This window comes from Streptomyces sp. NPDC085596 (assembly GCF_044541565.1).
In the GTDB taxonomy this organism is placed as follows: Bacteria; Actinomycetota; Actinomycetes; order Streptomycetales; family Streptomycetaceae; genus Streptomyces.
This window is the reverse complement of record NZ_JBITTC010000001.1, coordinates 1,081,117-1,137,812: the sequence shown is the minus strand read 5'-3', so window position 1 is coordinate 1,137,812 and position 56,696 is coordinate 1,081,117. Positions and strand designations below refer to the sequence as shown.

At 71.8% G+C, this 56,696-nt stretch carries 51 protein-coding genes, 1 tRNA gene and 1 other RNA gene (2 of these 53 only partly in view); 42 read left to right on the top strand and 11 right to left on the bottom strand.

Features of this window, described 5'->3' with window-relative positions; translation table 11 throughout:
- On the top strand, positions 1–763 hold the 3' portion of the coding sequence (locus tag ACIGA3_RS05220; RefSeq protein ID WP_399710668.1) for a hypothetical protein. The gene continues 32 nt to the left of window position 1, outside the view; 763 of the gene's 795 nt are visible here — the last part of the coding sequence; its start codon lies beyond the left edge, outside the window; it ends in the stop codon at positions 761–763.
- A gap of 127 nt (positions 764–890) precedes the next feature.
- On the opposite strand, the gene ACIGA3_RS05215 is transcribed toward ACIGA3_RS05220, so the two are convergent.
- On the bottom strand, positions 891–1,085 hold the full coding sequence (locus ACIGA3_RS05215) for a hypothetical protein (RefSeq protein ID WP_399710666.1): 195 nt from the start codon (positions 1,083–1,085) through the stop codon (positions 891–893).
- 235 nt (positions 1,086–1,320) lie between these two features.
- On the opposite strand from ACIGA3_RS05215, the gene ftsE reads away from it, so the two are divergent.
- The 5 genes from ftsE (at position 1,321) to ssrA (ending at position 5,329) form a co-directional block, all read left to right on the top strand.
- Positions 1,321–2,010, top strand: coding sequence for a cell division ATP-binding protein FtsE (gene ftsE, locus ACIGA3_RS05210; protein ID WP_399710664.1), 690 nt, complete (start codon positions 1,321–1,323; stop codon positions 2,008–2,010).
- Positions 2,011–2,045: 35 nt separating this feature from the next.
- A complete protein-coding gene (gene ftsX / locus ACIGA3_RS05205) occupies positions 2,046–2,966 on the top strand; it encodes a permease-like cell division protein FtsX (protein ID WP_030810990.1) in 921 nt (306 codons plus the stop codon).
- 67 nt (positions 2,967–3,033) lie between these two features.
- Positions 3,034–4,230, top strand: coding sequence for a S41 family peptidase (locus ACIGA3_RS05200; RefSeq protein WP_399710662.1), 1,197 nt, complete (start codon positions 3,034–3,036; stop codon positions 4,228–4,230).
- Between the two features lie 75 nt (positions 4,231–4,305).
- On the top strand, positions 4,306–4,869 hold the full coding sequence (gene smpB, locus ACIGA3_RS05195; RefSeq protein ID WP_399710660.1) for an SsrA-binding protein SmpB: 564 nt from the start codon (positions 4,306–4,308) through the stop codon (positions 4,867–4,869).
- 91 nt (positions 4,870–4,960) lie between these two features.
- Positions 4,961–5,329, top strand: a transfer-messenger RNA (tmRNA) gene (gene ssrA, locus ACIGA3_RS05190).
- A gap of 103 nt (positions 5,330–5,432) precedes the next feature.
- On the opposite strand, the gene ACIGA3_RS05185 is transcribed toward ssrA, so the two are convergent.
- Complete coding sequence (locus ACIGA3_RS05185) at positions 5,433–6,656, bottom strand: MFS transporter (protein WP_399710658.1); 1,224 nt, start codon at positions 6,654–6,656, stop codon at positions 5,433–5,435.
- 85 nt (positions 6,657–6,741) lie between these two features.
- On the opposite strand from ACIGA3_RS05185, the gene ACIGA3_RS05180 reads away from it, so the two are divergent.
- The 10 genes from ACIGA3_RS05180 to ACIGA3_RS05135 all read left to right on the top strand — a co-directional run bounded on the left by ACIGA3_RS05180 (position 6,742) and on the right by ACIGA3_RS05135 (position 19,318).
- Positions 6,742–7,707: a LysR family transcriptional regulator gene (locus tag ACIGA3_RS05180; protein WP_399710656.1), complete on the top strand. Its 966-nt coding sequence runs from the start codon at positions 6,742–6,744 to the stop codon at positions 7,705–7,707.
- Positions 7,708–7,990: 283 nt separating this feature from the next.
- Entirely contained in the window at positions 7,991–8,896 is a 906-nt protein-coding gene (locus ACIGA3_RS05175; RefSeq protein WP_399710654.1) for a hypothetical protein, read from the top strand.
- Positions 8,897–8,927: 31 nt separating this feature from the next.
- Entirely contained in the window at positions 8,928–11,090 is a 2,163-nt protein-coding gene (locus tag ACIGA3_RS05170) for a bifunctional polysaccharide deacetylase/glycosyltransferase family 2 protein (RefSeq protein ID WP_399710652.1), read from the top strand.
- Positions 11,087–12,286: an acyltransferase gene (locus tag ACIGA3_RS05165; protein WP_399710650.1), complete on the top strand. Its 1,200-nt coding sequence runs from the start codon at positions 11,087–11,089 to the stop codon at positions 12,284–12,286. Before ACIGA3_RS05170 ends, ACIGA3_RS05165 begins: the two co-directional genes overlap by 4 nt.
- A gap of 92 nt (positions 12,287–12,378) precedes the next feature.
- Positions 12,379–12,945: a CGNR zinc finger domain-containing protein gene (locus ACIGA3_RS05160; RefSeq protein ID WP_399710648.1), complete on the top strand. Its 567-nt coding sequence runs from the start codon at positions 12,379–12,381 to the stop codon at positions 12,943–12,945.
- Positions 12,946–13,215: 270 nt separating this feature from the next.
- Positions 13,216–13,809: a sigma-70 family RNA polymerase sigma factor gene (locus ACIGA3_RS05155; RefSeq protein ID WP_393596616.1), complete on the top strand. Its 594-nt coding sequence runs from the start codon at positions 13,216–13,218 to the stop codon at positions 13,807–13,809.
- Positions 13,809–14,630: an anti-sigma factor family protein gene (locus ACIGA3_RS05150; protein ID WP_399710646.1), complete on the top strand. Its 822-nt coding sequence runs from the start codon at positions 13,809–13,811 to the stop codon at positions 14,628–14,630. The genes ACIGA3_RS05155 and ACIGA3_RS05150 overlap by 1 nt, the downstream gene beginning before the upstream one ends.
- A gap of 87 nt (positions 14,631–14,717) precedes the next feature.
- A complete protein-coding gene (locus tag ACIGA3_RS05145) occupies positions 14,718–17,030 on the top strand; it encodes a HelD family protein (RefSeq protein ID WP_399710644.1) in 2,313 nt (770 codons plus the stop codon).
- A gap of 323 nt (positions 17,031–17,353) precedes the next feature.
- Positions 17,354–18,769: an NAD-dependent malic enzyme gene (locus tag ACIGA3_RS05140; RefSeq protein ID WP_399710642.1), complete on the top strand. Its 1,416-nt coding sequence runs from the start codon at positions 17,354–17,356 to the stop codon at positions 18,767–18,769.
- A 267-nt stretch (positions 18,770–19,036) separates the two neighbouring features.
- Positions 19,037–19,318 carry an HU family DNA-binding protein gene (locus ACIGA3_RS05135; RefSeq protein ID WP_018549700.1) on the top strand — a complete coding sequence of 94 codons (282 nt, stop codon included), beginning with the start codon at positions 19,037–19,039 and terminating at the stop codon, positions 19,316–19,318.
- A 72-nt stretch (positions 19,319–19,390) separates the two neighbouring features.
- On the opposite strand, the gene murA is transcribed toward ACIGA3_RS05135, so the two are convergent.
- Positions 19,391–20,731 carry a UDP-N-acetylglucosamine 1-carboxyvinyltransferase gene (gene murA / locus ACIGA3_RS05130; RefSeq protein ID WP_399710640.1) on the bottom strand — a complete coding sequence of 447 codons (1,341 nt, stop codon included), beginning with the start codon at positions 20,729–20,731 and terminating at the stop codon, positions 19,391–19,393.
- 247 nt (positions 20,732–20,978) lie between these two features.
- Between murA and ACIGA3_RS05125 the strand changes: the two genes are divergently transcribed.
- From ACIGA3_RS05125 to ACIGA3_RS05090, 8 genes are all read left to right on the top strand, one after another.
- Positions 20,979–21,554, top strand: coding sequence for a YqgE/AlgH family protein (locus tag ACIGA3_RS05125; protein WP_399710638.1), 576 nt, complete (start codon positions 20,979–20,981; stop codon positions 21,552–21,554).
- 29 nt (positions 21,555–21,583) lie between these two features.
- Complete coding sequence (locus tag ACIGA3_RS05120; RefSeq protein ID WP_030810948.1) at positions 21,584–21,868, top strand: DUF3039 domain-containing protein; 285 nt, start codon at positions 21,584–21,586, stop codon at positions 21,866–21,868.
- 150 nt (positions 21,869–22,018) lie between these two features.
- Positions 22,019–23,692, top strand: a complete 1,674-nt coding sequence (locus ACIGA3_RS05115) for a beta-N-acetylhexosaminidase (protein WP_399710814.1) — start codon at positions 22,019–22,021, stop codon at positions 23,690–23,692.
- A gap of 224 nt (positions 23,693–23,916) precedes the next feature.
- The gene (locus ACIGA3_RS05110) at positions 23,917–24,810 is read left to right on the top strand and encodes an FAD binding domain-containing protein (protein WP_399710636.1); all 894 of its coding nucleotides are present in this window, start codon (positions 23,917–23,919) and stop codon (positions 24,808–24,810) included.
- Positions 24,807–26,261: a 2Fe-2S iron-sulfur cluster-binding protein gene (locus ACIGA3_RS05105; RefSeq protein ID WP_399710634.1), complete on the top strand. Its 1,455-nt coding sequence runs from the start codon at positions 24,807–24,809 to the stop codon at positions 26,259–26,261. The genes ACIGA3_RS05110 and ACIGA3_RS05105 overlap by 4 nt, the downstream gene beginning before the upstream one ends.
- Entirely contained in the window at positions 26,258–28,564 is a 2,307-nt protein-coding gene (locus ACIGA3_RS05100; RefSeq protein ID WP_399710632.1) for a xanthine dehydrogenase family protein molybdopterin-binding subunit, read from the top strand. The genes ACIGA3_RS05105 and ACIGA3_RS05100 overlap by 4 nt, the downstream gene beginning before the upstream one ends.
- A gap of 188 nt (positions 28,565–28,752) precedes the next feature.
- Positions 28,753–29,880, top strand: a complete 1,128-nt coding sequence (locus ACIGA3_RS05095; RefSeq protein ID WP_399710630.1) for an SUKH-4 family immunity protein — start codon at positions 28,753–28,755, stop codon at positions 29,878–29,880.
- 86 nt (positions 29,881–29,966) lie between these two features.
- The gene (locus ACIGA3_RS05090) at positions 29,967–30,449 is read left to right on the top strand and encodes a DUF6083 domain-containing protein (protein ID WP_399710628.1); all 483 of its coding nucleotides are present in this window, start codon (positions 29,967–29,969) and stop codon (positions 30,447–30,449) included.
- Between the two features lie 30 nt (positions 30,450–30,479).
- Here the strand turns inward: ACIGA3_RS05090 and ACIGA3_RS05085 are convergent.
- Positions 30,480–30,551 (bottom strand) — tRNA-Cys (locus tag ACIGA3_RS05085).
- A gap of 177 nt (positions 30,552–30,728) precedes the next feature.
- Here ACIGA3_RS05085 and ACIGA3_RS05080 point away from each other — a divergent pair.
- The 4 genes from ACIGA3_RS05080 to ACIGA3_RS05065 all read left to right on the top strand — a co-directional run bounded on the left by ACIGA3_RS05080 (position 30,729) and on the right by ACIGA3_RS05065 (position 35,846).
- A complete protein-coding gene (locus ACIGA3_RS05080; RefSeq protein WP_399710626.1) occupies positions 30,729–32,129 on the top strand; it encodes an MFS transporter in 1,401 nt (466 codons plus the stop codon).
- Between the two features lie 160 nt (positions 32,130–32,289).
- Positions 32,290–34,083 (top strand): DEAD/DEAH box helicase, encoded by a 1,794-nt coding sequence (locus tag ACIGA3_RS05075; protein ID WP_399710624.1) that lies wholly within the window; start codon positions 32,290–32,292, stop codon positions 34,081–34,083.
- Between the two features lie 280 nt (positions 34,084–34,363).
- On the top strand, positions 34,364–35,005 hold the full coding sequence (locus ACIGA3_RS05070) for an IclR family transcriptional regulator (protein ID WP_399710622.1): 642 nt from the start codon (positions 34,364–34,366) through the stop codon (positions 35,003–35,005).
- Between the two features lie 49 nt (positions 35,006–35,054).
- A complete protein-coding gene (locus ACIGA3_RS05065) occupies positions 35,055–35,846 on the top strand; it encodes a S16 family serine protease (protein WP_399710620.1) in 792 nt (263 codons plus the stop codon).
- Here the strand turns inward: ACIGA3_RS05065 and ACIGA3_RS05060 are convergent.
- The gene (locus ACIGA3_RS05060) at positions 35,843–36,322 is read right to left on the bottom strand and encodes an Lrp/AsnC family transcriptional regulator (protein ID WP_399710618.1); all 480 of its coding nucleotides are present in this window, start codon (positions 36,320–36,322) and stop codon (positions 35,843–35,845) included. The genes ACIGA3_RS05065 and ACIGA3_RS05060 overlap by 4 nt on opposite strands.
- A gap of 123 nt (positions 36,323–36,445) precedes the next feature.
- Between ACIGA3_RS05060 and hppD the strand changes: the two genes are divergently transcribed.
- On the top strand, positions 36,446–37,591 hold the full coding sequence (gene hppD / locus ACIGA3_RS05055) for a 4-hydroxyphenylpyruvate dioxygenase (protein ID WP_399710616.1): 1,146 nt from the start codon (positions 36,446–36,448) through the stop codon (positions 37,589–37,591).
- 54 nt (positions 37,592–37,645) lie between these two features.
- On the opposite strand, the gene ACIGA3_RS05050 is transcribed toward hppD, so the two are convergent.
- Positions 37,646–39,124: a tetratricopeptide repeat protein gene (locus tag ACIGA3_RS05050; protein ID WP_399710615.1), complete on the bottom strand. Its 1,479-nt coding sequence runs from the start codon at positions 39,122–39,124 to the stop codon at positions 37,646–37,648.
- A gap of 92 nt (positions 39,125–39,216) precedes the next feature.
- Between ACIGA3_RS05050 and ACIGA3_RS05045 the strand changes: the two genes are divergently transcribed.
- Positions 39,217–40,632 (top strand): FAD-binding oxidoreductase, encoded by a 1,416-nt coding sequence (locus tag ACIGA3_RS05045; protein WP_399710812.1) that lies wholly within the window; start codon positions 39,217–39,219, stop codon positions 40,630–40,632.
- 11 nt (positions 40,633–40,643) lie between these two features.
- On the opposite strand, the gene ACIGA3_RS05040 is transcribed toward ACIGA3_RS05045, so the two are convergent.
- A complete protein-coding gene (locus ACIGA3_RS05040) occupies positions 40,644–41,057 on the bottom strand; it encodes an SsgA family sporulation/cell division regulator (protein ID WP_399710613.1) in 414 nt (137 codons plus the stop codon).
- A 234-nt stretch (positions 41,058–41,291) separates the two neighbouring features.
- Between ACIGA3_RS05040 and ACIGA3_RS05035 the strand changes: the two genes are divergently transcribed.
- Positions 41,292–42,542 (top strand): RDD family protein, encoded by a 1,251-nt coding sequence (locus tag ACIGA3_RS05035; RefSeq protein WP_399710611.1) that lies wholly within the window; start codon positions 41,292–41,294, stop codon positions 42,540–42,542.
- Positions 42,543–42,611: 69 nt separating this feature from the next.
- Positions 42,612–43,349, top strand: coding sequence for an RDD family protein (locus ACIGA3_RS05030; RefSeq protein ID WP_399710609.1), 738 nt, complete (start codon positions 42,612–42,614; stop codon positions 43,347–43,349).
- Positions 43,350–43,440: 91 nt separating this feature from the next.
- Here ACIGA3_RS05030 and ACIGA3_RS05025 read toward each other — a convergent pair whose 3' ends face one another.
- Positions 43,441–43,743: a hypothetical protein gene (locus ACIGA3_RS05025; RefSeq protein WP_399710607.1), complete on the bottom strand. Its 303-nt coding sequence runs from the start codon at positions 43,741–43,743 to the stop codon at positions 43,441–43,443.
- Between the two features lie 372 nt (positions 43,744–44,115).
- Here ACIGA3_RS05025 and ACIGA3_RS05020 point away from each other — a divergent pair, with 372 nt between their 5' ends.
- Entirely contained in the window at positions 44,116–46,473 is a 2,358-nt protein-coding gene (locus tag ACIGA3_RS05020) for an immune inhibitor A domain-containing protein (RefSeq protein WP_399710605.1), read from the top strand.
- Between the two features lie 121 nt (positions 46,474–46,594).
- A complete protein-coding gene (locus tag ACIGA3_RS05015; protein ID WP_399710603.1) occupies positions 46,595–46,900 on the top strand; it encodes a hypothetical protein in 306 nt (101 codons plus the stop codon).
- A gap of 41 nt (positions 46,901–46,941) precedes the next feature.
- Here the strand turns inward: ACIGA3_RS05015 and ACIGA3_RS05010 are convergent, their stop codons facing one another.
- Together ACIGA3_RS05010 and ACIGA3_RS05005 are read right to left on the bottom strand one after the other, a co-directional pair.
- The gene (locus ACIGA3_RS05010; RefSeq protein ID WP_399710601.1) at positions 46,942–47,535 is read right to left on the bottom strand and encodes an isochorismatase family protein; all 594 of its coding nucleotides are present in this window, start codon (positions 47,533–47,535) and stop codon (positions 46,942–46,944) included.
- A 94-nt stretch (positions 47,536–47,629) separates the two neighbouring features.
- Positions 47,630–48,976, bottom strand: a complete 1,347-nt coding sequence (locus tag ACIGA3_RS05005) for a nicotinate phosphoribosyltransferase (RefSeq protein WP_399710599.1) — start codon at positions 48,974–48,976, stop codon at positions 47,630–47,632.
- Between the two features lie 8 nt (positions 48,977–48,984).
- Between ACIGA3_RS05005 and clpS the strand changes: the two genes are divergently transcribed.
- The 8 genes from clpS (at position 48,985) to ACIGA3_RS04965 (ending at position 56,453) form a co-directional block, all read left to right on the top strand.
- The gene (clpS, locus tag ACIGA3_RS05000; RefSeq protein WP_399710597.1) at positions 48,985–49,350 is read left to right on the top strand and encodes an ATP-dependent Clp protease adapter ClpS; all 366 of its coding nucleotides are present in this window, start codon (positions 48,985–48,987) and stop codon (positions 49,348–49,350) included.
- A 10-nt stretch (positions 49,351–49,360) separates the two neighbouring features.
- Entirely contained in the window at positions 49,361–49,969 is a 609-nt protein-coding gene (locus ACIGA3_RS04995; RefSeq protein WP_399710595.1) for a DUF2017 domain-containing protein, read from the top strand.
- A 392-nt stretch (positions 49,970–50,361) separates the two neighbouring features.
- A complete protein-coding gene (locus ACIGA3_RS04990; RefSeq protein ID WP_399710593.1) occupies positions 50,362–51,780 on the top strand; it encodes an amino acid permease in 1,419 nt (472 codons plus the stop codon).
- Between the two features lie 142 nt (positions 51,781–51,922).
- The gene (locus ACIGA3_RS04985; RefSeq protein WP_399710592.1) at positions 51,923–52,345 is read left to right on the top strand and encodes a Mov34/MPN/PAD-1 family protein; all 423 of its coding nucleotides are present in this window, start codon (positions 51,923–51,925) and stop codon (positions 52,343–52,345) included.
- Between the two features lie 162 nt (positions 52,346–52,507).
- Positions 52,508–52,786 (top strand): MoaD/ThiS family protein, encoded by a 279-nt coding sequence (locus ACIGA3_RS04980; protein ID WP_399710590.1) that lies wholly within the window; start codon positions 52,508–52,510, stop codon positions 52,784–52,786.
- 17 nt (positions 52,787–52,803) lie between these two features.
- Complete coding sequence (locus ACIGA3_RS04975; RefSeq protein WP_399710588.1) at positions 52,804–53,754, top strand: PLP-dependent cysteine synthase family protein; 951 nt, start codon at positions 52,804–52,806, stop codon at positions 53,752–53,754.
- A 305-nt stretch (positions 53,755–54,059) separates the two neighbouring features.
- On the top strand, positions 54,060–55,868 hold the full coding sequence (locus ACIGA3_RS04970; protein ID WP_399710586.1) for a hypothetical protein: 1,809 nt from the start codon (positions 54,060–54,062) through the stop codon (positions 55,866–55,868).
- A gap of 141 nt (positions 55,869–56,009) precedes the next feature.
- Positions 56,010–56,453 (top strand): hypothetical protein, encoded by a 444-nt coding sequence (locus tag ACIGA3_RS04965; protein WP_399710584.1) that lies wholly within the window; start codon positions 56,010–56,012, stop codon positions 56,451–56,453.
- Positions 56,454–56,500: 47 nt separating this feature from the next.
- Here the strand turns inward: ACIGA3_RS04965 and ACIGA3_RS04960 are convergent, their stop codons facing one another.
- Positions 56,501–56,696, bottom strand: partial view of a type II toxin-antitoxin system PemK/MazF family toxin gene (locus ACIGA3_RS04960; protein WP_399710582.1) — the 3' portion only. The gene runs 284 nt beyond the window's last position; only the last 196 of its 480 coding nucleotides appear in the window; the start codon falls outside the window, past its right edge — the gene reads right to left on this strand; it ends in the stop codon at positions 56,501–56,503.

Genomic DNA, 56,696 nt, shown 5'->3' with positions numbered 1-56,696 from the left:
GATCGCGGCCGGCGCCTCGCTGATGGTGGCCGGAGTGGCCTCCGCCGACCCGGGGCCCGAGCCCGACCCGTCCTGCACCCTTGGTGCCTGCACCGACCCTGGCCCGGGCGGCAACACCGACGGTGGCACGACGGACGGCGGTGCCACTGACGGTGGGGCCACGGACGGCGGCGCGACCGATGGTGGCGCGACGGACGGCGGTGCCACCGATGGTGGGGCCACGGACGGCGGCGCGACGGACGGCGGTCTCATCGGCGGTCTCATCGGTGGCAACGAGACCGCGGGCGGCACCACCACCGGCGGCAACGACACCACGGGCGGCTCGACCACCGGCGGCAACGACACCACAGGCGGCTCGACCACCGGCGGCAACGACACCACGGGCGGCTCGACCACCACCGGGGGCTCCACCACGGGTGGTGACGACTCCACCGGTGGCACGACCGGCGGCTCCACCACGGGCGGCGACGACTCCACCGGCGGTTCGACCGGCGGCACCGCCACCGGTGGCTCCACGACCGGTGGCCCCGGCCCCGACGGTGGCGGCAACGACAACGTCTCCCAGGAGGAGGGCAGCTCCGCCCTCACCGACACCGGCTCGGACGCCGCTCCGCAGCAGACCAGTGACGGCAAGCAGCTGGCCGAGACCGGTGCCGGGCAGACCACGTTCCTGCTGGTCGGCGCCGCGACGATGATCGCGGGCGGTGTCGCCTTCCGCGTCCTGCCGCGCCTGGCGAACAACCGCGGCGGCACGGCCGCCTGAAGGTAGCCGAATCGTCACTCCACGCCACCGCGCGGCGGAGACGGTACGGAAAAGGGCCCGGAGCGCAGACAAGCGCTCCGGGCCCTTCTCACTGTCCAAAGCCCCGCAGGGACTCGCAGGGGCCCGCCTAGACGGTCTGGTGCGCCAGCAGCGCCATCGCCGCGATCAGCACCACCAGGAGCGCGATCAGCGTCACCGGACTCACCCCGGCCAGAAATCCCGCCTGCTGCTGAAGCCGCTCACGGCTCGCACGGCACACCGGGCACCGGCCCTCGCTCACGGGGGCCGCGCAGTTCGCGCACACCAACCGGTCGTACGTCATGCGCTCGCCCTCCTCGTGCCAGGCTTTCAACCCCGTACAACGCCGACGGGAACGAGAACGTTCCCTCTCCACTCTGCCAGGTTCCACCCGAAAGAGCGCGGGCGCTCTGGAAAGCGGGAAGAGCCGCCCGTACAAAAACGCACAAGTGACTCCCAACCGCAACCGGGCCCTGCGTAGGCACTCCCGGTTCGCGTATGGTCACGCTCATCATTCCCCGGCGACCCGTGGTGCATCCGTGATCCGATTCGACAGTGTCTCCAAGGTCTACCCCAAGCAGACCCGCCCCGCCCTCAGGGAGGTGTCCCTGGAAGTGGAGAAGGGCGAGTTCGTCTTCCTCGTGGGGTCGTCCGGCTCCGGCAAGTCGACCTTCCTGAGGCTCGTGCTCCGCGAGGAGCGGTGCAGCCACGGCCAGGTGCACGTCCTGGGCAAGGACCTCGCCCGGCTGTCCAACTGGAAGGTGCCGCAGATGCGCCGCCAGCTCGGGACGGTCTTCCAGGACTTCCGCCTGCTGCCCAACAAGACGGTCGCGGAGAACGTGGCCTTCGCGCAGGAGGTCATCGGCAAGTCCCGCGGCGAGATCCGCAAGTCCGTGCCCCAGGTGCTCGACCTCGTCGGGCTCGGCGGCAAGGAGGACCGCAGGCCGGGCGAGCTGTCCGGCGGTGAGCAGCAGCGCGTCGCCATCGCGCGGGCGTTCGTCAACCGCCCCAAGCTGCTGATCGCCGACGAGCCCACCGGAAACCTCGACCCGCAGACCTCCGTCGGCATCATGAAGCTGCTCGACCGCATCAACCGGACGGGCACCACCGTCATCATGGCGACGCACGACCAGAACATCGTGGACCAGATGCGCAAGCGCGTCATCGAGCTGGAAAAGGGCCGCCTCGTGCGTGACCAGGCCCGCGGCGTCTACGGCTACCAGCACTGAAGCAAGTTCACGACGGAAAGGCTTGACCAGACGCCATGCGCGCCCAGTTCGTGATGTCGGAGATCGGTGTCGGTCTCCGTCGCAACCTGACGATGACCTTCGCCGTCATCGTCTCCGTCGCCCTGTCCCTGGCCCTCTTCGGCGGCTCCCTGATGATGAGCGACCAGGTGAGCACCATGAAGGGCTACTGGTACGACAAGGTCAACGTCTCGATCTTCCTCTGCAACAAGAGTGACGCCCAGTCGGACGTCAACTGCGCCAAGGGCGCGGCCACCGAGGACCAGAAGAAGCAGATCCAGGCCGACCTCGGCAAGATGTCCTCCATCGTGGAGAAGGTCACCTACGAGTCGCAGGACACGGCCTACAAGCACTACAAGGAGCAGTTCGGCAACTCCCCGCTGGCCAGCTCGCTGACGCCGGACCAGATGCAGGAGTCGTACCGGATCAAGCTCAAGGACCCGCAGAAGTACCAGGTGATCGCCACCGCGTTCAACGGGCGGGCCGGTGTGCAGTCGGTGCAGGACCAGCGGAGCATCCTCGACAACCTCTTCCAGCTGCTCAACCTTATGAACCGGGCGGCGCTGTTCCTGATGGCGCTGATGCTGTTCGTCGCGCTGCTGCTGATCGTCAACACCGTGCGGGTGTCGGCGTTCAGCCGCCGCCGGGAGACCGGGATCATGCGGCTGGTCGGCGCCTCCGGCTTCTACATCCAGGCGCCGTTCATCATGGAGGCCGCGGTCGCCGGACTCATCGGCGGCAGCCTCGCGTGCGTCTTCCTGGTGCTGGGCCGGTACTTCACCATCGACCACGGCATGGCCCTGTCGAGCAAGCTGACGCTCATCAACTTCATCGGCTGGGACTCGGTGTTGACCAAGCTGCCGCTGATCCTCGCCACCAGCGTGCTGATGCCTTCCCTGGCGGCGTTCTTCGCGTTGCGCAAGTACCTGAAGGTGTGACACATGCCAAGAGGGCCGTACAGGCATCCGTCTGTACGGCCCTTCGCGTTGTCCTAGACTCACCGCCATGTCAGGCCGAGCCCTGTTCCGTCAGCCCCGCCGCAAACGCCGCGGGGCCGCCCTGACACTGGTGTTCGCCGGAGCACTGACCGCGGGCGCGGTCACGGGCTCCCTGCCGGACACCGCCCAGGCCCGCCGGCTCGACGCCAAGGCCGAGGCCACCCAGGGCAGTCGGGACGCCCGGAAGGGTGCCGTGCCCCGCCCCGAGGACGTGCGCCGGGCCGCCGCCGAGGCCATGGCGAAGGGCGAGTCGCCCACCGAGGCCGCCGAACAGGCCGTCAGCCGCAGCGGCGACCGCTGGGCCGCCGTCTACTCCGAGGACGAGTACCAGGAGTTCCGCGACGCCCTGGACGGCGAGTACACCGGCGTCGGACTGTGGGCGAAGCGCGCACGCGACGGCCACGTCACGGTGAGCCGGGTGCGGTCCGGCTCGCCCGCCGCCGACGCGGGCATCCACAAGGGCGACCGGCTGCGCAGCGTCGACGGCCGCAAGGTCGACGGCCGCCCGGTCACCGAAGTGGTCTCCCTGCTCCGCGGCGACGCCGAGGACGCGTCCGCCGGCACCCCGGTCACCGTCGGCATCCAGCGCGGCGCCGACTCCTGGTCCCGGACCCTGCACCGGGCCCGGCTCTCCACCGACCCGGTGACCGTCACCGACCCGGTCGCCGGGGTCGTCGTGGTCCGGGTGTCCGCCTTCACCAAGGGCTCAGCCAAGGCCGTACGGACCGCCGTCCGGCGCGCCCCGGCGAACACCGGGGTCGTGCTCGACCTGCGCGGGAACTCCGGCGGCCTGGTCACCGAGGCCGTCGCCACCGCCTCCTGCTTCCTCGACGGCGGCCTGGTCGCCACCTACGACGTGGACGGCGCCCAGCGCGCCCTGCACGCGGCCTCCGGCGGCGACACCGCCCGCCCGCTGGTCACCCTGGTCGACGGGGGCACCATGAGCGCGGCCGAGCTGCTGACCGGCGCCCTCCAGGACCGGGGCCGGGCGGTGGTGATCGGCTCCCGTACCTTCGGCAAGGGCTCGGTGCAGATGCCGACCGAGCTGCCGGACGGCTCGGTGGCCGAGCTGACCGTCGGCCACTACCGCACCCCCTCCGGACACGCGGTCGACGGCCGGGGCATCACCCCCGACCTGGACGCGGGCCCCGGCGCTCTGAAACGGGCGGAGACGGTCCTCACGGGCCTGGGCGACCCCCGATAGCCCCTGACAGCACCCTGACCTCACCCCTAATCCGCTTCCCTTCGCCCCCCTCCATGGTGCGAAAATGGCGGCACTATGAGTAAGGGAATGTACGTACCGAAGGAGTCCCAGCCCAAGCAGGGCGGGGCGGCCCCCGCCAAGGCCAAGGACGGCAAGCGCAAGATCGTCGCCCAGAACAAGAAGGCGCGGCACGACTACGCGATCATCGACACCTACGAGGCCGGGATCGTGCTGTCCGGCACCGAGGTGAAGTCGCTGCGCCAGGGCCGGGCCTCGCTGGCCGACGGCTTCGTCCAGATCGACGGGAAGGAGGCGTGGCTGCACAACGCCCACATCCCCGAGTACAGCCAGGGCACCTGGACCAACCACTCCGTGCGCCGCAAGCGCAAGCTGCTCCTGCACCGCGAGGAGATCGACAAGCTGGAGGTGAAGTCCCAGGAGACGGGCCACACGATCGTGCCCCTCGCCCTGTACTTCAAGGACGGCCGGGCGAAGGCGGAGATCGCGCTGGCCCGGGGCAAGAAGGAGTACGACAAGCGGCAGACCCTGCGCGAGAAGCAGGACCGGCGCGAGTCGGACCGCGCGATCGCGTCCGCCAAGCGCAAGCAGCGCGCCTCCAAGACCGACCGCCGGGAATAAGCTGGCACACTCCCGCGTTGGTCACGTACGATGGCACAGCACTCCATCGAGGGTGCGCCGCCTCCTGCGGGGGGCATTGAAAAAACAACATGGGGATGATCGGTTTCGACAGCGGATGTCGAAGCAGGGGAAGCGTGTCGAGGAAGCGGCAATGATCTCGTAAACCATATGTCGCAACCAATAATCGCCAACACCAAGCGCGATTCCTTCGCCCTCGCTGCCTAAGTAGCGACTTGCGAAGTGTCAGCCCGGGGCTGTTCCCGACCCGGATCCTGGCATCAGCTAGGGAACTAAACCTTGATCCCGGTCACGGGGTGAAGAGGGAAATCTAACAGTGACTGAGCCCGTCGGAGACTTGTCCGCGTGATCTCCGGGGCCGAGAAAATCGAAGCGGACTGCACACGGAGAAGCCCTGTTTCTGCACCGGTGGACGCGGGTTCGATTCCCGCCATCTCCACGATCAGGAGGCCCTCGGGCCTTCGGAACCCATGTGGGCGAAGGCCCCGTCGCTAGCCGCGGCGGGGCCTTCGTCTTTTTGCCGGGAACTTCTTGCCGGGAACTTCTTACCGGGAACCCCGCAGCGCCCAGCCGAGCAGGCACGCCGTGCTCGCGGAAAGTGCCGGGACCGCGTAGGCCGGGGTCGCGCCGAGGTGGTCCGCCGCCCAGCCGCCGGCCGCCGAACCGCAGGCGATGCCGGTGAGCAGCGCCGTCACGACCAGGCTCATGCCCTCGTTCAGGCGGCCGTCCGGGGTGCGCTCCTGGACCAGGGTCATCGCCGTGACCATCGTCGGCGCGGTCGCCGTGCCCGCCACCAGCAGCGCCCCCGCCAGTACCCACAGTGAGCCGGTCGTGGCGGCGAGCCAGGGCAGCGTCATCAGCGCGGCCATCGCGGGCAGGCACCGCCCGAGCCGCCGCCCGGCCGGCCCCGGCGGCAGCGCCCCGTACAGCAGGCCCGCCGCGCACGACCCGGCCGCCTGGAGCGCGAGCACGACCCCGGCCACCGCACGCTGCCCCTGGGCGTCGGCGTACGCCACGGTGACGACCTCCATCGACCCGAACACCGCCCCGGTCGCCGTGAAGCAGACCAGCAGGGGCCGGATGCCCGGGGCGCGCAGCGGTGCCGGCGCCCTGGTGCGGGGGCCAGACCCCGCGCCCGCGCCCTGATCCGCCGGACAGGCCCTCGGCGGCGGTTCGGTCGCGTGCTGGGCGGTGAACAGCAGCATCCCGGCCAGCAGCAGCACCGCCCCGACGAGGGTGCCCGCCTCGGGGAAGAAGGTGCCGGTCAGGAAGGACGCCAGAGCCGGGCCCAGCATGAAGCACAGCTCGTCGGCCGCCTGCTCGAAGGAGTTCGCGGTGTGCCGGGCGTCCGGGTCGTCCCGCAGCAGGTGCGCCCAGCGGGCGCGGGACAGCCCGCCGATGTTGGGGGTGGCCGCCCAGGTGGCGTACGCCGCGAACAGCGTCCAGTCGGGGGCGTCGTACCGCACGCACAGCAGCAGCGCCAGGCTGCCCAGTACCGCGAGCAGTGTCGCGGGCCGGGCCACCCTGGCCTGCCCATGGCGGTCCACCAGCCGGGCCAGCCAGGGGCCCGCCAGCCCGCTCGCCACCAGCCCGGTCGCGCTGACCGCACCGGCGAGCGCGTACGAGCCCCGCGCACCGGCGATCATCACCACCGCGCTCACCCCGGCCATGCCCACCGGAAGGCGGGCGAGCAGGTTGCCGGCGGTGAAGGCGAGGGCGCCCGGGCGGGCGAAGAGACGGCGGTAGGCCGATGCGGTCTGTGTGGACATGCCGTTCACGCTCTCCCGTGCGGCGGACGCCGGTCCAACACCTGTTCCGCGCCGATTCACGCGCCCGTGTTGTAGGTTCGCCGCCATGCCTCCCGCGATCGAACCCCGGCTGCTGCGCGCCTTCGTCGCCGTCGCCGAGGAACTGCACTTCACCCGCGCCGCCGCCCGGCTCTACGTCGCCCAGCAGGCGCTGAGCCGGGATGTGCGGCGGCTCGAACGGGAGCTGGGCGCCGAGCTGTTCGTCCGTACCACCCGGCAGGTGACGCTCACCGCGGACGGCGAGCGCCTGCTGCCGCACGCCCGGCGGGTGCTCGCCGCCCAGGACGATCTCCTCGCTGCCTTCGCCGGCGCCCGCCCGCTGCTGGTCGACGTCAACTCCGAAGGCCCCCTCACCGCCCGCCGGGTACTGCTCCGGGCCCGCGAACTGGCGCCCGGTCATGAACTGTTGGCCCGCTACGAGCGCGGGCTCACCGGGGCGGCGGCCGCGCTGCTCGCCGGGCGGCTGGACGTCTCCTTCGGCCGCTTCGCCGGTCTGGACCCGGTGCTGCGCTCCGGCCTCGCCCAACAGCCCGTGCGCTACGAGCCGATGGCGGTGCTGCTGCCCGAGGACCATCCGCTGGCCGCGCTGCCCGAGGTGCCGCTCGGCGCGCTCGCCGGGGAGACGGTGTACGCCGGGGCGGGGAACCCCGGCACGCGGGAGTGGACCGAGCTGGCCCGTCAGCTCTTCGAGGGACGCGGTATCCGGCTCGCGCCACCCCATCCGGTGGTTCTCGGCGCCGAGGAGTTCACTCGCGTGATGGCGGCGAGCCGGATGCCGGTGCTCGCGGTGGTGGATTTTCCGGCCATGTCGGGCACGGCGCTACGGCCCCTCGTCGACCCCGTTCCGCTCTCGCCCGTCTCGCTGGTGTGGCGGAAGGGGCTGGTCCATCCCGCGCTGGACGCGCTGCGGGCGGCGGCGGCCGAGCTGGCCCGTGCCGAACAGTGGCTTTTGCCGCCCGGTGACCGATGGATTCCGGCCATGGATGTTGATGTGATGAGCCGCCCTATCTGACACTCCGAGCACATGGAAACTCACCATGCGCTACATTCGGGGACCCGAGCACTGGGGTAGAGGGGGGCGTTCGGACCGGGTGGGGGCCTGGTCCGGCCGGCGCGTGCTCGGTGTCGCCGGCGCACCCCGGATCAGTCCCGTGGGGGGAAGTGCGCACGTGGAACAGTGGCGAGAAGACCGTCGACCGGAATGGCCCGATGTGGCCTCGGTGGCAAGAGACATGCAGGTGGCAGGGGGTTCGACTCAGGCTTTTCCGGAAACCGGAACCGTCGCGGAGACCGACTTGGGCCGGGACGGCGCGGCCCCGCCGGGCGGCGGACGCGCAGCGTTCCCGCGCGTCGTACGGCCGTCCGACGCCGGGGCGCTCGCGGCGGCGGCAATACTCCGGGGCGGCCCGGCCGCCCTCGCCGGGGCCGACGCGACGGCCCTGCTTCCGCGCTCCGAGACCCCGCGCGCGGCGGCCGACTTCCGCCCCTCGGCCGGCCTCTCCGGCACCGAGCGGACGGCGATGCTGCCCGGCCCGTCCCACTCCGGGGCCCATGATCCGCACGAGGTGACCGTCCAGCTCGACTCGGTCCACGCCGACGGCGCCACGCCCGCCGACCGGGCGGGTGGCACCGACGCCTCGGACGGGCCGGTGTTCGTGGACGAGTCCGGCCGCCGCAGCCGTACCTTCCGGCGGCTCGGGCTGCTGGTCGCGGGCCTCTGCGCGGGCTACGCCGTCGTCATCGGCGTCACCCTGCTCTCCGGCAGCTCCGACGCGCCCTGGCTGCCGGTGCCGCAGAAGGAGGACAAGCCCGCGAGCCGGGTCGACTCCTCGCCCGTGCCCAGCGCCTCGGCCCCGGCCGCGCCCGGCAAGGGTGGCCGCACCGGCACCGGTACGGAACCGGCGGCGCCGGGTACCGCACCCGCCACCGTCGCCGCCGTACCCGTACCGGGACGGCCGAGCCCCACCGCCGACGGCACCAAGGCGGCCCGGCCGCCCGCCGCGGCGAGCCCGACACCGGGCCGGTCCGCGCCGCCCGCGCCCGGCGGAGGCAGCCAGAAGCCCACGCCCAGCGCCACCGTGTCCACCGAGGCGTCCCCGGTGCCGAGCACCACCGCGCCCAGCCCGGTCGCCAGCGAGTCCCCGGCGGGCGCGGGCGGCCCGCAGCCCCAGGGCTCGGCCGACCGGCCCGCCGCCGGATGACGCGCCGCGTCCTCGACCGGAAGAACCCCTGATGACTCCGCGAACCGCCCGCCGGGCGCTGCCCCGGCGCCGCCGGCTACCGCTGCGCCCGCTGCTGGCCGTCCTGGTGCTGCTCGCCACGCTGGCCATGCTCATGCTGCACGGCTACGTCCACAACGAGATCCTCGCCGACCACCGCGTCCGGCCCGAGGCGCCCGGCGGGCAGGTGCCCGAGAAGATCACCGACGGCGGCCCCGTCATCGACACCCGGGGCGGGCGCACCGACAGCCTCCGGGTGCCGAAGCGCCGGATCGTCCTCACCTTCGACGACGGCCCCGACCCGACCTGGACACCCCAGGTCCTCGACGCGCTGAAGCGGAACCACGCGCGGGCCACGTTCTTCGTGACCGGCACGATGACCTCCCGCTACCCGGAGCTGGTCCGGCGCATGGTGGCGGAGGGGCACGAGGTCGGCCTGCACACCTTCAACCACCCCGACCTCTCCTACCAGTCGAAGCGCCGGGTGGACTGGGAGCTGTCCCAGGGGCAGCTGGCCCTCGCGGGCGCGGCCGGCATCCGCAGCTCGCTGTTCCGGCCCCCCTACTCCTCCTTCGCCTCCGCGATGGACGACCGGTCCTGGCCGGTGACGAAGTACGTCGGCGGGCGGGGCTATCTCATCGTGCTCAACGACCGGGACAGCGAGGACTGGCGCAGGCCCGGCGCCGAGGAGATCATCCGCCGGGCCACGCCCGGGAACGGCAGGGGCGCGGTCGTCCTCATGCACGACTCCGGCGGCGACCGGAGCCAGACGGTCCAGGCGATCGACACCCTGCTGCCCCGGCTACAGGCCGAGGGCTACCGCTTCCAGACGCTCACCGAGGCACTGGACGCGCCGAGCGCCGACACACCCGTCACCGGGCTCGGCCTGTGGACGGGCAAGGCGTGGATCGCGCTGGTCAAGGCGGCCGACGGCATCACCACCGTGCTCGTCGCGGGTCTCGCCGTCATCGGTGTCCTGGTCTTCGGGCGGTTCGCTCTGATGCTGCTGCTGTCCGCCGCGCACGCCCGCCGCACCCGCCGCCGCGACTTCCGCTGGGGCCCGGCGCCGGTCACCGAACCGGCGACCGTGCTGGTCCCGGCGTACAACGAGGCCAAGTGCATCGAGAACACCGTCCGTTCCCTGGTGGGCGGGGAGCATCCGGTGGAGGTCATCGTCGTCGACGACGGCTCCGCCGACGGCACCGCCCGCATCGTGGAGGGGCTCGCCCTGCCCGGCGTACGGGTCGTCCGGCAGCACAACGCGGGCAAGCCCGCCGCCCTCAACCGGGGCCTGGCGAACGCCAGTCACGACCTGATCGTGATGATGGACGGCGACACCGTCTTCGAGCCGTCCACCGTCCGTGAGCTGGTGCAGCCCTTCGCCGACCCGCGCGTCGGCGCCGTCGCGGGCAACGCCAAGGTCGGCAACAAGGACACCCTCATCGGGGCCTGGCAGCACATCGAGTACGTGATGGGCTTCAACCTCGACCGGCGCATGTACGACGTGCTGCGCTGCATGCCGACCATCCCCGGCGCCGTGGGCGCGTTCCGCCGTACCGCGCTGGAGCGGGTCGGCGGGATGAGCGACGACACCCTCGCCGAGGACACCGACATCACCATGGCCCTGCACCGCGACGGCTGGCGGGTGGTCTACGCGGAGAAGGCCCGCGCCTGGACCGAGGCCCCGGAATCCGTGCAACAGCTCTGGTCCCAGCGCTACCGCTGGTCCTACGGCACCATGCAGGCCATCTGGAAACACCGCCGGGCCGTGCTGGAACGCGGTCCCTCGGGGCGGTTCGGCCGGGTCGGGCTGCCGCTGGTCTCGCTGTTCATGGTGGTCGCGCCGCTGCTGGCCCCGCTGATCGACATCTTCCTCGTCTACGGCCTGGTCTTCGGCCCGACCGGCAAGACGATCGCGTCCTGGTTCGCCGTCCTGGCCATTCAGGCCGTCTGCGCGGCCTACGCCTTCGCGCTGGACCGGGAGCGGCTCACCCCGCTGATCTCCCTGCCCCTCCAGCAACTCCTGTACCGCCAGCTCATGTACGTCGTGCTGCTCCAGTCCTGGGTCACGGCCCTCACCGGCGGCCGGCTGCGCTGGCAGAAGCTCCGCCGCAAGGGCGGGGTGTCGGCCCCGCCGGCCGGGACGAGGGTGCCGGCCGAAGGAGCGGTGCGATGACCACCTCACACGAACTGACGTCACCTGCTGCCGAGTTGACTGCTGAGCCCGTACAGCAGCGTGCCCCGGTCCGGGACCGCTACTTCGATCTGCTCCGCGCGGTCGCCCTCTTCCGTGTCGTCTTCTACCACCTGATGGGCTGGGCCTGGCTGCCCGTCGTCTTCCCGTCCATGGGCGTGATGTTCGCCCTCGCGGGCAACCTGATGGCCCGCTCGCTGAAGCGCCCCGCAGTGGACGTCGTGCGCGGCCGGCTGCGCCGACTGCTGCCGCCGCTCTGGCTGCTGGGCGCGCTCGGGGTGTCCGGCATGGTGCTCCAGGGCTGGCGTCCCGGCGCCGAGGGCCATCCCGGCTGGTGGTTCGTCCACCTCGGCTTCTGGGTGCTGCCGCTGAGCGACCCGCCGTACGCGGGCACGCTGCCCGGCATTCACGGCGTGCTCGGCCCGGACTGGGCGGCCGAACTGGCCGGACCACTCTGGTACATCCGCGCCTACCTGTGGTTCGTCCTGCTCTCCCCGGTCCTGCTGAGGGCGCTGAAGGCGATCCCCTGGATCACCGTGCTGTCCCCGATCGCACTCGCCGCCGCCTTCGAGTTCGGCCACCTCCAACTCCCCGGCGAGCGCGTCCCGTCAGCGTTGACGGACTTCAGCACCTTCGGCGCCTGCTGGATTCTCGGCATGGCCCACCAGCAGGGCGTGCTGCGCCGCATCCCGCGCTACGTCGTGCCCTCCGTCGCCCCGCTCGTCGCCGGGCTCGGCCTCTGGTACGCGCTCACGCACGGCTTCCGGCCGGGGCACGACCTGGACGACATCCCGTTCGCCCAGTCCCTGTGGTCCCTCGCCACCGTGCTGCTCCTGCTGCACATCAGCCCGACCTGGACGGAGTGGCCCCGCCTGCTGCGCCCCTTCGACCGCCTGGTCACCCTGCTCAACTCCCGGGCGGTGACCATCTACCTCTGGCACAACCTCTGCATCCTCATCGCCTCCACCCTCTGGGACCAGCTCTGGCGCTACGACGTCCTGGACGAGGACTACCCCTGGCTGCTGGAGAGCTCCTGGCCGGTCTTGGCCCTCACCTGGGCCCTGATCTGCGCCTGCGTCCTCACCTTCGGCTGGGCGGAGGACCTGGCGGCCAGGCGGAGACCGCGGCTCTGGCCGGACGGACGCCCGCGCCGCGACAGCCGCCACCGGGCCGCCTGAGCCGGGGCACGGGGGTTCCGGCCGCCGGGCGGGAGGGGCACTGTGGAGGGGAGCGAGAAGACGCCCTCCTGCCTAGGCGGTGACCGAAGCGCATGGCACCCGGTACGCCACGATTCGACGCCGGGCGCAGTTGCCTGGATCTGCTGGCCACCGCGCATCCGGAGGAACGGATCGGTACAGCGGGGGAGTTGGTGGCCTGGGTCGTCGGGGCCGGGCTGGTGCCCGTGGGGACTCCGCTTCGGCAGGCCGACGGGGGATGGGTCCGGCGCTTCCTTGAACTGCGCCTGCATGTCGACCGGTTGATACGGGCGGGTGCCGCCGTCCCCGGCGACTCGCTCGACCGGATCAACCGCACCGCCCGCGCCGCCGCACCCCCGGCCGTCCATGCGGTACCTGGCGAAAGGGGGCGACTGGTCAGGGAGTTGGCCGAGCCGGTCCAGTGCGCCGCCCTCCTCTCCCTCCTCGCCCGCGACACCATCGACCTCCTCACCGACCCCCTCGCGCGGGCGGCCGTGCGCGAATGCGCGGGGGACGGGTGTCCGCTGCTGTATCTCGACACCTCCCGCGGGCGGCGCAGGCGATGGTGTTCCAGTGAGGTGTGCGGGAACCGGGAGCGGGTCGCCAGGCACCGGCGGCGGGTCGCGCTCGCGCGGTCCTGAACGTCCGGGTAAGGCCCAAGTGCCCCAAAGACACATTCACTTGAGGCGTGTGATCTGCACTACACCGCGTTTGCCCAGCCGTAAGTAAGGGCAGCTCAAGTCCGCTTGACGCCGTGTCGGAAATGTAAAGATCGCGCGGTGAGAATGTGCGCGCATGTCCCGCTCGTCACACCGCCACTGAGAAAAACACCACCTCACCTTGAACAACCGCGCCCCGCGCCCCGTACGAAGGGGCGAGCGACCGACGGGGGCAAGCCCCGGACACCGGAGGTGGGCGTGCGCAAGGATGCGGCCGTGGCCAATGAACCTGGATCGAGGGCCCGACATCGCATGTCCTCGCAGCCCTCACAGTCGTCGGAACCCGACGAGGAGTTGATGCGTGCCCTGTACCGGGAGCACGCCGGACCACTCCTCGCCTATGTCCTCCGGTTGGTCGCCGGTGACCGGCAGCGAGCCGAGGACGTCGTACAGGAAACGCTCATCCGTGCCTGGAAGAACGCCGGTCAGCTCAATCGGGCGACCGGTTCGGTACGCCCCTGGCTGGTGACGGTCGCCCGGCGCATCGTCATCGACGGCCACCGCAGCCGGCAGGCCCGGCCGCAGGAGGTCGATCCGTCGCCGCTGGAGGTCATCCCCGCGGAGGACGAGATCGACAAGGCGCTGTGGCTGATGACGCTGACGGACGCGCTCGACGACCTGACCCCGGCCCACCGTGAGGTCCTCGTCGAGACCTACTTCAAGGGGCGTACCGTCAACGAGGCGGCCCAGACCCTCGGGATACCCAGCGGCACAGTCCGCTCACGGGTGTTCTACGCCCTGCGATCGATGAAGCTGGCGCTGGAGGAGCGGGGGGTGACGGCGTGATGAGTGTGTACGGGGGAATGCGAGGATTCGGCGCGGGGAGTACGGGTATGTCTGGCCCCATGCAGGGATCTCCGGTGCCGAACGAGCACGAGACCGTCGGCGCCTACGCCCTCGGGATTCTCGACGACACCGAGGCGACCGCGTTCGAGACGCACCTCGCGGGCTGCGAGTGGTGCGCCCAGCAACTGGACGAACTCGCGGGGATGGAGCCCATGCTGGCAGCCCTCGCGGACCTGCCGGGCACCGGCAGCACCCCCGTCATCGGGGAGTCGCTGTCCGCGCGGCCGAGTCCGAGGCTGGTCGAGAAACTGGTCGACGAGGTCTCCGAGCGACGCGCGCGCAAGCGGCGCCGCGGTTTCTACCTGGTCGCGGCCGCGGCCGCGCTGATCGTCGGCGGCCCGGTGGCCGTGATGTCGGTGAGCGGCGGTGGCACGAGTCAGACCGCGACCCCGCTGGCCGCCTCCGCCAAGGACCACTTCGAGCAGCTGCCCGACAAGGTCACCGGCACGGACGCCGGTACCGGTGTCTCCGCGACCGTCGCCATGCAGGGCAAGACCTGGGGCACCGACGCCGTCCTGCGCCTCAAGGGCGTCAAGGGTCCGCTGAAGTGCTCCCTGATCGCGGTCGGCAGCAACGGCGAGCGGCAGACGCTCGGCTCCTGGAGCGTCCCCGAGGACGGGTACGGCCTGCCGGACGGCAAGACCGAGCAGTCCCGCAACCCCCTGTTCATCGGGGGCGGCACCGCGCTCCAGCCGAACGAGATCGACCACTTCGACGTGATGACCCTCGATGGGAAGAAGCTCGTCCAAGTGGATGCTTAGTGGATGTCCAGAACCACGCCCGCGTAGCTTTGCCGGGTCCTCTTCGCGTACGGTTGACGGCTGCCCAGCACGTCAGAAGGGGGCCCGGTGGCCGCTCAGGTTCAGCATTCCGCGGTCGGCTCGGTACACGGCGCTAACGACTCCGTACGGGACCGAGAGATCAGCGTCGAACAGGAACACCTGGACCGGGTGTACCAGCGGCTCGAGGAGAAGATCCACGAGGCCGAGTTCCTGATGCACGACGCGGCCCAGCGCGGCCATGTGGGTACACCCGGCGCGCTGGCCGAGCGGGACGCGCAGGTCTTCAGGGCCGGCATCCATCTCAACCGGCTCAACAACGAGTTCGAGGACTTCCTCTTCGGCCGCGTCGACCTGCTCCAGGGCAAGGACGGCAAGAAGGGCCCGGACGGCGCGTACACCGCCGTCGAGCCCGCCGAGGGCGCCGTGCGCCCCGACAACACCGCCGACATCGCCGAGACCCTGCACATCGGGCGGATCGGCGTCCTCGACCAGGACTACTCCCCGCTGGTCATCGACTGGCGGGCGCCGGCCGCCGCGCCGTTCTACCGCTCCACCCCCGTCGACCCCGGCCGGGTCGTGCGGCGCCGGGTCATCCGCTCCAAGGGCCGCCGCGTCCTCGGCGTCGAGGACGACCTGATGCGCCCCGAGCTGAAGGCCACCCTGGACGGCGGGGAACTGCCCGTCATCGGTGACGGCGCGCTGATGGCCGCCCTCGGCCAGGCGCGCGGGCACACCATGCGGGACATCGTCTCCTCGATCCAGGCCGAGCAGGACCGGGTCATCCGCGCCCCCGCCGCCTCCGTCACCTACGTGGAGGGCGGCCCCGGCACCGGCAAGACCGCCGTCGCCCTGCACCGCGCGGCCTATCTGCTCTACCAGGACCGCAGACGCTACGCGGGGGGCATCCTGATCGTCTCGCCGACCCCGCTGCTGGTGGCCTACACCGAGGGCGTGCTGCCCTCCCTCGGCGAGGAGGGCCAGGTCGCCATCCGCGCCATCGGCTCACTCGTCGACGGTGTCGAGGCCACGCTCCACGACTCACCCGCCGTCGCCCGCGCCAAGGGCTCGTACCGGATGCTGAAGGTGCTGCGCCGGGCCGCGCGCGGCGCCCTCGAACTCGGCGCCGGGGGCACTCCGCCCGAGCGGCTCCGTGTGGTCGCCTTCGGGCGCCGCCTCGAACTGGAGGCCCAGGAGCTGGAGTCCGTCCGGCACACCGCGCTCGGCGGCACCGCCCCGGTCAACCTGCTCCGCCCCCGCGCCCGCAAGCTGCTGCTGGACGCCCTGTGGGCCAAGTCCGGCGCCGCCGGCCGGCACACCGACCCCGAGCTGGCCGCCGAGCTGCGCGCCTCCTTCGACGAGGACGTGGCCGACGAGGACTCCTTCATCGCCTTCCTCGACGCCTGGTGGCCCGAGCTGACCCCCAAGGGCGTCCTCGCGGCCATGGCCGACGAGAGGCGGCTCGGCCGCTGGGCCCGCCGTGTCCTCAACCCCGGCGAGGTCCGCAAGGTCGCCCGCGCGCTGAAGCGGGACGGCCTCTCCGTGCACGACATCGCCATGCTGGACGAGCTCCAGGCGATCCTGGGCGCCCCCGCCCGCCCCCGCAAGAAGCGCGAACTCGACCCGCTGGACCACCTCACCGGCCTGGAGGAGCTGATGCCGGTACGCGAGGAGACCCAGCGCGAGCGGGCCGAGCGCCTCGCCCAGGAACGCACCGAGTACGCCCACGTCATCGTGGACGAGGCCCAGGACCTCACCCCGATGCAGTGGCGCATGGTCGGCCGCCGGGGCCGGCACGCCACCTGGACGGTCGTCGGCGACCCCGCCCAGTCCTCCTGGTCCGACCCGGACGAGGCCGCCGAGGCCCGCGACGAGGCCCTGGGCACCAGACCCCGGCGCCGCTTCGAGCTGACCGTCAACTACCGCAACCCGGCCGAGATCGCCGAGTTGGCCGCCAAGGTCCTCGCCCTCGCCATGCCCGGCTCCGAATCCCCCCGCGCCGTACGCTCCACGGGCGTCCAGCCGCGCTTCGAGGTCGCCGGCGACTCCCTGGCCCACACCGTCCGCGCGGAGGCCGAGCGGCTGCTCTCCCTGGTCGACGGCACCGTCGGCGTCGTCGTCGCCATGAACCGCCGCGAGGAGGCCCGCCGCTGGCTCGCCGGGCTCGGTGACCGGGCGGTCGCCCTCGGCAGCCTGGAGGCCAAGGGCCTGGAGTACGACGCGACCGTGGTCGTCTCCCCGGCCGAGATCGCCGACGAGTCCCCGGCCGGCCTGCGCGTGCTGTACGTGGCCCTCACCCGCGCCACCCAGCAGCTCACCGTCGTCTCCGGCGACCGTGACGAGCCGGACCCGGCCGGCGTCCCGGACCTGCTGCGGGACTGAACGGGCCTGTTTCCGAGAACCCCGCGCACGGGGGAATGCCCCTCGGCGTCCGTTTGTTAGCCTTGTCGTGGCACCGGCCCGATCCAAGCCCCCGGGCCCAACCTTCGTCGCTACGAGCGACCACTTGCCGCGAGGCGAGCATGGCGGGTCGGTGTCATGAATGTGAGCGAGAGGCCCACGTCCCTGTGACGTGGGCCTCTCGTCTTGGGCAACGGCCCGAGAACACAACGTCCGCAATCGGGGGCGACTACCACGTACTCGGCGGTAGGTGCGACGATCGGACGGCACAACACGCGTCACGGTGAAAGCAGAGGAAGTCGGCCATGGCAACGGCGCCCAGCGTCTCCTACTCGATGACCATCCGGTTGGAGGTGCCCGCGAGCGGAACGGCCGTCTCGCAGCTCACCACCGCCGTGGAGTCCTCCGGAGGCTCGGTCACCGGCCTCGACGTCACCGCGTCCGGGCACGAGAAGCTCCGGATCGACGTCACCATCGCCGCGAGCTCCACCGCGCACGCCGACGAGATCGTCGAGGAGCTGCGCGGCATCGAGGGCGTCACGCTCGGCAAGGTCTCCGACCGTACGTTCCTGATGCACCTCGGCGGCAAGATCGAGATGCAGTCCAAGCATCCGATCCGCAACCGCGACGACCTCTCCATGATCTACACCCCCGGTGTGGCGCGTGTCTGCATGGCGATCGCGGAGAACCCCGAGGACGCCCGGCGTCTGACCATCAAGCGCAACTCCGTTGCGGTCGTGACGGACGGCTCCGCCGTGCTGGGCCTCGGCAACATCGGCCCCATGGCCGCGCTGCCCGTGATGGAGGGCAAGGCGGCCCTGTTCAAGCGGTTCGCCGGGATCGACGCCTGGCCGCTGTGCCTGGACACCCAGGACACCGACGCCATCGTGGAGATCGTCAAGGCCATCGCCCCCGGCTTCGCGGGCATCAACCTGGAGGACATCTCCGCGCCCCGCTGCTTCGAGATCGAGGCCCGGCTGCGTGAGGCCCTGGACATCCCCGTCTTCCACGACGACCAGCACGGCACCGCCATCGTCGTACTGGCCGCGCTGACCAACGCGCTGCGTGTCACCGGCCGCACGATGGAGTCCATCCGGGTCGTCATGTCCGGCGCCGGAGCGGCCGGTACGGCCATCCTGAAGCTGCTGCTCGCCGCGGGCCTGAAGAACGCCGTCGTCGCCGACATCCACGGCGTGGTGCAGGCCGACCGCGCGGACCTGGTGAACGCCCCGGCCGACTCCCCGCTGCGCTGGATCGCGGACAACACCAACCCCGAGAACCTCACGGGCACCCTCAAGGAGGCCGTGCGCGGCGCGGACGTCTTCATCGGCGTCTCCGCCCCGAACGTCCTCGACGGGGCCGACGTGGCCGCGATGGCGGAGGGCGCGATCGTCTTCGCACTGGCGAACCCGGACCCCGAGGTCGACCCCGCCGTGGCCCGTCAGACGGCCGCCGTGGTGGCCACGGGCCGCTCCGACTTCCCCAACCAGATCAACAACGTGCTGGTCTTCCCCGGTGTCTTCCGGGGCCTGCTGGACGCCCAGTCCCGCACCGTCAACACCGAGATGATGCTCGCCGCCGCGCACGCCCTGGCCAACGTGGTGACCGAGGACGAGCTGAACGCCAACTACATCGTCCCCAGCGTCTTCAACGACAAGGTCGCGGGCGCCGTGGCCGGGGCGGTCCGGGAGGCCGCCAAGGCGGCCGGAGCGGCGTCCTAGCAGAGCTTGCCGTAGGGTCGGGGAGGTTGTGTGGACCGGCGCTGCCTCCCCTACGGCGAGTCGTCGGTTCCCCGGTCGTGACGCCCTTTAGGGTGTCGGCGGGGCAGGCGCTTTTCGTGTGACTCCCTAGGGTGTTCTCATGACTCCTACGGGTGCCGGATTGGCTTTCCCGCCGCAGGTAGGGGCAGGATGCGTCTCTGGGCGCGAGCGCATCGGCATCGATCTCACCTCACGCCTCATTGGCAAGAAGAACACGGGAGTAAGAACATGAACCGCAGTGAGCTGGTGGCCGCGCTGGCCGACCGCGCCGAGGTGACCCGCAAGGACGCCGACGCCGTGCTGGCCGCGTTCGCCGAGGTCGTCGGCGACATCGTCTCCAAGGGCGACGAGAAGGTCACCATCCCCGGCTTCCTGACCTTCGAGCGCACCCACCGTGCCGCTCGTACCGCGCGCAACCCGCAGACCGGTGAGCCCATCAACATCCCGGCCGGCTTCAGCGTGAAGGTCTCCGCGGGCTCGAAGCTCAAGGAAGCTGCCAAGGGTAAGTAAATCCCTCATAACGCAAAGTGGGCGGCTCCCCGAAAGGGGGCCGCCCATTCTGCGTATCCGGACCGGCCGGCTCTAGCCGAGCGCCTTGCCCGGCAGCTCGACCTTCGCGCCCAGCTCCACGAGCTTCTCCATGAAGTTCTCGTAGCCGCGGTTGATCAGGTCGATGCCGTGGACCCGCGAGGTGCCCTCGGCGGCCAGGGCCGCGATCAGGTACGAGAAGCCGCCGCGCAGGTCGGGGATGACCAGGTCGGCGCCCTGGAGCTTGGTCGGTCCTGAGACGACCGCCGAGTGCAGGAAGTTCCGCGCGCCGAAGCGGCAGTTCGAGCCGCCCAGGCACTCCCGGTACAGCTGGATGTGCGCGCCCATCTGGTTCAGCGCCGAGGTGAAGCCGAGGCGGGACTCGTAGACCGTCTCGTGGACGATGGACAGGCCCGTGGCCTGAGTGAGGGCCACCACCAGCGGCTGCTGCCAGTCGGTCTGGAAGCCGGGGTGGACGTCCGTCTCCAGCGCGATCGACTTCAGCTGGCCGCCGGGGTGCCAGAAGCGGATGCCCTCGTCGTCGATCTCGAAGGCGCCGCCGACCTTGCGGTAGGTGTTCAGGAACGTCATCATCGAGCGCTGCTGGGCGCCCCGGACGTAGATGTTGCCGCCGGTCGCCAGCGCCGCGGACGCCCAGGACGCGGCCTCCAGACGGTCCGGGAGGGCGCGGTGGTTGTAGCCGCCCAGCGAGTCCACACCGGTGATGCGGATCGTCCGGTCGGTGTCCATGGCGATGATCGCGCCCATCTTCTGCAGTACGCAGATGAGGTCCTCGATCTCGGGCTCCACGGCCGCGTTGGACAGCTCGGTGACACCCTCGGCCAGCACGGCCGTCAGCAGCACCTGCTCGGTCGCGCCCACCGACGGGTACGGCAGGTCGATCTTCGTGCCGCGCAGCCGCTGCGGAGCCTCCAGATACTGCCCGTCGGCCCGCTTCTCGATGGTCGCGCCGAACTGGCGCAGCACGTCGAAGTGGAAGTCGATCGGACGGCCGCCGATGTCGCAGCCGCCGAGGCCGGGAATGAAGGCGTGGCCCAGGCGGTGCAGCAGCGGGCCGCAGAACAGGATCGGGATACGGCTGGAACCCGCGTGGGCGTCGATGTCGGCGACGTTCGCGCTCTCGACGTAGGTCGGGTCCAGGATCAGCTCGCCCGGCTCCTCGCCCGGCCGCACCGTCACGCCGTGCAGCTGGAGCAGGCCGCGCACGACCCGCACGTCACGGATGTCCGGGACGTTGCGCAGGCGGCTGGGCGCGCTGCCCAGGAGGGCGGCGACCATGGCCTTCGGCACGAGGTTCTTCGCACCGCGGACACGGATCTCGCCCTCCAGCGGGGTTCCGCCGTGGACAAGCAGGACATCGTCGTTGACGGTCATGAATCTCGCGTTCCGATGAGTCGGGCAGGGGTCGGCCGATCACTTTGCGCAGGGGCCGGAGAGACAGGGTAATCGCCGATCACCCTTCGCCCGTAAGCCCGAGCGCCCGCCAGCCGTGTCACAACACGAACGGTTTCCCCGCGGGTACGTCGGGTCACCGCGCCGCACGGCTCCCCGGGGGACGTGCTCGCTGTTCATGTGCCTTTCGGCTCCCCACGCGGGGCCGGGATGCGGGATCATGTCTGGCATGACCGAGGTGTCCTCGCTCACAGGGCGGCTGCTCGTGGCGACCCCCGCCCTGGCGGACCCGAACTTCGACCGCGCGGTGGTGCTCCTCCTCGACCACGACGAGGAGGGCTCCCTGGGGGTGGTCCTCAACCGCCCCACCCCGGTGGACGTGCGCGACGTGCTGGCCGGCTGGGCGTCCCTGGCGGGCGAGCCCGGTGTGGTCTTCCAGGGCGGCCCCGTCTCGCTGGACTCCGCGCTCGGCATCGCCGTGGTCCCCGGCGGCGGTGAGGGGGAGAGCGCCGCCCCGCTCGGCTGGCGCCGGGTGTACGGCGCGATCGGCCTGGTCGATCTGGAGACCCCGCCCGAACTGGTCGCCTCCGCCCTCGGCGCGCTGCGCATCTTCGCCGGGTACGCGGGCTGGGGGCCGGGCCAGCTCCAGGACGAGCTGGACCAGGGCGCCTGGTACGTGGTCGAGTCCGAGCCCGGCGACATCTCCTCCCCGGCCCCCGAACGGCTGTGGCGCGAGGTGCTGCGTCGGCAGCGCGGAGACCTGGCGATGGTGGCCACGTATCCGGACGACCCATCGCTCAACTGATGCCTGTGAGCTTCAGTACCCTTGGCGGTATGAGCACTCTTGAGCCCGAGCGCGGGACTGGTACGGGGACCCTCGTAGAGCCGACGCCGCAGGTGTCCCACGGCGACGGCGACCATGAGCGCTTCGCCCACTACGTCCAGAAGGACAAGATCATGGCGAGCGCCCTGGACGGCACCCCCGTCGTGGCGCTGTGCGGCAAGGTCTGGGTGCCGGGCCGCGACCCGAAGAAGTACCCCGTCTGCCCCATGTGCAAGGAGATCTACGAGTCCATGAGCAGCGGTGGCGACAAGGGCGGGGACAAGGACAAGAAGTAAGGCCGCTGACTCGAGGATTGCCTCCGGCGCGCTTCCCGGTGTTTTTCACGCGTGTTTCACCGGGCGCCGGGGCAGCGTCCCCCTGATACGGATTCCGGGCTGTGCGCCGAGGTATGCCGAGGTATTTCGGGGGCTGAAGTGACCGGTGGGATTCCTGAGGTGATTCCGGCGCCGATCGAGGCGTACGGAGGCTCGGGCGAGGGATTCCTCCTGGGCCCCGGCACCGCTCTGGCGGCCCGGGGGGAGGGCGCCGACGGCACCGCGCGCTGGCTGCGCACCACCCTGGGCGCGGCCACCGGCCTCCCCCTCGCCCCGGCCGACGGCACCGGCGAGGACGTCGTACGGCTCACCGTCGACCCGCGCGTCACCGGGGAACTCGGCACCGAGGGCTACCGGCTCGACATCACGCCCACCGGCGCCGACCTGCGCGGCGGCGGTCCGGCCGGGCTGTTCTGGGGCGCCCAGACGCTACGGCAGCTGCTCGGCGCCGACGCCTTCCGGCGGGCCCCGCTGCCCGGCCGTACCTGGCGGCTGCCACCGGTGCGGATCGCCGACGCGCCCCGGTTCGGCTGGCGCGGCATGCTGCTCGACGTGGCCCGGCACTTCATGCCCAAGGAAGGCGTCCTGCGCTATCTGGATCTGCTGGCCGCGCACAAACTCAACGTCCTCCACCTGCACCTGACGGACGATCAGGGATGGCGGATCGAGATCCAGCGCCACCCGAGGCTCACGGAGGTCGGCTCCTGGCGCGCGCGGACCAAATTCGGCCACCGCTCGTCCCCTCTCTGGGAGGCGAAACCGCACGGCGGCCACTACACCCAGGACGACATCCGGGAGATCGTCTCCTACGCCGCCGAACGCCATATCACCGTCGTCCCGGAAATCGATCTTCCCGGCCACTCCCAGGCCGCCATCGCCTCCTATCCCGAACTCGGCAACACCGACGCCGTCGACACCTCCGCCCTCACCGTCCGGGACGACTGGGGGATCTCCCCGTACGTGCTCGCCCCCACCGAGAAGGTCCTGCGCTTCTACGAGGGCGTGCTCGAAGAGGTGCTCGCGCTGTTCCCGTCGTCCTTCGTGCACCTGGGCGGCGACGAGTGCCCGCCGGACCAGTGGCGGAAGTCGCCCGCCGCGCGGGCCCGCGCGGCGGAACTCGGGCTCGCGGACGTGGACGGGCTGCGCTCCTGGTTCGCCGGCCACTTCGGCGCCTGGCTCGCCGAACGCGGGCGCAGGCTCGTCGGCTGGGACGAGATCCTCGACGGCCCGCTCCCGCCCGGCGCGGCCGTCTCCTCCTGGCGCGGACACCGGGGCGGCCGGATCGCCGCGCGGGCCGGGCACGACGTGGTCATGTGCCCAGAGCAGCACGTCTACCTCGACCACCGGCAGGCGTCCGGCCCGGACGAACCGGTGCCCATCGGCTACGTCCGCACCCTGGCCGACGTCTACCGGTTCGAGCCCGTACCGGACGGTCTCACCGCCGACGAGGGCCGCCATGTGCTGGGCGCCCAGGCCAATGTGTGGACCGAGGTGACCGAGGACGCCGGACGCGTCGACTACCAGGTCTTCCCCAGGCTCGCCGCGTTCGCCGAGGTCGTCTGGAGCCCGCTGCCCGCGCCCGCCGAACGGGACCTCGCCGGCTTCGAGCGCCGGATGGGCGCCCACTACCGGCGACTTGACGCGCTCGGCGTCGCCTACCGCCCGCCCGGCGGCCCCCACCCCTGGCAGCGGCGCCCCGGAGTGCCGGGACGGCCCTTCGCCGGACCGCCCGCCGAGCCGGAACCCCCGGCCCCCGCGCCCTCGAACGCCCACCCGAACACGTAACGGGAGAACCGCCCGGGAATCACCGAAGAGGGTCAATCGGACCGACCCGAAGATGCTGGTGTAAACGGGACCATCCGCCCGATGGAGTGGGTCAACACCCCTTGGCCGACCCGCGCGTCCGAGCCTTGCGAAGATGTGCCAGAGTTGCCACGTCCGCCCTGTCGGCACGTACCGTACGGCAGCACAGGCGCGACCAGGTGGGGCAGCGGGAAGGGGCAGCCGGTTTGACCACGCACGCACCGCAGGCGGCACAGGCCGTCACGCTGCCCACGACGCTGGACGAGGCGGTGGCGGCCCTCACCGCCATGCCCGCCGCGGTCCCCGTCGCCGGCGGCACCGACCTCATGGCCGCCGTCAACTCCGGGCAGCTCAGGCCCGCCGCGCTGGTCGGCCTCGGCCGGATCAGCGAGATCCGCGGCTGGCAGTACCAGGACGGCCACGCCCTGCTCGGCGCGGGCCTCACCCACGCCCGCATGGGCCGCCCCGACTTCGCCGCGCTGATCCCGGCGCTCGCCGCCGCCGCGCGCGCCGCCGGACCGCCGCACATCCGCAACGCGGGCACCCTCGGCGGCAACGTCGCCTCCGCCGCCCCCACCGGTGACGCGCTGCCGGTGCTGGCCGCGCTGGAGGCGACGCTGATCGTCGCCGGCCCGGACGGCGCCCGCCGCGAGGTCCCCGTCTCGCACCTGCTGGCCGGGGTCGAGATGCTCCGCGGCGGCGAACTCATCGGCTACGTCCGGATTCCGCTGCTGCACGCCCCCCAGGTCTTCCTCAAGGCCACCGGCCGCACCGGGCCCGGCCGCTCGGTCGCCTCGGTCGCCCTCGTCCTCGACCCCGCCCGGCGCGGAGTGCGGTGCGCGGTGGGCGCCATAGCGCCGATGCCGCTGCGCCCGCTGGACGCCGAGCAGTGGGTCGCGCAGCTCATCGACTGGGACAACGACCGCGCCCTCGTCCCCGAAGCCCTCCAGGCATTCGGCGAGTACGTCGCCGCGGCCTGCATCCCCGACCCGGCGCCGGAGCCGGACGGCACGGTCGTCCCGCTGCCGCCCGCCGTACTGCACCTGCGGCGCACCGTCGCCGCGCTGGCCCGACGAGCACTGGGGAGGGCGCTGTCGTGACCGACGACCAGCGCGGACACGAGGACGACACGTCCCAGGGCGGCGGCCGCTGGAACCCGCTGCCCCAGGGCGAGTACGACGACGGCGCCACCGCCTTCGTCCAGCTCCCCGAGGGCGGTATCGACGCCCTGCTGGCCGGTGACAGCCCGCTGGCCGCGCCGGGCCACAGCTATGTGCCGCCCCGGATAACGACCCCGCCGGAGGGCGAGGGCCAGAACGCCTGGGGTGTGCCCCAGGACCAGTGGCCCGCCCAGGACACCGTCCCGCCCCAGCAGCCGCACGGCGACGACCGGTTCACCTACCAGCCCGAGGCGCAGGGGCACTGGACCACCGAGGAGTCCGCCCCGCCCGGCCACGACGTCACCGGGCAGTGGTCCGTGCCGGTCGCCGGGGGCGACCTGCCCGACGAGTCCGGCGAGTTCACCACCTCCGCGCTGGCCGAGCAGTGGGGCGCCGCCCCGCCGGTCCTCCCCGGCGGCGCCGCCGCGCCCTGGGTCACCGACACCATCGGCGGGGCGTGGGGGCCCCAGGGACCCACGGACCACGCGGCGCCCGAGCCCGAAGAGGCCCACCCCGGCTACGAGAACGAGCCCGCCGAGCCCGCCGAGAGCTTCGTAGAGGCCCCTGAGGGCGCCTCTGACGGCCCGTCGGACGAGGGTGCGGCCGAGGAGCCCGAGGCGGCCCCGGAGGCCGTGGAGGAGCCAGGCGCGGCCGACGAGGCGGACACCGCCGTCGGCCTCGTCGAGGAGAGCGGGGAGGACGCGGAGGCCGGGACCGAGGACGAGTCCCTTCCGCCGCCCCGGAACGAACACCCCCTCGCCTCCTACGTGCTGCGCGTCAACGGCGCCGACCGGCCCGTCACCGACGCCTGGATCGGCGAGTCGCTGCTCTACGTGCTGCGCGAGCGGCTCGGCCTCGCGGGCGCCAAGGACGGCTGCTCGCAGGGCGAGTGCGGGGCGTGCAACGTCCAGGTCGACGGACGGCTCGTGGCCTCCTGCCTGGTCCCGGCGGTCACCGCCGCGGGCAGCGAGGTCCGTACCGTCGAGGGCCTGGCGAGCGGCGGCCACTCCTCCGACGTACAGCGGGCGCTCGCCCGGTGCGGCGCGGTGCAGTGCGGCTTCTGCGTACCCGGCATCGCCATGACCCTGCACGACCTGCTGGAGGGCAACCCCGCCCCCACCGAGCTGGAGACCCGCCAGGCGCTCTGCGGCAACCTGTGCCGCTGCTCCGGCTACCGGGGCGTCCTGGACGCCGTCCGCGAGGTCGTCGCCGAACGCGAGGCCGGCATCGGTGCCGACCTCGAGCCGGACGCCGACACCGCGCGCATCCCGCACCAGGCGGGCCCCGGCTCCGGCAGCGTCAACCCCTCGGCGTTCGAAGCACCCGGCGCCTTCGGCGCGTTCGGCGCCCCGCACGACCCGCACCACGGCCAGGACGGAGGCCAGGCGTGAGCGACGAAGCCGCCACCGCGACCACGGCGGCGGAAGCCCCCCCGGCCGAGCCGCTGCCGCACGGCCTGGGCGCCTCCCTGCCCCACGCCGACGCCCGCGCCAAGACCGAGGGCACCTTCCCCTACGCGGCCGACCTGTGGGCCGAGGGCCTGCTGTGGGCCGCCGTGCTGCGCTCCCCGCACGCGCACGCGCGCATCCTCTCCATCGACACCACGCACGCGCGTGCCATGCCCGGCGTGCGGGCCGTCATCACCCACGAGGACGTGCCCGGCACCTCCCGGCACGGCCGGGGCACCCCCGACCGGCCGGTGTTCGCCTCCGAGGTCGTACGTCACCACGGCGAGCCCCTCGCCGCCGTCGCCGCCGACCACCCCGACACCGCGCGGATGGCCGCCGCCGCCGTCATCGTCGAGTACGAGCCCCTCGACCCCATCACCGACCCCGAGCGAGCGTTCGAGGCCGAGCCGCTGCACCCGGACGGCAACCTGATCCGGCACATCCCGCTGCGCCACGGCGACCCGGACGCGGCCGGCGAGGTCGTCGTCGAGGGCCTGTACCGCATCGGCCGCCAGGACCCCGCGCCCATCGGCGCCGAGGCCGGGCTCGCCGTACCGCGCCCGGACGGCGGGGTGGAGCTGTACCTCGCCTCCACCGACCCGCACAGCGACCGCAACACCGCCGCCGCCTGCTTCGGGCTGTCCGCCGACCAGGTGAAGATCGTCGTCACCGGGGTGCCCGGCGCCACCGCCGACCGCGAGGACCAGGGCTTCCAGCTGCCGCTCGGCCTGCTCGCGCTCAAGACCGGCTGCCCGGTGAAGCTGACCGCGAGCCGCGAGGAGTCCTTCCTCGGGCACGCCCACCGCCACCCCACCCTGCTGCGCTACCGCCACCACGCCGACGCCGAGGGCAGACTCGTCAAGGTCGAGGCGCAGATCCTGCTCGACGCGGGCGCCTACGCCGACACCTCCGCCGACGCCCTGGCCGCCGCGGTCTCCTTCGCGTGCGGCCCCTATGTCGTCCCGAACGCCTTCATCGAGGGCTGGGCCGTACGCACCAACAACCCGCCCTCCGGCCATGTGCGCGGCGAGGGCGCCATGCAGGTGTGCGCCGCCTACGAGGCGCAGATGGACAAGCTCGCCAAGAAGCTGGGCCTGGACCCGGCCGAGCTGCGCCTGCGCAACGTCCTGGCCACCGGCGACGTCCTGCCCATCGGCCAGACCGTGACCTGCCCGGCCCCGGTGGCCGAACTCCTCACGGCGGTACGGGACTTCCCGCTGCCGGCGCTGCCCAAGGACGGCCCGGAGGAGGACTGGCTGCTGCCCGGCGGCCTCGAGGGCGCGGGCGAGCCGGGCGCGGTGCGCCGGGGCGTCGGCTACGCGCTCGGCATGGTGCACATGCTCGGCGCCGAGGGCACCGACGAGGTGTCCACGGCGACCGTCCGGGTCCACGACGGCGTGGCCACCGTGCTGTGCGCGGCGGTGGAGTCCGGTCAGGGCTTCACCACGCTGGCCCGGCAGATCGTGCAGGAGACGCTCGGCATCGACGAGGTGCACGTCGCGCCGGTCGACACCGACCAGCCCCCGGCCGGCCCCGGCTGCCGGGGCCGCCACACCTGGGTGTCCGGCGGGGCGGTGGAGCGGGCGGCCAGGATGGTCCGCACCCAGCTCCTCCAGCCGCTGGCGCACAAGTTCGGCATGTCCACCGAGCTGCTCCAGATCACCGACGGCAAGATCACCTCGTACGACGGGGTGCTCTCCACCACCGTCACCGAGGCGCTGGAGGGCAAGGAACTGTGGGCCACCGCCCAGTGCCGCCCCCATCCGACCGAGCCGCTGGACGGCGCCGGCCAGGGGGACGCCTTCGTCGGCCTCGCCTTCTGCGCGATCCGCGCGGTGGTCGACGTCGACGTGGAGCTAGGTTCGGTACGGGTGGTGGAGCTGGCGGTCGCGCAGGACGTGGGCCGGGTGCTCAATCCCGCGCAGCTGGTGGCGCGGATCGAGGGCGGGGTCACGCAGGGCGTGGGCATCGCGCTCACCGAGAACCTCCGTACGCCGCGCGGGCTGATCCGCCATCCCGACCTCACCGGGTACGCGCTGCCGACCGCGCTGGACGCGCCCGACATCCGGATCGTGAAGCTGGTCGAGGAGCGGGACGTGGTGGCGCCGTTCGGCGCGAAGCCGGTCAGCGCGGTGCCGGTGGTGACCTCGCCCGCGGCGATCGCGTCGGCGGTGCGGGCGGCCACCGGGCGTCCGGTGAACCGGCTGCCGATCCGGCCGCAGGCCGCGGTGGTCAACGCGCGGTGACCTGCCGTTTGTCCGGCTGAACTCGCCTGTTCGGCTGAAGTCCGCTTCTTCGAGGCAACGCGAACGCGGTCCGGGGCGTCTTCATCCTCGGGGCGTTGTCAGTGGTGCGGTCTAGGGTCCTAGGAGTCGGGGGACGGCCGCCGCACGCGGAGCCCGCCGTACCAGGGAAGATCGCGGGGGAGCGAGCCATGAGCATGACCGATGCCGAGGTCACGGCGATCACACTGACCGAGGCCGAGCTGGACCGCTGGGTCACGCACGCGCCGACGCGCGGCCTGCTCACCGGACCCGGACTGCCCCCGGACACCGGCCTGCTGACCTTCGCGCCGCTGCGCACGCACGGGCTGCGCAGGCTGGCCGACGCGACCGACGGTCCGTGCCGGCTCGCGGACGAGCTGCGCGACCGGCTGGTCATCGGCGAACTGCTCAACCCGGCCGGGATGGAGCGCGAGTCGATACTGCTCGACGGCGCCACCGGTGAGATCACCACCGCGTATCTCGTCGACCCGTCCGGCGCGCGGCCCTTCGCGCCGTCGCTGACCACCATGCTGCGCTTCGCCGCCGTCACCGAGGAACTGGCGGGCCTGCGCGGCCGGTTCGCCTCCCTGGCGGGGCAGTACGGGCCGGGTGCGGTCGGCGAGGCTTCCCGGCGGCTGCTGGCGCTGTTCGAGGAGGGCACGGACGGGGCGGTCCCGGCGTACTGGAAGGCGGCGGCGCTGATCCGCCCGCTGTCCCTGGTCGCCGCGCCGGGGGTGGCCGGGCTGGCGCTGGAGATGCCGGGGCGGCTGCTGGACGCAGAGTTCGGGCACGGGCGCGTGGCCCGCTTCGAGGAGGTCGACTTCCCGGCCACGCTCACCCACGGCCCGACGCGCCGCTTCCTCCGCGAGACGGGGCTGCCGGAGGAGGTGGTCGACACGGAGCTGCTCCTGCCGACGCTCACGGAGTACTACGCGGCCGAGTGCGAGGACCTCCCGGCCCACGCCGACCACCTCATCCACCTGGGCCCCCTGACCCCGGACACCACCCTCGTCCTCGACGGCCGCACCGGCGCGATCCTCACCTTCTCCGAGCCCGACGCCACCCTCCACCCCCTCAACACCGACATCTCCACCCTCGCCTACACCCTCTGGCTCCTCCACCACGAACGCACCATCGACGACCACCTGTCGCACGAGCTGACGACGCTGGCCTACGACCAGCTGGCAGCGGCGATGATCGACACGCTGACCTCCCTCGACCCGACGGGGACGTCCCCTGTGCCGACTTGGCACTACTGGACGGAGCTGCTGCGGGATGGGGCGGGCGGGGTGCTCTGAGGGGCGCTCGGCTCCTGGCGTTCTGCTCCCTTTGCGCCCTCGCCGCGCCCTACCTCACTCCGGATGCCACCGGCACGCTCGGAAGCATGGGGGACGATTCGAGCCTCATCCCGTTACCTGGCCCCGACCACCATCGACAGCCCTCGCCCGACGCTCCCCGGCCCTGGGAGAACACCGACCGCGCCCAGGCCGCGATGGAGGGAGCGACGGGCCCCGAGCCGCCGGAGCCTCCGAACTGCCGCCACTGCGGGCTGACCTGCGACCGGCGCGTCACCTACTACGGCATCCATGTCCTTCTCGAACCGGACCTGTTTGTCCCGGCGCACATGGTGCCGGCCTGGCACCGCTGGTACGTGGACACCAACGACACGGCGTGGAACAGCCGCGAGGCGGAGCCGAGCCCCGGCGGGTTCTGCCGCATACCGCATCTGATCGCCTGCCCAGGGCTCAAGCTGGAGGAGATCGGCCTGTGGCGCTGGCTGGACGCCGTACGCCAGGAAAATGCTCGCCGCGCCCGCCGCAAGGCGGACGGCGAGGACGCCCCGGAGGCACTGCCGAACATCGGCTGAGGCATCCCGCCCACTCGTGGGTGGAAACAGAGGCCGTGGCGGGAATCGAACCCGCGTAACTCGCTTTGCAGGCGAGTCCCTGAACCACTCGGGCACACGGCCGTGTGCTGTGGAACGAACGTAGGCGGGTTGGAGGAGTGGGGGCAAGGGAAGCTCGGGGGGTGCAATGTGACTGCCACGCGGCGTTCACGCGGGAGTGGGGGCGTACGGCCAAGGTCGTAGGACGAGTGGGGCTTCGGACAGGGGTCAACCTTGGCTACGGGCCTTACTCTGGCCCGTATGGCCGCCCTTGAGTCTTCTGACAATGCTGTCGCCGACCTGGCCCTTCTCAAAGAGGGGGGTGTGCTGGGGCGGGCGCATCGGGCGCTCAGTGTGGGGATCGTTTCCGTCGTGCTGCTCATCGCGTTCGAGGCGACCGCCATCGGGACCGTGATGCCGGTCGCGGCGCGGGAGCTGGACGGGGTCTCGCTGTACGCCTTCGCGTTCTCCGGGTACTTCACCACCAGCCTCACCGGCATGGTGCTCGCCGGGCAGTGGGCGGACCGGCGGGGGCCGCTCGCCGCGCTCAGCACCGGGATCGGGGCGTTCGCGGCCGGGCTCGTGGTGTCCGGGACGGCGCAGGTGATGTGGGTGTTCATCCTGGGCCGCGCGGTGCAGGGCTTCGGCGGCGGGCTGGTGATCGTCGCCGTGTACGTGGTCGTCGGCCGGGCCTACCCCGAGCGGCTGCGGCCCGCGATCATGGCGAGCTTCGCCGCCGCGTGGGTCGTGCCGTCCATCGTCGGCCCCCTCGCCTCCGGTGCCGTCGCGGAACACCTCGGCTGGCGCTGGGTCTTTCTCGGCATCCCCCTCCTCGTCCTCCTCCCGCTGGGCCTCGCCCTCCCGCAGATCCGGCGCCGGGCGAGCGGGCCGGTGGACCACGCCTCCGGTACCCCCGCCTTCGACCGGCGGCGCATCCGGCTCGCGCTCGCCGTCTCGCTGGGCGCCGGGCTCGTGCAGTACGCGGCCCAGGAACTGCGTCCGCTCTCGCTGGTGCCCGGTCTCCTCGGCGCCGCGCTGCTGGTGCCCGCAGTGCTGCGGCTGCTGCCGAGGGGGACGTACCGGGCGGTGCGCGGGCTGCCCTCCGTCGTGCTGCTGCGCGGGCTGTCGGCGGGGTCGTTCATCGCCGCCGAGTCCTTCGTACCGCTGATGCTCGTCACCCAGCGGGGGCTGTCGCCGACGCTCGCCGGGTTCTCGCTGGCCGCGGGCGGGCTGACCTGGGCGGCGGCGTCGTGGGTGCAGTCGCGGGACCGGATGGAGCCGTACCGGGAGCGGCTGATGACCTTCGGGATGGTGCTGGTGGCCGCCGCCATCGCCGCCGCGCCCGCCGTGCTCGTGCCCGCCGTGCCGGTGTGGACCGTCGCGGTCGCGTGGGGGTTCGGCTGCTTCGGGATGGGCCTGGTGATCTCCTCCACCAGCGTGCTCCTGCTGAAACTCTCCGCCCCCTCGGAGGCCGGCGCCAACTCCGCCGCCCTCCAGATCTCCGACGCCCTCTCCAACGTCGTCCTCCTGGCCACCGCCGGCGCCGCCTTCGCCACCCTCGGCTCGGACGGCACCCCCGCCTTCGCGGCGGTCTTCCTGCCCATGGCGGGGGTGGCGCTGGTGGGGGCGTGGGTGACGACGCGGCTGCGGGCGAGGAGCTGACCGGGAGGCCCTCCCGCCCCGGCACTCGCGCCGACTGTGACCTCAGTCCCACCCGCCCCGCCCCCCGCCCCGTCCGAGCCCGGCGGAGTCGGTGGCGCCGGTAGGGTGGCCCGGTTGTCATACGTAGCCGAGCCGTCCTACGCCCCCACCCCCGGAGACCGTGACTACCACCGCCGCTTCCGCCTCGAACCATCTGTCCCCCGCCTTTCCCGGCCGCGCCCCCTGGGGCACCGCCAGCAAGCTGCGCGCTTGGCAGCAGGGGGCGATGGACAAGTACATCCAGGAGCAGCCGCGTGACTTCCTCGCCGTGGCCACCCCCGGCGCCGGCAAGACGACCTTCGCGCTGACGCTCGCCTCCTGGCTGCTGCACCACCACGTCGTGCAGCAGGTGACCGTCGTCGCGCCGACCGAGCACCTGAAGAAGCAGTGGGCGGAGGCCGCCGCGCGGATAGGGATCAAGCTCGACCCGGAGTACAGCGCGGGCCCGGTCGGCAAGGACTACCACGGTGTCGCGGTCACCTACGCCGGTGTCGGCGTACGCCCGATGCTGCACCGCAACCGCTCCGAGCAGCGCAAGACCCTGGTGATCCTGGACGAGATCCACCACGCCGGCGACTCCAAGTCCTGGGGCGAGGCGTGCCTGGAGGCGTTCGAGCCCGCGACCCGGCGCCTGACGCTGACCGGTACGCCGTTCCGCTCGGACACCAACCCGATCCCCTTCGTCACGTACGAGGAGGGCAACGACGGCATCCGGCGTTCCGCCGCCGACTACACCTACGGCTACGGCAACGCGCTGGCCGACCACGTCGTCCGCCCCGTCATCTTCCTCAGCTACAGCGGCCAGATGCGCTGGCGGACCAAGGCGGGCGACGAGATCGCCGCCCGGCTCGGCGAGCCCATGACCAAGGACGCCGTCAGCCAGGCGTGGCGCACCGCGCTCGACCCGCGCGGCGAGTGGATGCCGAGCGTGCTGCGCGCCGCCGACCAGCGGCTCACCGAGGTCCGGAAGGCGATTCCCGACGCCGGCGCCCTCGTCATCGCCTCCGACCAGGACTCCGCCCGCGCCTACGCCAAGCTGATCCGCGAGATCACCGGCAACAAGGCCACCCTCGTCCTCTCCGACGACACCGGCGCCTCCCAGCGCATCGACGACTTCAGCGCGAGCAACGACCGCTGGATGGTCGCGGTCCGCATGGTGTCCGAGGGCGTCGACGTGCCCCGGCTCGCCGTCGGCGTGTACGCCACCACCATCTCCACCCCGCTGTTCTTCGCCCAGGCCGTCGGCCGTTTCGTACGGTCCCGGCGGCGCGGCGAGACCGCGTCCGTGTTCCTGCCGACCGTCCCCGACCTGCTGACCTTCGCCAACGAGATGGAGAAGGAGCGGGACCACGCCCTCGACAAGCCGAAGAAGGAGGGTGAGGAGGACCCGTACGCCGAGTCCGAGAAGGAGATGGAGGAGGCGAACAAGCAGGAGGACGAGGACACCGGCGAGCAGGAGCAGTTCTCCTTCGAGGCGCTGGAGTCCGAGGCCGTCTTCGACCGGGTTCTCTACGACGGCGCCGAGTTCGGCATGCAGGCCCACCCGGGAAGCGAGGAGGAGCAGGACTACCTCGGCATCCCCGGACTGCTGGAGCCCGAGCAGGTGCAGCTGCTGCTCCAGAAGCGGCAGGCCCGGCAGATCGCGCACAGCAAGAAGCGGCCGGACACCGAGGCCGACCTGCTGGAGCTGCCCGCCGAGCGGCGCCCGGTGGTCAGCCACAAGGAGATGATGGAGCTGCGCAAGCAGCTCAACACCATGGTCAGCGCCTACGTCCACCAGAGCGGCAAGCCGCACGGCGTGATCCACACCGAGCTGCGCCGGATCTGCGGCGGCCCGGCGAGCGCCGAGGCGACCGCCGGACAGCTGAAGCAGCGCATCGCCAAGATGAGCGAGTGGGCCACCCGGATGCGCTGAAGCAGGCCCCGGTGCGCGTATGCGGACGAATACTGGCAGGCCGGAACGGGGTCTGACCGGATTCTGGACCGAGTCTTCCGCTGAGCGGACCGGCTCGCTACTGTCCCGCTACGCACACGCCCCGTGGCAGCGCCGCCGCGGAGCGCAGCCGTGAAGCGACGGGTCCGACAGCCGCCGGGCCGTCCTGCCGATCGGCGGCCTCTGAAACGCGTCGCCGACGGGGCTCGGTGACGCGCGCCGCTCGGAGGGCGCCGGCCTCACCGCAGAAGGAGGGGGCGTCGTGACCGCGGAGACCTCCCAGACGCTCGACCGGGGACTGCGCGTCCTCAAGCTGCTCGCCGACACGGACCACGGGCTGACCGTCACCGAGCTGTCCGGCAAGCTGGGGGTGAACCGGACGGTGGTGTACCGGCTGCTGGCCACGCTGGAGCAGCACGCGCTCGTCCGCCGCGACCTCGGCGGCCGCGCCCGCGTCGGGCTCGGGGTGCTGCGGCTCGGCCGCCAGGTGCATCCGCTGGTACGGGAGGCGGCCCTGCCCGCGCTGCGCTCGCTGGCCGAGGACATCGGCGCCACCGCCCATCTGACCCTGGTCGACGGTACGGAGGCGCTCGCCGTCGCCGTGGTCGAGCCGACCTGGACGGACTACCACGTCGCCTACCGCGCCGGCTTCCGTCACCCCCTGGAACGCGGCGCCGCCGGCAAGGCGATCCTCGCCGCCCGCCGCTCCCCGTCCGCCGACCCCGGCTGCACCCTCACCCACGGCGAACTGGAGGCGGGTGCGAGTGGCGCCGCCGCCCCCCTCCTCGGCGTCACCGGCGTCGAGGGCAGCGTGGGCGTGGTCATGCTCACCGACGCCGTCCCGGACCGCGTCGGCCCCCGCGTGGTGGAAGCGGCCCGCGAGGTCGCGGACGCGCTGAGGTAGCCTCCCGGCCGCCCCCGGTCGGGGCGGAGCGGCGCGTTAGATTTACTCCGTGCTCTCACGTCTCTCGCGTTCCCGGACCATCGCCCTCTGCGCTCTGCCTGTCGTGGGGCTGGTCGCTGTCGCGGTGTTCGCGCCGCTGCCGTTCGCGGTGGCGCAGCCGGGGATGACGGCGAACGTGCTGGGGAAGAACGACGGGACGCCGGTCATCACCGTGGCGGGGGCGCAGTCCCGGAAGACCTCCGGTGAGCTGCGGATGACGACCATCGAGGCGACCTCGCCGGACACGCGGGTCTCCCTCGGACAGGTGGTCGACAACTGGTTCCGCACCGACCGCGCGGTGATGCCGTACGACGCCGTGTACCCGACCGGGGACACCGTCAAGGAGATCGAGAAGCACAACACCGCCCAGATGCGGCAGTCCCAGGACGCGGCGACCAGTGCGGCGCTGGACCACCTCCGCAAGGACCCCGACGACGTGAAGGTGACGCTGCGCCTCGCCGACGTGGGCGGGCCCAGCGCGGGCCTGCTGTTCAGCCTGGGCATCGTGGACAAGCTGGCCGGCGACGGCAGCGGCGGCGACCTCACCGGCGGCCGGACCATCGCCGGCACCGGCACGATCGACGCGGACGGCAAGGTCGGCGCGGTCGGCGGGGTGGCCCTGAAGACACAGGCCGCCCGGCGCGACGGCGCCACCGTCTTCCTGGTGCCGAAGGCCGAGTGCGCCGACGCCCACACCAACCTGCCCAAGGGCCTGCGTCTGATCCCGGTCACGAACCTCGACGGCGCCGTGAACTCCCTGATCGCCCTGGAGAAGGGCACGGGGAAGATCCCGAGCTGCTAGTCCCCCTCGAACTCCCCCGCCGCCTGTTCCACCAGCGGGATGATCCGCAGCGGTACCGGGTTCTCCATGACGATCGCCGTGGAGGCGCGGACGATGCCGTCGAAGCCGACCACCCGGTCGATGACCCGTTGCAGATCGGCGTTGGAGCGGGCCACCAGCCGGCACAGCATGTCCCCGGTGCCCGTCGTGGTCAGCAGTTCCAGCACCTCCGGCACGCCTGCCAGATGCGCCCGTACGTCAGGACCCTGGCCCTGCCGGATCTGGAGCGTGGCGAACGCGGTCACCGGATAGCCGAGCGCGGAGGGGTCCACCTGCGGCCCGAACCCCCGGATCACCCCACGCGAGCGCAGCCGGTCCAGCCGCGCCTGGGCGGTGCCCCGCGCCACTCCCAGCCGCCGGGACATCTCCAGCACGCCGATCCGCGGCTCCTCGGCCAGCAGCACCAGGATCTGCCCGTCCAGCTGATCGATCGCCACGACGTCCTCCAGGGATGGTCATCCTGTACAGAAAGCCCGCCGGTGCCGCCGTACGGCTGAACAGACTGCCCAGCGAATACGGGAACTATTGCGCACCTTGCAGAGCGGGGCCACCCTTCGAGCATGACGCAGACCACTCAGCACACTCCCGAAACCGCCCGGCAGGCCGACCCCTTCCCGGTCAAGGGAATGGACGCGGTCGTCTTCGCCGTGGGCAACGCCAAGCAGGCCGCGCACTACTACTCCAGCGCCTTCGGCATGCGCCTGGTCGCCTACTCCGGACCGGAGAACGGCAGCCGCGAGACCGCGAGTTACGTCCTGGAGAACGGCGCCGCCCGGTTCGTGTTCACCTCGGTGATCCGGCCCACCACCCCCTGGGGCGAGTTCCTCGACCGGCACGTCACCGAGCACGGCGACGGCGTCGTGGACCTGGCCATCGAGGTCCCGGACGCCCGCGCCGCGTTCGCGTACGCCGTCGAGCACGGAGCCCGGCCGCTCACCGAGCCGCACGAGGTGAAGGACGAGCACGGCACCGTCGTCCTCGCCGCCATCGCCACCTACGGCGAGACCCGCCACACCCTGGTCGAGCGCTCCGGCTACGACGGCCCCTACCTCCCCGGCTTCGTCGCCGCGGACCCGATCGTCGAGCCGCCCGAGCGCCGCACCTTCCAGGCGATCGACCACTGCGTCGGCAACGTCGAACTCGGCAAGATGGACGAGTGGGTGGCGTTCTACAACAACGTCCTCGGCTTCACGAACATGAAGGAGTTCGTGGGCGACGACATCGCCACCGAGTACAGCGCGCTGATGTCGAAGGTCGTCGCGGACGGCACCCTGAAGGTGAAGTTCCCGCTCAACGAGCCCGCCGTCGCCAAGAAGAAGTCCCAGATCGACGAGTACCTGGAGTTCTACGGCGGCCCCGGCGTCCAGCACATCGCGCTGGCCACCAACGACATCGTGCGCACCGTACGCACCATGCGCGCGGCCGGCGTCCAGTTCCTCGACACCCCGGACTCCTACTACGACACCCTCGGCGAGTGGGTCGGCGACACCCGGGTGCCCATCGAGACCCTGCGCGAGATGAAGATCCTCGCCGACCGGGACGAGGACGGCTACCTGCTCCAGATCTTCACCAAGCCGGTCCAGGACCGGCCGACGGTGTTCTTCGAACTCATCGAGCGCCACGGCTCGATGGGCTTCGGCAAGGGCAACTTCAAGGCCCTCTTCGAGGCCATCGAGCGGGAGCAGGAGAAGCGGGGCAACCTGTAATCCTCCTCCGCACAGGCTGAGTCGGGGGCGCGAGGAGCTCCTCGCGCCCCCGACTCACAGCGCGTCGGCGGGCAATGGGCCCTCCGTCACCTCGCCCAGGTCCTTCAGCGCCGCCCGCGCCTCGGGCGCCCACAGCGGTGAGAAGGCCGGGTTGACCAGCAGCGCGTCCTGAAGGTGGCGCCGGGCGGACCCGTACCGCTCCAGCTCGTACTCGATCATGCCCCGGTGGAAGGCGTGCAGCGCGCTGCGCACCCCGCCGCCCTTCGCCTTGTCGGTGGCGGTGGTGGCGAAGGTCAGCGCCTCCTCGTCGTCGCCCGCCCGGTGCAGCGCCCAGCCCAGCGCGTCGGCCACCTCGATGCCGGGCTGCCGCTGGTACTCGGCCCGCAGCCGGGTCACCGCCTCCTGCGGGTCCCCGTGGTCCGCCTCAAGACGGCCGAGCACCAGCTCCTCGTCGACCCCGTCGGCCGCCGACTTCTCCGCGCGCTTCCGCACCAGCTCGTACTGCGCCTCGGCGTCCTGGGTGCGGTTCAGTGACTCGTACAACTCGGCGAGTTCCAGGGTGACTTCCGCGCCCGGCCGCTTCGCGAGGGCCGAGCGGTACGCGGTGAGCGCCTCGGGGCCACGGCCCTGCGCGGCGAGGGTGCGGGCCTTGCCGGCGCCCGCCGTCGCCTCGGCCGGGTCCAGGCGGAGGGCTTCTGTGAACTGGCGCAGGGCTTCGGGCAGTTCGCCGCGCTCCCACGCCAACTGGCCTACTCCCGCGCGATAAGCCGCCTGCTCGGCGGGCGTGCCGGCGGACGCCGCCGCGTCCGTCAGCTGGGCCGCCGCGTCCTCGCGCCAGCCCCGGTCCCGGTACACGGCGGAGGCCCGCGCCATCACGGCCGGGCGGTCGGCGGGGGCGGTGCGCAGCGCCATCAGCCTGTCCAGGGTGTTCCGGGCGGCGGTGTAGTCACCGAGCCCGTTGTACGCGTCGATCAGCGGGGGATACGCCGACCACCGCTTCGGGGTCAGCTTCAGCGCCTGCTCGCCGTACCGCTTGGCCGAGGGGAAGTCCCGGCGGGCGTTGGCCAGCGCGGTCATCCCGGCCAGCGCCTCGGCGTTCTTGGTGCCGCGCACCTTCAGCGAGGTGCCGAGCGCCCGCTCGGCGCGCGGGAGGTCGGCCGCGTCGGCCGTGCGCCGGGCCCGCGCCACGTAGGCCGTGCCCAGCACCGCCCAGGCACGCGCGTCGGCGGGCCGGGCCCGTACCCCGTTCTCCTGCCGGGTGATCAGCTCCGTCAGGTCGGGCAGCGCCGCGGGGACCCCGGTGGTGACCGCCGTCAGCGCCCGCGCCTGCGGTCCGGGCGCGGGTGCCGGGGGCCGGTGCCGGGCCCGCTGCGGCGCCTCCTGCGGCAGCAGGGTCAGCGCCGCGCTCGCCGCCGCCCCGCCCGCCACCACGGTGAGCAGCGTGCGGCCCAGCCATCGCCGGGGCCGGTGCGGCGGGGGCTCGGCCACCAGGGACGTACCGGGCTGGGAGTCGCCGTACTGTCTCTTCGCCATGCCGCTCACTGTGCGTCAATATGACGACCACATCCGGTCGGCCCAAGCACGGCGCGTGCGGGGTTCACACCGATGGCCCCGAGTGCCACGCTGTGATCATGAGCCGTATCGAAGCACCCCGTGACGGCGACACCGTGCCCGCCGGGAGTCTCGCCAAAGCGCTGCTGGCGGGGCTGCCCGCCGGGGCCGTGCTGACCGATCCCGACGTCACCGCCTCCTACGCCCATGACATGGCGAGCTTCTGCCCGGCCGGGGCCCCCGCCGCCGTGGTCCTGCCACGCACCGTCGAACAGGTCCAGCACGTGCTGCGCACCGCCACCGAGCTGCGCGTGCCGGTCGTCCCGCAGGGCGCCCGCACCGGGCTGTCCGGCGGCGCCAACGCCACCGAGGGCTGCATCGTGCTGTCCCTCACCAAGATGGACCGCATCCTGGAGATCAGCCCCGTCGACCGGATCGCCGTCGTCGAGCCGGGCGTCGTCAACGCCGTGCTCTCCCGCGCGGTGGAGGAACACGGCCTGTACTACCCGCCGGACCCCTCCAGCTGGGAGACCTGCACCATCGGCGGCAACATCGGCACCGCCTCGGGCGGCCTGTGCTGCGTCAAGTACGGGGTGACCGCCGAGTACGTCCTCGGGCTGGACGTCGTCCTCGCCGACGGCCGCCTGATGTCCACCGGCCGCCGCACCGCGAAGGGCGTCGCCGGGTACGACCTGACCCGGCTCTTCGTCGGCTCCGAGGGCTCGCTCGGCATCGTGGTCCGCGCCGTGCTCGCGCTCAGGCCCAAGCCGCCCCGGCAGCTGGTACTGGCCGCCGAGTTCGCCACCGCCGCCGAAGCCTGCGACGCGGTGTGCCAGGTCATGGCCGGCGGCCATGTGCCCTCGCTGCTGGAGATGATGGACCGCACCACCGTCAAGGCGGTCAACGACTTCGCCCGGATGGGTCTGCCGGAAACCACCGAGGCGCTCCTGCTGGCCGCCTTCGACACCCCCGAGCCCGCCGCCGACCTCGCCGCCGTCGGCGCCCTGTGCGAGGCGGCCGGAGCCACCGGGGTGGTCGTCGCCGACGACGCCGCCGAGTCCGAACTCCTGCTCCAGGCACGCCGGATGTCGCTCACCGCGCTGGAGGCGGTCAAGGGCACCACGATGATCGACGACGTGTGCGTGCCCCGCTCCAGACTCGGCGCGATGCTGGAGGGCGTCGAGCGGATCGCCGCCAAGTACGACCTCACCATCGGCCTGTGCGCGCACGCCGGAGACGGCAACACCCACCCCACCGTCTGCTTCGACGCCCGCGACGAGGACGAGTCCCGCCGCGCCCGCGAGTCCTTCGACGAGATCATGGCCCTCGGCCTCGAACTCGGCGGCACCATCACCGGTGAACACGGGGTGGGCGTGCTGAAGAAGGAGTGGCTGGCGCGTGAACTCGGCCCGGTCGGGCTGGAGATGCAGCGGGCCGTGAAGGGCGTCTTCGACCCGCTCGGCATCCTCAACCCCGGCAAGCTCTTCTGAGCCGGGGCCCCTCACCGGGCCAGCAACTGGTCGAGGGCGTCGTCGATCCCCAGCTGGGCGGCCTCGGCGCCCGGCGGCACCGCACGCAGCGTCCGCTCCAGCCAGGCGGACACCTGTGGGGTGGGCGCCTCCAGCAGGGCGTCGCCGTCCGGCGAGCTGAGCGCCATCAGCACCGCGCTGCGGCCGTTCACCTTCGTCGGCCACACCCGCACGTCCCCGTGCCCGCACGGCCGGAACACGCCCTCCACGAGGAGTTCCCGGGCGAACGTCCAGTGCACGGGGAAGTCGGAGTTGATGTGGAAGGTGATGTGGACCGCGTAGGGGTCGTCGGACCGGTAGGCGAGCCGGGCCGGGACCGGAATGCTCCGCTCGGGCGAAAGGATGAGCTTCAGCTCGAGTTCCCGCTCCACCACCGTGTGCTCCATGATCTGTCTCCTTCTGCTGACCGGGGGCCGCTCGGACGGGCCCGTGCAAGGAGAGAGGGGGCAGGGGCGCGGTCATTACGCGGGTTCCCGGAAATTTTTTTCCAACGGGTGCCGAGGACCCCTGAGGCATCGCCCGGAAGGGGTCGGGTCCGGCCGGAGAGGGGTGTGGGGCGCCCTGGGTCTGATAGATGTGGAGGCTCCCTTCCACCCCCGAGCAGATACGGGACGACGGACATGAGCGCCCCTACGCCGGCCCACGGTGACGACAGGCCCCGTGAGGGCTACTACCCGGACCCGTCCATCCCCGGCTACGTCCGCTACTGGAACGGCGCCGCCTGGGTGCCGGGCACCAGCCGCCCCGCCCCCGCGGACGGCGAGCCGCTCACCGCGCCGTCAACCTCCGGCCCTGCCACGCCCCCTGTGGAGGAGACGGGTCCGCATTTCTTCGACGAGGGCGGCTCCGCCGACGGTCCGGCGGGCCAGGGCGAGGCGCCCCCGGACACGTTCCTCTTCCGGCGGCCGACTCCGGGCCCGGCGGCGGGGGTTCAGCGGGACGATGGGACCATGACGTTCCGGCGGGTGCGGGCGGGCGATGCCGGGGAGGCCGGGGCCGCGAGGACGCCGGGGCAGGCCCCGGGCGCGGCTCAGGGTCCTGTGGGCGGACCGGCGGGATTCGGGGCCGCCCCCGACGCGGACGCCGGGCCGGCCGCCCGGGCAGCCGTCGCACCCCAGGTGCCGGGGCAGTCCGCGCAGGCCCCGGCGGACCCCCGCAGACAGCCCGGCGGGGACTGGCCCGGCGTCCCGCAGCCGGCCGCCCCCGCCCCCGTGACCCCCGTACTCCCGCCCCAGGCCGGAGGCCCCCTCGCCCCCGGACCCGGCGGCGGCCAGGCTTCCTGGGCGCAGCAGGTGCACCACCTGGCCGGGGCCGGCGAGGAGCAGCCCGTCGTGCCGTGGAAGCCGCCGGTGGAGGACCCGTTCCTCGCGGTCGTGCGACGCCAGGCGGCGGCCCGCCCGGCCGGTCTCGGCAAGCGCTTCGCCGCCCGCCTGATCGACAACGTGTTCATCGGCGCCGTGACGGCGGCCGCCGCGGTCCCGCTCGGTGTGCGCGCCGTCGACCATGTGCAGAGCAAGATCGAGGCGGCCCGGCTGTCCGGCCGTACCGTCACCGTCTGGCTGCTCGACGGCACCACCGCCGCCTCCCTGGGTATCGTGCTCGGCGTCCTCCTCGTCTTCGGGGTCGTGTACGAGGTGCTGCCGACCGCCCGTTGGGGCCGCACCCTCGGCAAGCGGCTGTGCGGCATCCAGGTGCGGGACATCGAGGGGCACGAACCCCCGTCCTTCGGGGCCGCGCTGCGCCGCTGGCTGGTCTACAGCGTGCCCGGGGTCCTCGTCATCGGGGTCGTCGGTGTGCTGTGGGGGCTGTTCGACCGGCCGTGGCGCCAGTGCTGGCACGACAAGGCGGCGCACACCTTCGTGGCCGAGTAGGGTCCGGCGGTCCCCCGTACGGCCGCCCGCCGGGTGCGGCGGCGGGGTGTTCGCGGTCGACTCGGTGCCATGAGCAGTGAACCGCCCCCCGGCTCCGGACCGCAGCCCCCCGACGACGACCCGCTGAGGAAGCGGCCCCCGTCGGACCAGGGGTCGGGCTCACCGTACGACCGTCCGTACGGCGCCCAGCAGCCCCCGCCCCAGGGCGGCGACCCCTACGGCTCGGGTGGCCCCTACGGGGGTGGCTCTCAGGGTGGCGGCCCCTACGGAGGCGGCGGCGGTCCCTACGGGGGTGGCCCGTACGGGGGCGGGCCTCAGGGTCCCGGTGGCCCCGGTCGTCCCGGCGACCCCCTCGCGGGCATGCCCCCGCTCGCGGACAGCGGCAAGCGCACCGTCGCCCGCATCATCGACATGATCATCGTCGGTATCGCCGTATGGCTGCTGACCTGGGCGTTCGGGGTGCATCAGTACGACGTGAACGGTGACCGCATGGAGGTCGGCAAGTCGCTCGGCCAGTCCATCATCGCCGCCGTCCTCTACGTCGCCTACGACACCATCCTGATCGCCCGCACCGGACAGACGCTCGGGATGCGCTGGTTCAAGATGCGGGTGGCCAACCTGCACGACGGCGCCACCCCCTCCCCGCAGTCCTCGCTGATCCGGGCGCTGGTGCTGTGGCTGCCGTTCGCCTTCTGCTGCGCCTGTGTCTGGACCGCGATCTGCGGTGGCTGGAGCTACTTCGACCGTCCGTACAAGCAGGGTCTGCACGACAAGGCGGCCAAGACGGTGGTGGTCAGCACCACCTGACCGGACCGGGGCGCGGCGCACCGGAGCGGCGGGCGGGGGAGGAGTCCCCGGCCCGCCGCTCCGGCGTGTGGTCTCTGTCGGCGGCCGCCCCTCAGGAGGCCGCGCGGCCGCGTACCGACTCCGCCGACGCGCCGACGGGACGGCGGCGCGCGGACGCCCGCTCCGCCAGGCGCGCGGGCTCGGCCGGTGCCTGCCCGGCGGCGGCGGACCGGGCCGGGCGCGGCCCCGGCAGCGGCACCGTCATGGCCACGAGCAGCCCGAGGGCGAGCGCGGCCAGCGCGATGACGGCGACACCGAGGCCCGAACCGGTCTGGGACAGGGCCAGCATGGCGACGGTGGAGAGGATCACGGTGCAGGAACCGTAGACGAGCTGTGCGACGGTCGGACGAGGCATGGCAATCGTGTCCTCGGAAGACGGGGGTAGGGGGTGAGCTTCGGCGCCATTTCGACTCTATTCGCGTGCATGCCCGAGTCCTGTGCCAGGTAAGCCCCACCTCACCCCAGGGGGCGGTGCACAGGGGGCGCACGGAGTCATGGTCCACGCCAACTGGGCGTATGCACGCGCCCGTTCAGGGGTCGCGCGCGTTCGTAAAGCGAACGCCGGCTCCGCATAGTGCAGTTGTCCTGCACAAGTCAAGGTCTGTCTTTTCTGCCGAACCTCTAGTCAAATTACGGCACTTGACTACACGCGTTGATCGTGCGCGCACGGAATCTTCCAAGGTCCGGAACCCTCCTGCCGTGCGCGCGGCGCGGGGGAGGATCTCAAGTGACCAGCAGACCCTGGACGTTCAGAGCCACGGCGATAGGCGTGGCCCTCGCGGCGTCGTCCGCCACCTTCGCCACCTTCGCCGTCGCGGAGGCGAGCACGACGCCCCGCCCGGCGGCCGAGAACCGGCACGACCCGGCCCCGGCCGGACAGCGGGAGCACGACCTCGACGGCCCGCTGAGCAAGACCCAGGACGCTCAGCGCCAGGAGGCCCTGAACCAGCTCATCGCCGGCAAGGCAGAGGCGAAGGAGCGCAACGGTTCCAAGGTCGTCCAGCTCAAGAGCAAGAAGGGCGACAGCAAGTACGTCGAGCTGAGCCGGGAGAAGACCGACAAGATCTTCACCATCCTGGTGGAGTTCGGGGACCAGGCCGACCCCAAGTTCGGCGGCACCCCCGGCCCGCTGCACAACAAGATCGCCGCGCCGGACCGCAAGAAGGACAACTCCACGGCCTGGCAGAAGGATTACGACCAGAAGCACTACCAGGACCTCTACTTCGGCACCGGTGACAGGACCGAGTCGCTGAAGAAGTACTACGAGAAGCAGTCCTCGGGCCGCTACTCGGTCGACGGCGAGGTCTCTGATTGGGTCAAGGTCCCCTACAACGAGGCCCGTTACGGCAACAACGCCTGCGGCCAGACCAACTGCACCAGCGTGTGGAACGTCGTCGGCGACGGTCTGAAGTCCTGGGTGGCCGGGCAGAAGGCGGCCGGCAAGTCCGACGCCGCCATCAAGGCGGACCTGGCCAAGTACGACCAGTGGGACCGCTACGACTACGACGGCGACGGCGACTTCAACGAGCCGGACGGCTACGTCGACCACTTCCAGATCGTGCACGCCGGTGAGGACGAGTCTGCGGGCGGCGGCGCCGAGGGCGAGAACGCCATCTGGGCGCACCGCTGGTACGCGTTCGGCACCGACGCGGGCGCGACCGGTCCCACGGGCAACAAGCTCGGCGGCGCCCCGGTCGGCGACACCGGCGTCTGGGTCGGCGACTACACCATCCAGCCGGAGAACGGCGGACTCGGCGTCTTCGCCCACGAGTACGGCCACGACCTCGGTCTGCCGGACGAGTACGACACCGAAGGCGGAGACAACTCCACCGGCTTCTGGACCCTGATGTCCTCCGGTTCCTGGCTCGGCACCGGCAAGGACGCCATCGGCGACCTGCCCGGCGACATGAACGCCTGGGACAAGCTCCAGCTCGGCTGGCTGACCTACGACACCGCCAAGGCGGGCGTCTCCTCCTGGCACAAGCTCGGCCTCGCGGAGTACAACACCAAGTACCGGCAGGCCCTGTTGGTCTCGCTGCCGGACAAGGCGGTCAAGACCGAGATCGTCACCCCGGCCCAGGGCGCGACCCAGTGGTGGAGCGGCAGCGGTGACAACCTCAAGAACACGCTGACCCGTTCGGTCGACCTGACCGGCAAGTCCTCGGCCACGCTGGGCCTGGACGGCTGGTACGACATCGAGTCCGGCTACGACTACCTCTACGCCGAGGCGTCCACGGACGGTGCCAACTGGACTGCCCTGGACGGCACGGTGGACGGCGCGCCGATCCCGCGTGACGGCTCCGACAAGCCCGCGCTGACCGGCACGGCCGACGGCTACAAGAAGCTGTCGTACTCGCTGGACGCCTACGCGGGCAAGAAGATCCAGCTCCGCTTCCGCTACCAGACCGACGGCGGTGTCGCCCTCAAGGGCTTCGCGGCCGACGAGATCACGGTCACCGCGGACGGCACCCCGCTGTTCTCCGACAACGCCGAGGCGGCTGACGCCTCTTGGGCCGCGACCGGGTTCTCCCGCATCGGCGCGTCCTTCACCAAGGACTACGCGCAGTACTACCTCGCGGAGAACCGTCAGTACGTGTCGTACGACAAGACGCTGAAGGTCGGCCCGTACAACTTCGGCTTCACCGGCACCGACCGGCCCGACTGGGTGGAGCACTACCCGTACCAGAACGGCCTGTTGATCTGGAAGTGGGACACCTCCCAGGCGGACAACAACACCAACGCCGACGCGCACCCCGGCACCGGTCTGATCCTGCCCGTCGACGCCCACCCGACCGCGCTGAAGTGGTCCGACGGGACGCTGCTGCGCAACCGGATGCAGGCGTACGACTCGCCGTTCTCGCTCGACTCCACGGACGGCATCACGCTGCACAAGGCGGGCAAGGCGACGAAGATCAAGTCGCAGAAGGGGGTGTCGGTCTTCAACGACCGCACCAACACGTACTACGACCCCTCGAACCCGACCGGTGGCGTCAAGATCACTGACACCAACACCAAGATCAAGATCAAGGAGCAGGCGAAGGACGGCTCCACGATCGAGCTCGAAGTCGGGCCCGCGGTGAAGTAAGCGGCATCTTCGCAGGTCAGAGACGTATCGGCGGTGACCCCCTGGCGGGTCGCCGCCGATCGTGTTTAGGTGCGTCCTGTGGATCGCTTATTGACACCTGAGTGAACGGGGATGTGACCGCATGGCCGCAGGGGGATTCTGCAAGCTGCCGGGTGGGACGGTCGTGGTGGCGCTGAACCTGCCGCACGGCTCCGCCGGTGTGCGGGTTCTGGTGCATGCCGGGAATCGGGCTCGGGCGCTGACCCGGCTGCGTAATCTTGGACTGTGGTCGGTGTACTTGCGGGGCAACGCCGCCCCGCCCACCCCCGACGAGGTGACCGCCGTCCTCCACCACCCCGACGGCCTCATATGGCGCACGGCCCCGGTGGAGGGCACGGGCCTGTGGCGCCCCATCCGAGCGCTGCGATCCTCTGCGGTTCAGCCGTAGTTTTTGGGTGCGGGTCCGTCGTGGCCGGTCGCGCACGGTGGCTACGCGTTTACCACCGGCTTGCCCGTGAGCTGGACGCCGGCCTCGCGCAGCGCTTCCAGGGCCTTGGCCGTGGTCTCCTGGGCCACGCCCGCCGTCAGTTCCAGCAGGACATGCGTGCGGAAACCCTCGTTCGCCGCGTCCAGGGCGGTGGCCCGTACGCAGTGGTCCGTGGCGATGCCCACCACGTCGACCTCCTCGACGCCCCGGGCGCGCAGCCAGTCGGCCAGCGTGGCACCGTTCTCGTCCGTGCCCTCGAAGCCGCTGTAGGCGGCCGAGTAGGCGCCCTTGTCGAAGACCGCGTCCACCGCGCCGGAGGCGACGGCGGGGGCGAAGTTGGGGTGGAAACCCACCCCCTCCGTGCCCGCGACGCAGTGCGCCGGCCAGGAGTTGACGTAGTCCGGGTTGTCGGCGAAGTGGCCGCCGGGCGCGATGTGGTGGTCACGGGTGGCCACCACATGGCGGTAGCCGGAACCGGCCGCCTGGCCGATCAGCTCCGTGATCGCGGCGGCCACGTCGGCCCCACCGGCCACCGCGAGGCTGCCCCCCTCGCAGAAGTCGTTCTGCACATCTACGACGATCAAGGCGCGGCGCATGGTGGTGTCCTTCGAGTGGGGTCCAAGGAATCGAGCCTAGAGACTTCCGGCCTCTTGCGGGAGGGGGCAGTAAGGGGGCGTACGCGGTCCCGCTCTAGCTACCCGAGGGCAGGTGCAGGTACTCCGTCGGAAGGACGGGTTCCCCGCGCGAGAGCTGGGTCGCGGACAGCGGAAGATTCCCCCGCGCCGCGATGTGCCGCGCGCGAGCCGCGTCCAGCGGCTCGCGCGCGACGACCTCGCCGCCCTTGACCAGCTCCACCAGCAACTGCCGGTCGGCCAGCTCGGCCGGCACCGGCCCGGTGCCCACGACCTCGGCCTCCGCGACCCCGTAGGAGTCCAGCCGCCGTGCCGCCCACTTGCGGCCGCCGATGGACGTCTTGCCGCCGGTGGACTTCTTCGCCACCGGCACCAGCGGCGCCGAAGGATCGGCGGACTCCGCGCGGGCGACCAGCTTGTAGACCATCGAGCAGGTCGGGTGCCCGGACCCGGTGACCAGCTGGGTGCCCACCCCGTACGCGTCCACGGGCGCCGCCGCCAGCGAGGCGATGGCGTACTCGTCAAGGTCGGAGGTGACCACGATCCGGGTGTCCCGCGCCCCCAGCTCGTCCAGCTGCTGCCGCACCCGGTGCGCGACCAGCAGCAGGTCGCCGGAGTCGATGCGCACCGCGCCCAGCTCGGGGCCGGCCACCTCCACCGCCGTACGCACGGCCTCCGCGACGTCGTAGGTGTCCACCAGCAGCGTGGTGTCCGCGCCGAGGGCGTCGACCTGGGCGCGGAAGGCGTCCCGCTCCTGGTCGTGCAGCAGGGTGAAGGCGTGCGCGGAGGTGCCCACGGTCGGGATGCCGTAGCGGAAGCCCGCGGCGAGGTCGGAGGTGGTGGCGAAGCCGCCCACGTACGCGGCGCGCGCGGCGGCGACGGCGGCCAGCTCGTGGGTGCGGCGGGCGCCCATCTCGATCAGCGGCCGGCCGCCCGCGGCGGAGGACATCCGGGAGGCGGCGGCCGCGATGGCCGAGTCGTGGTTGAGGATGGAAAGGATCACCGTCTCCAGCAGCACACACTCCGCGAAACTGCCCTCGACCCGCAGCAGCGGCGAGCCGGGGAAGTAGACCTCGCCCTCGGGGTAGCCCCAGATGTCGCCCTGGAAGCGGTAGTCCGCCAGCCACTTCAGGGTCGCCTCGTCGACGATCCCCCGCTCGCCGAGGAAGGCCAGCATCCCGGCGTCGAAACGGAAGTTCGTCACCGCGTCCAGCACCCGGCCGGTGCCCGCGACCACGCCGTAGCGGCGGCCGTGCGGCAGGCGGCGGGTGAAGACCTCGAACACACTGCGCCGCTCGGCCGTCCCGGCCTTCAGCGCGGCTTGCAGCATGGTCAGCTCGTACTGGTCCGTGAAGAGCGCCGTCGACGGGACTTCGACCGGCAGCCCAAGGTCCGCTGTGTTCATGACGACGGATGGTACTCCCATTTCGTCAGTGTGACGATTTCTGGGGTGCGTGGCAGCATGGCTGTGTGACGTCACCCGCGCCCGTAGAGATCGAACGCACCGAATCGGCGGAAGAGGTCTTCGCCGTACCCGAGCCGGACGTCCCCTGGATCACGATCGTCCACAATGATCCGGTCAACCTCATGAGCTATGTGACCTACGTCTTCCAGACGTACTTCGGCTACTCCAAGGACAAGGCCACCCAGCTCATGCTCGATGTCCACCACAAGGGCCGGGCGGTCGTCTCCAGCGGGAGCCGCGAGGAGATGGAACGCGACGTGCAGGCGATGCACGGCTACGGACTGTGGGCCACCCTCCAGCAGGACCGGAAGTAAACCGACACAGATGCCCGGACACTTCGAACCGCTCCCCGGCGGCGGCGCGACCGTCGCGCTCGACGACGTCGAGATCTCCATCATCCGCTCGCTGGCCGTCCAGCTCCTGGAGCTGATCGGCCCCGGCCCGGCCGAGGACGCCGGCGGCGACCCGCTCGCCGAGCTCTTCGCCGAGGGCCCCAGCGAGCCGCCCGCCGACCCGGTGCTGCGCCGGCTGTTCCCGGACGCCTACACCGACCCCGAGCTGGAGCCGGGCGACCCGGCCGAGGCCGAGGAACGGCACGCGCACTCCGCCGAGTTCCGCCGCTACACCGAGAACGACCTGCGCGCCGGCAAGCGTGAGACCGCCCTCGCGGTGATCCGCACCCTGGACCGGATCGCGTCGTCGGCCGAGGGCGGCGAGGCGGTGCTCAAGCTGTCCCCGGAGCAGTCCCGGCAGTGGCTCGGCGCGCTGAACGACCTGCGCCTGGCCATCGGCTCCCGGCTGGAGATCTCCGACGAGGACGACACCGACCCGCTGTACCACCTTCCGGACCAGGACCCGCGCAAGCCCATGGTGCTGGCCTATCTCTGGCTGGGCGGCCTCCAGGAGACCCTGGTCTCGACCCTGATGCCGTAGCCCGATGTCGTAGGGGCGTCCGGCGGTGTCCGTAATGAGCGGACACCGCCGGATTTCGTGTTCGCTCAGAGGACGCTCAACTCCGGATAACGATCGCGTTACCGTTGCGGCCGCTTTTGACGCATTCGGGCGTACTTTGTCCGGTTCTTCCTGTGTGGTGCGCCACAGAGCGCCGCAGGACCCCTCTTTGCTCAATATTGCGGCCGTGATAAATCTTCACGATCGCCCGGCGAACACCATCCATGTTCGGCCGGGTGCGCCACCGAGCCGGCGACCGCCGGCCAGGCACGGGCGGGCTCGCAACCTGCCCACTCCATCAGTTCCGGGGGGATCGAAACCCGATCCGAGGCCGAGGCAAGGCCACGGGTCGGCATGGAGAAAGGCGCACCACCATGGCCTCAGAGAAGGTCACCGAAGCCCCTGAGGAGGGGTACGAGCGCGGGCTCGGCAGCCGGCAGGTCCAGATGATCGCCATCGGTGGCGCCGTCGGAGTCGGTCTGTTCCTGGGAGCCGGGGCGAACATCGCCAAGGCCGGTCCCAGCCTCATCCTCATGTACGCGCTCGCGGGCGCGATCATCTTCTTCATCATGCGAGCCCTGGGCGAGCTGCTGCTCTACCGCCCGGTCTCCGGCTCGTTCGCCGAGTACTCGCGGGAGTTCCTCGGCCCGTTCTTCGGTTACTTCACCGGCTGGACGTACTGGCTGATGTGGGTCGTGACCGGCATGGCCGAGCTGACGGCCGCCGCGATCTACGTCAACTACTGGTTCCCGGCCGTCCCGCAGTGGGTCACGGCACTGGTCTTCCTGGTGGTCCTGTTCGGGGTCAACCTGATCTCCGTGAAGCTCTTCGGTGAGCTGGAGTTCTGGTTCTCGATGGTCAAGGTCACCGCCCTGATCGGCATGATCGTCATCGGCCTCGGCGTGCTGACCTTCGGCTTCAGCGCCGCCGGTGACACCGCCTCGGTGGCGAACCTGTACCAGTTCGACGGCTTCTTCCCCAAGGGTGTCGGCTCCTCGCTGATGACCCTCCAGGGCGTGATGTTCGCCTACCTCGCGGTCGAGCTGGTCGGCGTCACCGCCGGCGAGTCGGAGGACCCGGAGAAGACGCTGCCCAAGGCGATCAACACCCTGCCCTGGCGCATCGCCCTCTTCTACGTCGGTGCCCTCACCGTCATCCTCTGCGTGGTCAAGTGGACCGAGTTCGCGCCGGGCGTCAGCCCGTTCGTGAAGGCGTTCGCGCTGATCGGCATCCCGGCGGGCGCGGCCATCGTGAACTTCGTGGTGCTCACCGCCGCCCTGTCCTCCTGCAACTCCGGCATGTACTCCACGGGCCGCATGCTGCGCACCCTGGCGGACAACGGCGAGGCCCCGCGCGTCTTCGCCAAGCTGTCCTCCACCAAGACCCCGGCGCTCGGCATCTCCATCTCGGTGCTGTTCATGGGCATCGGCGTGGTGCTGAACTACGTCGTCCCGGAGAAGGCGTTCGGCTACGTCACCTCCATCGCCACCGCCGCGGGCATCTGGACCTGGCTGATGATCCTGATCAGCCACGTGCTCTACCGCCGCGCGGTCGTCGCGGGCAAGCTGCCCGCCTCGTCCTTCCCGGCGCCGGGCGGCTCGGTCTGCTCGTACATCGCCATCGTCTTCCTGCTCTTCGTCACCGGCCTGATCGCGTACGATGCCGACTCCCGCGTCTGCCTCTATGTGATGGCGGTGTGGGCCGTCGCGCTCGGCATCGGCTGGCAGGTCATGAAGTCCCGCACGCCGCAGAGCGGCGAGCGTGACGAACCGGCGCTGGAGAAGGTGGGCTGACCCACCAAGGGACCATCCAGGACGCCTGGCCGCCGGGAGTACTCGTGGCACCCCCGGCGGCCGCCGCTCAAGGCGTCCGCCATGCGGGCCGTCCCGTACCGCACTGCGGTACGGGACGGCCCGTCCCCCTATCCTGGCCCGCATGCTGACCATCACCCAGGACCTGTACGACCGGATCGTCGCCCACGCCCGCGAGGACCACCCCGACGAGGCGTGCGGTGTGGTGGCCGGGCCGGAGGGCGCCGGGCGCCCCGAGCGCTTCATCCCGATGCTGAACGCCGCCCGCTCGCCGACGTTCTACGAGTTCGACTCCCAGGACCTGCTGAAGCTCTACCGGGAGATGGACGACCGCGACGAGGAGCCGGTGGTCATCTACCACTCCCACACCGCGACGGAGGCATACCCCTCCCGCACCGACATCGGCTACGCGAACGAGCCCGGCGCGCACTACGTCCTGGTCTCCACGGCGGACTCCGACGGCCTCGGCGACTTCCAGTTCCGTTCGTTCCGCATCCTGGACGGCGAGGTCACCGAGGAGGAGGTCAAGGTCGTCGACGCGTACTGATCCCACTCCCCGGTCGGAAAGTGTCCGCCATCCGGGACAGGATTCCGGAGGGTGGACCGGGAATCGATACGATGAGCCCATGGTTCTGACTGTGGTGCGCGCCTTCTGCTGACGTACCTGGTCCGCAGCCCCGACGACACCTTCCGACAGGAGCCCGCAACCATGGCCATCGAGGTCCGCATCCCGACCATCCTCCGCCAGTACACCGACGGCCAGAAGGCGGTCGAAGGTGCCGGGGAGACCCTCGCCGACCTGTTCGCCGACCTCGAGACCCGGCACGCGGGCATCCAGGGCCGCGTGGTCGACGGCGGGCAGCTGCGCCGCTTCGTCAACGTGTACCTGAACGACGAGGACGTCCGCTTCGTCGACGGCATCGACACCAAGCTGTCGGACGGCGACACCGTCACCATCCTGCCGGCCGTGGCCGGCGGCATGGTCTGACCGGCCCCCGCGCTCCCATGCGTTACGACTCCCCGCTGGCGGCGGTGGGCAACACCCCTCTGGTGCGCCTGCCGCGGCTCTCGCCGTCCCCCGACGTCCGGATCTGGGCCAAGCTGGAGGACCGCAACCCGACCGGCTCGGTCAAGGACCGGCCCGCCCTGCACATGATCGAGCAGGCGGAGAAGGACGGCCGCCTCACCCCCGGCTGCACCATCCTGGAGCCCACCTCCGGCAACACCGGCATCTCGCTCGCGATGGCCGCCAAGCTCAAGGGCTACCGCATGGTGTGCGTGATGCCGGAGAACACCTCCCGCGAGCGCCGTGACCTGCTCGGCATGTGGGGCGCCGAGATCATCCCGTCCCCGGCGGCGGGCGGCTCCAACACCGCCGTCCGGGTCGCCAAGGAGCTGGCCGCCGAGCACCCCGACTGGGTGATGCTCTACCAGTACGGGAACCCCGACAACGCGGGCGCCCACTACGCCGGCACCGGCCCCGAGATCCTGGCCGACCTGCCCTCCGTCACCCACTTCGTCGCCGGCCTCGGCACCACCGGCACCCTGATGGGCGTCGGCCGCTACCTGCGCGAGCAGAAGCCCGACGTGAAGATCGTCGCCGCCGAGCCGCGCTACGACGACCTGGTGTACGGCCTGCGCAACCTCGACGAGGGCTTCGTACCCGAGCTGTACGACGCCTCGGTGCTCACCACCCGTTTCTCCGTCGGCTCGGCGGACGCGGTGGCCCGTACCCGTGAACTCCTCCAGCAGGAGGGCATCTTCGCGGGCGTCTCCACCGGCGCGGTGCTGCACGCTGCGCTCGGGGTCGGCCGCAAGGCGGTCAAGGCGGGGGAGAGCGCCGACATCGTCTTCGTCGTCGCGGACGGCGGCTGGAAGTACCTCTCGACCGGGGTCTACACGGCGGCCACCACGGAAGAGGCGGTCGAGGCCCTTCAGGGCCAGCTCTGGGCCTGATCTTCCTCCGGCCGTTCCTCGCAAGGCTTCTTCCGGTCAAACCCAGGAAGCTCACAAGATCGCGTCAGCCCCCTCCTATGAGGGGGCCAACCGCTTTCTATTGCGGGGCAAAGAATTCCGTGCGGTACTGCCAGGTCTCGGCACCGCGGGGCTACGTTCCTCCCGCGATCTGTCATGTCACGTTCATCGACATGCCGGACGTCTGAGAGTGTCATGCTCATGACCGCGTGCCCTGCCGCCGCTACGCGCGTCACGTGCCTGCCAATCCAGTGCGAGAACCCCACTTCCCATGGAGGCAGTTCCCCATGCGTGAGTCACGCACCGGCGGGCGGAGACGGAGTCTGCCCAGACTCCTCGCCGTCGCCCTCCCCACCCTCGCCCTGTCCGTCGCCGGATTCACCGCGGCCCCCACGGCCTCGGCCGGACCCGCCACCGCGGCCATGTCCCACGCCACCTCGCGCGCCACCCAGAACCACAAGGCGCTGACCGACCCGGATCGGCAGACCTTCCACCCCACCGGCAAGGCCGGCCAGAAGGTCCCCACCGCCCATCTGTGCGCCACCGCGAAGCCCGGCCACGCCTCCTGCTTCGCCCAGCGCCGCACCGACATCAGGCAGCGGCTCGCCGCCGCGGTCGCCGCCGCCACCCCCTCCGGCCTCTCCCCGGCCAACCTGCACAGCGCCTACAACCTGCCCTCCACCGGCGGTTCCGGCATGACGGTCGCCGTGGTCGACGCCTACAACGACCCCAACGCCGAGGCCGACCTGGGCACGTACCGCTCCACCTACGGCCTGTCCGCCTGCACCAAGGCCAACGGCTGCTTCAAGCAGGTCAGCCAGACCGGCTCCACCACCTCGCTGCCCACCAACGACACGGGCTGGGCGGGTGAGGAGGCGCTGGACATCGACATGGTCAGCGCGGTCTGCCCCAACTGCAAGATCATCCTGGTCGAGGCCAACTCCGCCAACGACACCGACCTCGGTATCGCCGAGAACGAGGCCGTCTCCCTCGGCGCCAAGTTCGTCTCCAACAGCTGGGGCGGCTCAGAGGCGTCCGGCCAGACCACCGAGGACACCCAGTACTTCAAGCACCCGGGCGTCGCCATCACCGTCTCCTCCGGTGACTCCGCCTACGGCGCGGAGTACCCGGCGACCTCGCAGTACGTGACCGCCGTCGGCGGCACTGCGCTGACCACCGCGTCCAACTCCCGCGGCTGGAGCGAGTCCGTCTGGCACACCAGCGCCACCGAGGGCACCGGCTCCGGCTGCTCCGCCTACGACCCGAAGCCGGCCTGGCAGACCGACACCGGCTGCGCCAAGCGCATGGAGGCCGACGTCTCCGCCGTCGCCGACCCGGCCACCGGCGTCGCCGTCTACGACACCTACGGCGGCTCCGGCTGGGCGGTCTACGGCGGCACAAGCGCCTCCGCCCCGATCGTCGCCGGCGTCTACGCCCTCGCGGGGACCCCGGGTGCCACGGACTACCCGGCGCAGTACCCCTACAGCCACACCGCGAACCTCAACGACGTGACCAGCGGCAGCAACGGCTCCTGCTCCACCTCGTACTTCTGCACCGCGCGCGCCGGTTACGACGGCCCGACCGGCTGGGGCACCCCCAACGGCACGGCCGCCTTCGCCTCCGGCGGCGGCGGGGGCGGTGGCACCTGCACCCCGGCGCAGCTCCTCGGCAACCCCGGCTTCGAGTCCGGCAGCACCACCTGGACCGCCAGCAGCGGGGTCATCAACAACGACAGCGGCGAGGCCGCGCACACCGGTTCGTACAAGGCGTGGCTCGACGGCTACGGCTCCAGCCACACCGACACGCTCTCTCAGTCGGTGACCATCCCCGCCGGCTGCAGGGCCAGCTTCACCTTCTACCTGCACATCGACACCGCCGAGACGGGCAGCACCGCGTACGACAAGCTGACCGTGACCGCCGGTTCGACCACCCTGGCGACCTACTCGAACGTCAACGCCGCCTCCGGGTACGCGCAGAAGACCTTCGACCTGTCGTCCTTCGCGGGCCAGACGGTCACCGTGAAGTTCAGCGGCGTGGAGGACTCCTCCCAGCAGACCAGCTTCGTAGTGGACGACACCGCCGTCACCACGAGCTGAACCGCACCAGCACCCCCGTCCCGCGCGCGGAAGCCGTCCGCGCGCGGGACGCGCGCGTTCCCCGGGAGCCGATCGCGCCGGTGGCACGTCACATCACCAGCGGTGCCGAACGGCACCGGCCACGACGGAGAGGCGGACCCCATGCGCCGTACGACGTCCCGCGCCCTCGCGGCGACGGCCCTGCTCCTGCTGCTCGTGGGCTGCGGGGGCGAGTCCACGCCCTCGGCCTCCGCCAGGCCGTCCGCCGTGCCCTCGCGCTCCGGCGGCTGCGCGGACCAGGTGCGGCTGACCTCCGCCGCCGCAGGGAAGACCGTTTGTCTCGAGCGGGGCGGCGAGCTGCGGCTCACCCTCGACGGCACCAAGTCCCGCGCCTGGGAGCCGGTCCGGGTGAGCGGCGACGCGCTGACCGCGATCAACACCGGGATCGTCCTCCAGCCCGGCGACGCCACCGCCGCCTACCGTGCCGCCGCCACCGGCACCGTCCACCTGACGTCCAGCCGCCCGCTGTGCGCCCGGCCCACCACACCGGGCGGGGTCTCCTGCAAGGGCATTCAGGAGTTCCGCGTCACCGTGCGGATCGGCTAGCTCCCGGCGGCCGGTTCGGTCAGCGCCTCGATCAGATGCGGGGTGACCTAGCGCGCCAGGCGGCGCACCTGGTCCCACAGGGCCGGGTCGACGGTACCCACCCGGCGCCGGAAGTCACGCAGGCGCACCTCGCGCAGCTCGTCGGTGCGCAGGAAGCTGGGGCGGCCCCGGGCGTCGCCCACCGAGCCGGGCGGCAGCGGGATGACGCCGGCGCGCTGGTCGTGGTCCTTGCTGGTGATCTTT

Excerpts from the sequence above, each read along its gene's own strand:
- ACIGA3_RS05215 (WP_399710666.1), bottom strand. The coding sequence starts at position 1,085 with ATGACGTACGACCGGTTGGTGTGCGCGAACTGCGCGGCCCCCGTGAGC.
- ftsX (WP_030810990.1), top strand. The coding sequence starts at position 2,046 with ATGCGCGCCCAGTTCGTGATGTCGGAGATCGGTGTCGGTCTCCGTCGC.
- ACIGA3_RS05200 (WP_399710662.1), top strand. The coding sequence starts at position 3,034 with ATGTCAGGCCGAGCCCTGTTCCGTCAGCCCCGCCGCAAACGCCGCGGG.
- smpB (WP_399710660.1), top strand. The coding sequence starts at position 4,306 with ATGAGTAAGGGAATGTACGTACCGAAGGAGTCCCAGCCCAAGCAGGGC.
- ACIGA3_RS05185 (WP_399710658.1), bottom strand. The coding sequence starts at position 6,656 with ATGTCCACACAGACCGCATCGGCCTACCGCCGTCTCTTCGCCCGCCCG.
- ACIGA3_RS05180 (WP_399710656.1), top strand. The coding sequence starts at position 6,742 with ATGCCTCCCGCGATCGAACCCCGGCTGCTGCGCGCCTTCGTCGCCGTC.
- ACIGA3_RS05170 (WP_399710652.1), top strand. The coding sequence starts at position 8,928 with ATGACTCCGCGAACCGCCCGCCGGGCGCTGCCCCGGCGCCGCCGGCTA.
- ACIGA3_RS05165 (WP_399710650.1), top strand. The coding sequence starts at position 11,087 with ATGACCACCTCACACGAACTGACGTCACCTGCTGCCGAGTTGACTGCT.
- ACIGA3_RS05160 (WP_399710648.1), top strand. The coding sequence starts at position 12,379 with ATGGCACCCGGTACGCCACGATTCGACGCCGGGCGCAGTTGCCTGGAT.
- ACIGA3_RS05150 (WP_399710646.1), top strand. The coding sequence starts at position 13,809 with ATGAGTGTGTACGGGGGAATGCGAGGATTCGGCGCGGGGAGTACGGGT.
- ACIGA3_RS05140 (WP_399710642.1), top strand. The coding sequence starts at position 17,354 with ATGGCAACGGCGCCCAGCGTCTCCTACTCGATGACCATCCGGTTGGAG.
- ACIGA3_RS05135 (WP_018549700.1), top strand. The coding sequence starts at position 19,037 with ATGAACCGCAGTGAGCTGGTGGCCGCGCTGGCCGACCGCGCCGAGGTG.
- murA (WP_399710640.1), bottom strand. The coding sequence starts at position 20,731 with ATGACCGTCAACGACGATGTCCTGCTTGTCCACGGCGGAACCCCGCTG.
- ACIGA3_RS05125 (WP_399710638.1), top strand. The coding sequence starts at position 20,979 with ATGACCGAGGTGTCCTCGCTCACAGGGCGGCTGCTCGTGGCGACCCCC.
- ACIGA3_RS05120 (WP_030810948.1), top strand. The coding sequence starts at position 21,584 with ATGAGCACTCTTGAGCCCGAGCGCGGGACTGGTACGGGGACCCTCGTA.
- ACIGA3_RS05095 (WP_399710630.1), top strand. The coding sequence starts at position 28,753 with ATGAGCATGACCGATGCCGAGGTCACGGCGATCACACTGACCGAGGCC.
- ACIGA3_RS05090 (WP_399710628.1), top strand. The coding sequence starts at position 29,967 with ATGGGGGACGATTCGAGCCTCATCCCGTTACCTGGCCCCGACCACCAT.
- ACIGA3_RS05080 (WP_399710626.1), top strand. The coding sequence starts at position 30,729 with ATGGCCGCCCTTGAGTCTTCTGACAATGCTGTCGCCGACCTGGCCCTT.
- hppD (WP_399710616.1), top strand. The coding sequence starts at position 36,446 with ATGACGCAGACCACTCAGCACACTCCCGAAACCGCCCGGCAGGCCGAC.
- ACIGA3_RS05050 (WP_399710615.1), bottom strand. The coding sequence starts at position 39,124 with ATGGCGAAGAGACAGTACGGCGACTCCCAGCCCGGTACGTCCCTGGTG.
- ACIGA3_RS05040 (WP_399710613.1), bottom strand. The coding sequence starts at position 41,057 with ATGGAGCACACGGTGGTGGAGCGGGAACTCGAGCTGAAGCTCATCCTT.
- ACIGA3_RS05035 (WP_399710611.1), top strand. The coding sequence starts at position 41,292 with ATGAGCGCCCCTACGCCGGCCCACGGTGACGACAGGCCCCGTGAGGGC.
- ACIGA3_RS05030 (WP_399710609.1), top strand. The coding sequence starts at position 42,612 with ATGAGCAGTGAACCGCCCCCCGGCTCCGGACCGCAGCCCCCCGACGAC.
- ACIGA3_RS05025 (WP_399710607.1), bottom strand. The coding sequence starts at position 43,743 with ATGCCTCGTCCGACCGTCGCACAGCTCGTCTACGGTTCCTGCACCGTG.
- ACIGA3_RS05015 (WP_399710603.1), top strand. The coding sequence starts at position 46,595 with ATGGCCGCAGGGGGATTCTGCAAGCTGCCGGGTGGGACGGTCGTGGTG.
- ACIGA3_RS05010 (WP_399710601.1), bottom strand. The coding sequence starts at position 47,535 with ATGCGCCGCGCCTTGATCGTCGTAGATGTGCAGAACGACTTCTGCGAG.
- ACIGA3_RS05005 (WP_399710599.1), bottom strand. The coding sequence starts at position 48,976 with ATGAACACAGCGGACCTTGGGCTGCCGGTCGAAGTCCCGTCGACGGCG.
- clpS (WP_399710597.1), top strand. The coding sequence starts at position 48,985 with ATGGTACTCCCATTTCGTCAGTGTGACGATTTCTGGGGTGCGTGGCAG.
- ACIGA3_RS04995 (WP_399710595.1), top strand. The coding sequence starts at position 49,361 with ATGCCCGGACACTTCGAACCGCTCCCCGGCGGCGGCGCGACCGTCGCG.
- ACIGA3_RS04990 (WP_399710593.1), top strand. The coding sequence starts at position 50,362 with ATGGCCTCAGAGAAGGTCACCGAAGCCCCTGAGGAGGGGTACGAGCGC.
- ACIGA3_RS04985 (WP_399710592.1), top strand. The coding sequence starts at position 51,923 with ATGCTGACCATCACCCAGGACCTGTACGACCGGATCGTCGCCCACGCC.
- ACIGA3_RS04980 (WP_399710590.1), top strand. The coding sequence starts at position 52,508 with ATGGCCATCGAGGTCCGCATCCCGACCATCCTCCGCCAGTACACCGAC.
- ACIGA3_RS04975 (WP_399710588.1), top strand. The coding sequence starts at position 52,804 with ATGCGTTACGACTCCCCGCTGGCGGCGGTGGGCAACACCCCTCTGGTG.
- ACIGA3_RS04970 (WP_399710586.1), top strand. The coding sequence starts at position 54,060 with ATGCGTGAGTCACGCACCGGCGGGCGGAGACGGAGTCTGCCCAGACTC.
- ACIGA3_RS04965 (WP_399710584.1), top strand. The coding sequence starts at position 56,010 with ATGCGCCGTACGACGTCCCGCGCCCTCGCGGCGACGGCCCTGCTCCTG.